Here is a 57,671-nt window from a genome sequence, read left to right as displayed (position 1 = left end):
CTGCCCCTGCTTGAATCGAGCGACGGCGTGGTGCCCTACGCCAGCGCCCACCTCGACGGCGCGCTGTCGGAAAAAGTCATCCCCTCGTGGCACAGCGTGCAGGAAAGCCCGCAGGCGATTTTGGAGATACGGCGGATTTTGCGGTTGCCTGACAGCCTGCCTTAGGCACCATCACGCCCGCAAGGCCGCCAACGCGGTGGTGGCCACAGCCAGCGCCGTCTCCGGCGGCGTGCCGTCTTCCAGGTGCCACGCCGCCGACAGGCCTGCCCACGCGGCGATCCACGCCAGCAAGCGCGCGGGATCGAGCCGCGCCTCATGGGCTATCAGCGCCACCTGCCGCTCCAGACGGCCCGGGCAAGTGGCCAGCGCGGCATCCGGGTTGCACAGGATATTGGCGAAATCAAAACCCCGCTCGCCTATATAGCCTTTCGGATCGATGGCCAGCCAGCCGCGCGCGCCGCCATCAAACACGTTCGCATGATGCAGGTCTCCATGCAGCACGACGCTGTCCTGCGGCGCCGCCAGCAAATCCTGCGCCACGGCATGGCATGCGGAAAACACGCCGCCGTGCGCGGCGGCAGCTGCCAGCGCGGCAAAGCAGCCGGACAAGGGAGGCAAAGGCGGCGAGGATGGCCGCGGCGCATGCAGGCGTGCCGCCACGACGCACAGGATGCGGGTGGCCGCCCCGTCGCCCGCCTCCCCCGTGCGCGCCAGCGTGGCCAGCGAACAGGAACCGATCGCCCGTTCGAGCAGCAGGACGTCATCATTCGTGGAGGCGGCCAGCACGCGCACGGCGCCCTCACCATCCCACCAACGCAGCACGGCGCCAGCGCGCCGCTCATCGTCGCCAGTCCACAGCTTCAGCATGGCCGGCTGGCCACCATGCAACACGGGCAACAGGCATGCGGTGTGCGTGTGCAAGGGCGCGCCATCCGCTTGCAATGACCATTGCCCAAGATAATCGGCAAGGCGGTCCTGGTAATCCATGGGCAATCCTGAGATGACAGTCAGGATGCCACTATAAGCGACAGGCCAGCGAGTAGCCAGTTCACACCGGCTCGCGCCACTTGTCCTTGATCTCCAGCATGGCCGGCAAGTGTTCCACGAACAGCGCCAGCAACTGCGGGTCGAAGTGCGTGCCGCTGTCGCGCTGCATGGTGGCGATCGCGTCTGACACCGTCCAGGCGGGCTTGTACGGGCGTTCGCTGGTGAGGGCGTCGAAGACGTCGGCGATGGCGACGATGCGGCCTTCGTGCGGGATTTCCTCGCCTTTCAAGCCTTGCGGATAGCCGCTGCCATCCCATTTCTCGTGGTGCGTCAGGGCGATGGTACGCGCCATTTTCAGCAGGCCGCCCGCGTGCTCGCCGATGATGGCCGCGCCGATTTCCGCGTGGCTGCGCATGACCTTCCATTCTTCCGCATCGAGCTTGCCCGGCTTTTGCAGGATGGCGTCGGGGATGCCGATCTTGCCAACGTCGTGCATGGGCGCCGCGTTGAGCAAGTCTTCCGCATGCGCCGCGCTGTAGCCGGCCGCCAGCGCCAGCTGGCGCGCGTAATAGCTCATGCGGATGACGTGCATGCCCGTCTCGTTATCCTTGTATTCGGCCGCCTGGCCCAGGGTCTGGATCACCTGCAGGCGCGAGCGGCGCAATTCCTCGGCGTCGACCAGCGACAGGTGCGTGCGCACGCGGGCGCGCACGATGGGCGGGCTGACGGGCTTGGTGATGTAGTCGACGGCTCCGGCGTCAAAACCGTCCGCCTCGTCCTTCACGTCGCACAGGGCGGTGACAAAAATGACGGGAATGGATGCAGTGGCCGGCATGGCTTTGAGCTGGCGGCACACCTCGTAACCCGTCATGGCGGGCATCATGATGTCGAGCAGGATCAGTTCGACGGGATTGTTCAGCGCCAGTTCCAGCGCCTTCTCGCCATCCTTTGCGTACAGCAGGCGGTAATCGTCCTGCAATATCTGCCGCAGCACCTGCAGATTCGTCGCTTCGTCGTCCACCAGCAGCAGGATCGGTTTGTCTTCGTGTAAGGTCATCGTTAGCCCAATATCAGGAAAGGTCGGCTGGCACCGGCGCTTCCAGCCACGCCAGCAGCTGGCGCAGCACGCCCGCGGCACGCGCAAATTCAAAGTCGTCGATGGCGCTGGCCAGCGCCTGCAGGCGCTGTTGCTGGCCGTGCGGCGCCAGCATGGCGGCGATCTGCGCCATCAGGGCGTCGTCCAGTTGTCCGCCTTCCAGGCTGGCGATGGCTTGCCGAAGCAAAGCGCCGGCGGCGGACGCATCGAGCGGTGCGGCGGCATCAGGCGTTGCGTTGTCCTGCGTCGCCGGCGCCATGGCGCCCTCCTCCAGCTCGCCGGCCAGCGCCATGAAGGCGGCGGCCAGTTGCACCAGCAATTCGGTCGCCGGCAGCTGGCGCGCAATCGCTTGCTCGATGCGTCCCAGCAGGCTTTCGACCTGCACCAGGCACAGGTTGCCCGCCGCGCCCTTGATACGGTGCAGCAGGTGGCCGGCCACGCTACTGCCGCCACGTTCCAGCTCCGCGGCCAGCATGGCGGCGCAATCGCCATTGGCCTGCACGAAGCGCGCAATGGCCCGCTGCAAGGCCTCGCGGCCGCCCCACAGGGCGATGCCGCGCTGCCAGTCCACCTGGCCGGCGGCCGCACGCGCCGCCGCGCCGGACGCAGGCGGCGGCATGGCCACGGCGATATCGAGCAAGCGGGCGATTTCCGCCGTCAGCTTGTGCATCTCCAGCGGCTTCGAAGCAAAACCGTTCATGCCCGCCGTCTGCGCGGCGCGCCGGTCCTGTTCCAGCACGCTGGCCGTCAGGGCGATGATGGGCGTCGCCTTCAAGCCCTGTTCGCGCTCGTACACACGGATCAGGCGCGTCGCTTCCAAGCCATCCATGCGCGGCATCTGCACGTCCATCAGGACGATATCGAAGCTGCCCTTGCTGAACTCGCGCACGGCGCTCTCGCCATCGCTGGCGGCGATTACCTGGTGGCCGGCCGCGCCCAGGCTGATCAGCAGCAGCTCCACGTTCTGCGGCACGTCGTCGGCCGCCAGGATGCGCAGCGGCGGCAAGGCCACCACGGGCTGCTCGCTGCGGCGCGCCACGGCCTTGCCCGGCGCCAGCGGCAGCAGCACGTGGAACACGCTACCCACGCCCAAGGTGCTTTCCACCGTGATGGTGCCCCCCATCAGTTCGACCAATTGCAGCGAAATCGTCGTACCCAGGCCCGTGCCGCCAAAGCGGCGGCTCATGGAAGAATCGGCTTGCGTAAATGGGGCGAAGATCTTGTCCAGGCGGTCGGCGGGGATGCCGATGCCCGTGTCGTGCACGGCGATATGCACCTGTTCGCCCTGCATGCCGACGGCCACGCGCACATGGCCCACTTCGGTGAACTTGACGGCGTTGCCGATCAGATTCGTCAGCACCTGCTGCACCCGGCGCGCGTCGCCCAGGAAGAACTGGCCCATGCCCGGATCGACATCCACATGCAGCACCAGGTCGCGCGCCTGCGCCGTGATGCGCAGGGAGGCCGCCACATGGTCGACCAGGTCGGGCAGCGAAAAGTCTACCAGTTCCAGCTCGGTGGCGCCTTTTTCCAGCTTGGCCATGTCGAGGATGTCGTTGAGCAGTTCGAGCAGCGAACGCGCCGACTGGCGCACCGTGCCCAGATGGCGGCGCTGCAGGCTGTCCAGGGCTGTCCCCAGCAGCACTTCCGTAAAGCCGATGATGGCGTTCATCGGCGTGCGAATTTCATGGCTCATGTTGGCCAGGAAGCTGGTCTTCGATTCGGCGGCCAGCTCGGCGCGGTCTTTCGCCGCGCGCAGGCTTTCCTGCATGGCGCGCCGTTCGCTGACGTCGGTGGCCAGCTTGACTACCTTGAACGGCTTGCCGTCCGTGTTGAAGATCGGGTTGTACGAGGCCTGTATCCACACTTCCTGACCATGTTTGTCGATGCGCTTGTACTCGCCCGTGTTGAACTGGCCATTCGCCAGCTGCTGCCAGAACGCGATGTAGTCCGGCGAAGTGACATAACCCGGTTCGCAGAAGATGCTGTGGTGCAGGCCCAGCACGTCATCGAGCTGGTAGCCGACCAGGTCGAGGAAGTTCTGGTTCGCCGCCAGGATGCGCCCTTGCAGGTCGAACTCGATGACGGCCGTCGCGCGCGAGATGGCCGTCACCTTGCCTTCGTATTCGGCGTTGCGCAATTCGCTTTCCGTGATGTCGAGGATGACGCCGTCGATCCAGCGCACCACGCCGTCGTTATCGAGCACGGGGCCGCTGCTTTCGCGCACCCAGCGCTCGCGCCCGTCGCGGTGGATCAGGCGGTAGACGTTTTCGAAATCGCGTTTTTCGCCGGCCGCCTGCACGCAGGTCTCGTTGACGCGCTGGCGGTCGTCCAGATGCACGAGGTCGAACAGCCTGACCCTCCCTTCGATGAAGTCCTGCGGCATCCAGCCGGTCAGGTTGAAGACGGCATCGCTGATGAAAATCATCTTCCATTCGGGCGCGAAGCTGCAGTGGAAGGACACGCCGGGAATATTACGGATCAAGGTGCGGTACTGGCGCTCGCTGTCCTTCAGCGCCTGCTCCATGCTGCGCGAGGAACGCATGTCCGTCACGAAGGCCACGAACAGGGGCTGGCCCGGCGTGTCGATCTTGCCGATCGCCACGCGCATGGGCAGCACCGCGCCATCCTTGTGGCGGCCATCGAGTTCGCGTCCGCTGTCGAGGATGCGCGAGGCGCCCGTTTCCAGGTAGTCGCGCAGATAACCCTCGTACTCGGCGGCGTCGGCCGGCTGCAGCAGCACGCTGGCGTCGCGCCCCACGATCTGCGCTTCGCGCCAGCCAAACAGGCTTTCCGCTGCGGGATTGAAGGAGCGCACCTTGCCCTGGCCATCGATGGTGATCAGGCCATCGGCGGCCGTATCGACGATGGCGCGCAGGCGCGATTCGCTGACGCTGGCGTGGCGCAGCAGCTGGCGGTAGCGCAGCAAGCCGTTCGCGGCGGCCACGAAGACGGTCAGGGTGACGGTGATCAGTGCCACGGCCAGGGCTACGAACGAGGCTTGCACGGTAATCGTGTTCTCGCCTGCCGTGGGCGTGCCGGAAAAGCGCGCCGCCAGCATGCCCGTGTAATGCATGCCGGAAATGGCCATGCCCATGACGACACTGCTGACCAGCAGCGCCGCCAGCGGGCTGAGGCGCTGGCGCATGGCGCTCAGGCCAAAGCGTATCCACAGCGCCAGCATGGCCATGGTGACGGCCACCAGCAGCGACAGCGCGAACAGCCACGGCTCATAGTGCAGGGTCAGCGAAGTCTGCATGGCGGCCATGCCGCTGTAATGCATGGAACCGATGCCCACGCCGACGAGCACGCCGCCCACCGCCAGTTGCCGCCAGTTGATGCTCGGACGCGCCAGCAAGTGCAGCGCCACCCACGAGGCGGCCACGCCTGGCAGCATGGACAGCAAGGTCAGGCTGGGCTCGAAGGACACGCGCGTGCAAATGTCGAAGGCCAGCATGCCGATGAAGTGCATCGACCAGATGCCGCCGCCCAATGCGATGGCGCCCGTGATGATGGCTGTCTGGCGCTGGAAGCCGCGCTCGCTGCTGCGCGCCATGCCGGCGATCTGCAGGGCCATGAACGAGGCAAAGATGGCGATGCCGATGGAAAACAGCACCAGCCCGACATTGTGCGTGCCATAAATGTACGGCATGGTATCGGTCGAGACGGCGAAGATGGAACTAAACATACTGTCGTGGCATAAGAGAGTTAAACCTAACGTCGCTAAACATGACTGCGCACCGCGCGCCGGCGCCAGGCTTTTTAGCAAAGCGGCAACACAGCGAAAATGACAACGGTAGCAGTCGACCAGGGCAAGACTCGGTCATCACGCCCACGTCTGCCGCGCGGGGGAAAGGTGCTCGTTCAGAGAGAAGAAGCGGAATACGTACGAACTCTGGCGCGGATAGCTGGCCGCCAGCGTGACGATGATTTTTTTAAAGAGCCATGAGTATAGTTGCTTTGAAAAAATATTCATAGGACTTCAGCAATACAGTTATCAAAAATAATAGTTATTGCGGCGGCGATGCGACAATCGCCCGCCTACGCCTGCGGCCAGCGCGCACGGATGGCCGCGGATTGCTGGCTGATCGAGCCTGTCGTCTCGCTGACAGGGATGCCGGCCAGTCTACTGTGGCGGCTGAGTTCGTCCTTGATCTGGCACAGCGACCAGCACCGCCTGGGCCGCTGCATCCGCTGCTGGCGCAAAGCGTATTCATTGCGCGCGCCTTTATTGGCAGCGCCGGCCGGTCGTTCAAGTGGCCAGGACCGGCATGCCACGGAACCACGCCAGTTGCTCGCGCGTCAGGTAATTGGCGCCATCGCCATGCAGGAGGACGATTTCGATTTCGGGGGGAATCGAAGCGACCAATTGCGCGCCCGTCACGGGAATCGTGGGAAACGCGATGCCGGCCAGGAAAGCCGGGTCTTCCGCCACCGTCACGCACTGGCGCTCGGGATTGGGCGATGGCACGAGGAACAGGTCGATCTGCTCGCTTTGCCCGCCGATGACGACGTGCAATTGCGCGGCCAGCAGTTCGGGCAGGATCAGCTCGATGTTATTCTCGGTGCGCGATTGCTGGAAAGCGTTTTTCAGGGGCGTCAGGACAGGCGTGGCGGACATGGGAATAGTAAAAAATGGGGACGGCGGCAGTGTAGCAGAGGCGCCCTCTCGGGCGCGCTCCGCTGGCTCGGCAGCTACAGCTTGTAGTTCAAGGACAGCAGCACGCTGCGCGGCGCGCCGTATCGTTCCAGCCCGCCCGACCAGGAGTAGCCGAGTCCCTGGTAGTAGCGGCGGTCGAGCACGTTGTCGATATTTACGCGCAGCTGCAGCTGCTCGCTGAGACGGTAGCCGGCCGTCAGCCCGACGATGGCGTAGCCACCCTGCTGCGTCAGATAAGCCTTGTCGCGGCGGTAGATCTTGTCCTGCGCAGTCACTGAGGCACCCATATTCCACCGCGCCAGGCTGCCGCTCAGTTGCACAGTCGTGTACAGCTTGAACAATTGCTTCGGTTCATCCGTGGCGATGCGCTGGCCGATGTTGGCGGCCACGCTATCCTTCGTGTACTTGGCCAGCACATAGGTGTAGCCGCCCGCGATCTGCCAGCCCGGCAGAGGCGAGCCCGACAATTGCAGATCGACGCCTTCGCTCAGCACTTGTCCGGCCGCGCGGGCGCAATAGATGGCGCCGCCTGTCGGGCAATTGACTTCATCGGCCATGGCGCGGTTGTTTTGTTTGATGCGGAACAAGGCGCCGCTGGCATTGAGCCTGCCGCCGAAATACTCGCCCTTCACGCCTACTTCCAGGTTGGTGCCGCTCAAAGGAGGCAAGGTATTGCCGCGCACATCGAGCACGCTTTGCGGCTGGAAGATCTGCGTGCCGCTCGCATACACGGAGTGATGCTGGTCCAGGTCGTAGACCAGGCCCGCATACGGCGTGAACTTGGCGTTTTCCGTCAGGTCGCGGCGCCAGGTGGGATTGGTGGCATACCAGCCCGTGACATCCTGCGCATACCATCCGAAGCGCCCGCCCAGCACCAAGCGCAGCGGATCGGCCAGGCTGAAGTTGCCGGCCGCATAAATGCCCTTCTCGTCCGTCTTGCGGCCCCAGTTGTAGGGCTCGAACGGCGCGCCATTCATGCGGTAGGCACGGGGATTCCAGTGTCGGAGATCGATCACGCGCTTCCCCGCACCTTCCCAGCTCTGGCCAGCGTCCGAATCGTCATGGCGGTAGCTGGCGCCAACGATGACGTCATGCTGGCGGCCGAACCAGGTGACGGGGCCACTCAAGCGCCAGTCGGCCACCACTTGTTGCGTGTTGTACTTCCAACCCGTTTCCGACTGTTCCAGCAGATACGTTTCGCCATCGATGCGGCTGTTGGTGGTGTTGCGCGTGCTCGACGAGGCATCGATGTGCGTGATGGCGAATCGGCTGCGCCAGCCCTTCTCCAGCTGCGTTTCCAGGTCGGCGAAGACGACGTTGTTGTCGCGTTTCTGGAAAGAATCGGCATTATTCAGGAAAGTCGAGCGTGGCAAGTCCATGTGGCGGCCGTCGGCAAACGTGGGCAAGCCGACGAACACGCCATCCGTGCGGCTGTGCTGGCGCGAAAAGCCGATGCCGGCCGTGGTCGACGGCGTCAGGTCCGCTTCCACGATCGCATACACGGTGCCGTTGGTGTTGTTGACCACGTCGACAAAGCTGTCGCTGTCGCGCCAGCTGGCCGCCACGCGCCCGCGCACGCTGCCCGAGGCGTTCAGGGCATTGCTGGCGTCGACCGTCAATTGCCGGTCCTTCCAGCTGCCCAGGTGCGCGGACGCGTTCAGCAAGGGCGTGGCCGTGGGGCGCTTGCGTATCATGTTGATGCTGCCCGACGGCGCGCCCGCCCCTTCCATCAGGCCCGTAGCGCCGCGCACCACTTCCACGCGGTCGTACATCAGCATGTCGGCGGAGACGTTGCGCTCATTGAAACCCGTGACATCCAGCGGCAAGCCATCCACGTTGACGTGGCTCAAGGCGAAGCCACGGGCAAAATACGTGGTTTCCTGGTCGGACACGCCTTGCGTCTTGCCATACAGGCCGGGCGTGGCGCGCGCCACATCCTGCAAGGTAGTCAAATCAAAATCTTCCATTTGCTGGCGCGAAATGACGCTGACCGTTTGCGGCGTGTGGCGCTGCGACAGGTTCAAGCCCGTGGCCGTCGACAGATTCCTCGACGTGTATAAACCCGTGCCTTCCGTGGCGCGGTCCGCCTCGGCGCTGACGACCACGGCGGGCATGCTGTCCAGGCCGCCATCAGCCGTACTGATATTGATTTTACGCAACAAGTAATTGCCATTGCCACCATCCGTCACTTCCAAACCGCTGCCTTGCAGCAGTTTTTGCAAGCCGGCCGCGACGCCATGGCGGCCCTGCAAGCCTGGCGTCGCCATGCCGTCGAGCGCCACGCCCTGGGTGGACAGGTTGACGCCGGCCGCGATGGCAAACGACGCCAGCGCGCCGCGCAGGCTGCCGGCAGGAATATTGTAGTCGCGCACGTTGGCGGCCGGGCTGGACTCGGCAGCCAGCGCGGCCTGCGGCACACCGGTGCCGGCGGCGCCCAAGGCGAGGAGCAGGACCAGCGCGGCGCGCACGGCGCCCGTAGTCGGATGGAGCGTCATTCGCGCTGAAGAAAATGGTGCAAGGATGCGGTGCTGCAAAGCCATGTAAGCCCTTTCGATGGTTCGGATTGTTCGTTCTCTACCTTGTATGACGGAGCAATCTGAAAAAAGGGACAGGCAAACGGAAAATTTTGCTTCAGGCGGCCTCGACACTGATCCAGTAGCGCGTGCGGCGCGCCAGCCGGATCGGCAAGGAGCGCTGCAGCAAGAGCAGGATGTTGTCCGGGTCGTTCAGCTGGAAGATGCCGTCCACGGGCATGGTGGCCAGCGCCGGATCGCAGCGCAGCACGCCGTAGCGATAGCGCGCCACCTGTTCGAGCACCTCGCCCAGCGGCATGCGCTCGGCGATCAGCACGCCCCGCAGCCAGCCGGCAGCGTGCGGCGCCAGCGGCGTCAAGGCAGAAACGGCATGACCGTCGAAACTGCCCTGCCGACCCGCATCGACCCTGCGCAAGGCCTCGGGCGCCTGCGATGGCTGGATCTCGACGGCGCCTTCGCTGACGCTCACCTGCGTGCGCGGCGCCAGCACGCTGCCGCCCTGGCGCACGCTGAAGTGCGTGCCCAGCGCGCGCACGGCGCCATTGCTGCTGCGCACAAGAAACGGTCGCGCCGGCACGGCCCCGTCGTGCGCCGTGCCGACGTGGATTTCCCCCGCATGCAGCACGAGCAGCCGCTCCGCCGCGCCGTAATGCACGTCGATGGCCGTGTCCGTATTGAGCGCCAGTTGCGTGCCATCAGGTAATGTCATGTGGCGCATTTCGCCTCTGGCCGTGCGGATGCCGGCGCGCCACGCCTGCCAGGGTGCCGACTGGCTGGCCAGCCACAGCACCGGCCCAGCCGCGATCAGTCCGGCCAGGCCGTAGAGCACGGCACGCCGCTGCGGCGACTGCGGCGCCGCGTCCGCCGTCTGGCGCAGCGCGGGCGGCACGCTGGCCAGGGTGCTGCACACCAGCTCGGCCCGCTTCCACGCCGTTTCGTGCGCGGGATCGCTGGCACGCCAGGCCTGGAACGCTTGCTGCTCGTCGGGGTTCAAGGCGCCACCGTGCAAACGCACCAGCCATTGCGCCGCCGCGCGGGCGGCGCGGGGATCGATGGCGCTCACAGGATCAGCAGGATGCAGCGCTCAAACGCCTGCACCATGTAGCGCTTGATGCTGCGCTCGCTCACGGCCAGGCGCCGGGCAATTTCCCCGTAAGCAAGGCCGTCGACATGCGCCAGCAGGAAGGCGCTGCGCACCAGCGGCGGCAAGCCATCGAGCATGGCATCGATGCGCTGCAAGGCTTCGCGCACCAGCAAACGCTCTTCCGGCGACTGCATCAGCAGATCGGGCTGCTGCGCCAGGGTTTCCAGCCACGCCTGCTCCAGCGACAGGCGCCGGTAATGGTCGATCAGCAAGCGCTGCGCCACGGTCGTCAGATAGGCGCGCGGTTCGTGCAGGGGCTGGCGGCCATCCTGGGGCGCCGTCAGCAGGCGCACGAAGGTATCCTGCGCCAGGTCGGCCGCATGGTCGGCGCACTGCAGCTTGGCGCGCAGCCAGCGCATCAGCCAGCCGTGGTGGCTGCTGTAGATGCCTGCTATCGACTCGCTGGACTGCGCAATGTTCACGACGGACTCCTGCGCTGCAAGCGGCAAGGTGGAGGGTTTGCAATAATCGGGTAGACCACGCCATCCAACTAAGAATAATTCTCATTATCGCAAACACTGCGCGCCCGCGTCAATGCCGGAGCCTGTCCATCCTGGCAAACTGTTGTTTCAGCGTTGCGCCTGGCGGTACATTGCCTGCCTCAACGCTGGCTTAACGTTTTTGCGCGGGCTTCGCTGCCGCCGGCGCCGGCCGGACGATGCTGGGCTTGACATACATCGCGGTGTTATCGCTGCGCATCTCGATATCGAACATGCCGCTCGCGCGCAAGACTTCACTGAGTTTCTTGTAGCCGTAATTGATAGGCGAAAAGGAACTGGTGTTGGACACGTACTTGCCTACCTTGCTCAAATGCGACCAGCCGTCGATCTCGGATGTCTGGCTCACGGCATTGAGCAACAGCTGCGTCAAGACGGGATCCTCGCTCAAGGTGCCGTCGCGAACGGGCTCGGCAGCTGCCTGCCCCGCTGCCACTTGCGTCGTAGGCACCAGGTTTTCAATGTAGATGAACTGCGAACATGCCTGCACGAAGGCCAAAGGCGTTTTGCGTTCGCCGAAGCCGAAGACGGGCAAGCCGCTCTCCAGGATGCGCATGGCCAGCGGCGTGAAATCGCTGTCGCTCGTCATCAAGGCGAAGCCGTCGACATTCTTGCTGTACAACAAGTCCATCGCGTCGATGATCATCGCGGCGTCCGTCGCGTTCTTGCCGCTGGTGTACGCGAACTGCTGCAAGGGGCGGATGGCATTCGGGTGGAGTTTTTCTACCCAGCCGCTCAGATAGCTGCTCTTCCAGTCGCCATGCGCATGCCGCACATTGACGGTGCCATGTTTGGCCAGCTCGGCAAGGACGCCTTCCACGGCGCTGCTGCTCACGTTATCGCAATCGATCAACAAGGCGATGCGCATGTCATTGGGTTTCACAATCACTCCTGAAAGAGCCGGTGGGCGGCGGTATCGGCATCAGCGTATCGCAGGCGGCAAGACGGCTGGCGCCCATTCCGCATTCGCCCCCTTTACCTGCATCCAGCTATTCGCAATCAAGCGGTATTCCAGTTTTTTTTCATAGTGGCCCACGCCGCCGTATTCGACGGTCAGCCAGATACAACGATGGCCTGCGACACCGCCAATCAGCCTGCGCATCGGCACGGTCTGATCGAGGATAACGTCCGTCGGATTGAATTTTCCGCCGATGTCCGCGATGCCCGCGATGCCCGGCCTGGCGCGCCCCAGCAAGTCCTGAACCTTGGCAGGAAGTGCATCGAGCGATGTCACGGCCGCTCTGTCGTCTGCATCACATGAAGCGTCCTGCGCCCTGGACTGGACCGGGCACGCCAGCACGACCATCAATACAGCAGCAAATCCGGGTTTCATCTTGACGGTTCTTTCAATTGCCAAATGGGAAAGTACCTATCTTCTCACGCGGGAGCCGATAGCGCCAGTTGGCCGGCCACGGGCGTGGCAAAGCCGCCGGGACTATGGGCCATGATTGATGTCAAAGAACAAGCAGGTATGCGCAAGGGCGCCCGGGACGGGCAGGATCAGGGCCGGCCGCGTCCGGTCACCTGGAGCGGGTAATGTGACTAAGGTGGCTAAGGTGGCTAAGGTGGCTAAGGTGGCTAAGGTGGCTAAGGTGGCTAAGGTGGCTAAGGTGGCTAAGGTGGCGAACGTCCGGCAGACCGGACGTTCGCCTCTCATCGGTCAGTGCTGGCCGATCTTCATGATTTTCAGCGCGTTCGTGCCGCCAACCTTGCCCATCGGCTCGCCCCAGGTCAGCACGACGGTGTCGCCCTTGGTCACGACCTTATGTTCCAGCAGCAAGTCTTCCGCCTGCTGCAAGACCTTGTCGCGGTCCGTGCCGGACGTCAATTCCAGGGTGCTGACGTTGCGGTACAGGGCCAGCTTGCGGCGCGTCCCTACACTCGGGGTCAGCGCGACGATGGGGATATCGATGTTGCAACGGCTCATCCACAGTGCCGTGGAACCCGATTCCGTCAAGGTGGCAATGGCTTTCACGCGCAGGTGGTGGGCCGTAAACAGGGCGCCGTAGGCAATCGACTGGTCGATGCGCGAGAACGTGGCGTTGAGGAAATCGGCGTCCAGCTTGCAGGTATCCCACTTTTCCGCGTCCAGGCAGATGGCGGCCATGGCTTCCACCGTTTCAATCGGATAGCGGCCCGAAGCCGTTTCCGCCGACGTCATGACGGCGTCCGTGCCATCGAGCACGGCATTGGCCACGTCCGACACTTCCGCGCGCGTCGGCACGGCGTTGACGATCATCGATTCCATCATCTGCGTGGCAGTAATGGCCAGTTTGTTCGACGCGCGCGCCATCTTGATCATGCGTTTTTGCAAGGCTGGCACGGCCGCATTGCCCACTTCCACGGCCAGGTCGCCACGCGCCACCATGATGCCGTCGGACGCGTCGAGGATTTCTTGCAGCGCGGGAATGGCTTCCGCGCGTTCGATCTTGGCGATCATCATCGGCTTGTGGTCCCACGCTTCGCCGGCGATATTGGCCAGCTGGCGCGCCATCACCATGTCGGTAGCGTTTTTCGGGAAGGACACGGCCACGTAATCGGCCTGAAAGCTCATCGCCGTTTTCACGTCTTCCATGTCTTTCGCCGTCAGGGCCGGGGCCGACAAGCCGCCGCCCTGGCGGTTGATGCCCTTGTTGTTCGACAATTCGCCGCCGATTTTCACTGTCGTGTGGATTTCGCTGCCGATGACCTTGTCCACCGTCAAGACAATGAGGCCGTCGTTGAGCAACAGCACGTCGGCCGTGCGCAAGTCGCGCGGCAATTCCTTGTAGTCGAGGCCGCAACGTTCCAGATTGCCCAGTTCGCCGTTTTCGCCCCACTTCGCGTCGAGGATGAAGGAAGCGCCGTTTTCCAGGAAAATCTTGCCTTCTTCAAACTTGCCGACGCGAATCTTTGGACCTTGCAAGTCAGCCATGATGGCCACTTCGCGGCCGCACAGGGCTGCCGCTTCGCGCACCATGCGGGCGCGGTCGATATGGTCTTGCGCCTTGCCATGCGAAAAGTTCAAGCGCACGACGTCGACGCCGGCCTTGAACATGCGGACCAGGGTATCGATATCGTTCGAAGCGGGGCCGATGGTGGAAACGATCTTGGTAGCGCGTTGCTGTACTTGCATGGTCATGGTGTGCTGCTTTCTATAATGAGTTGCTACAAGGGCCAGCCTTGTGGGCCGGCCGTCCTGGTGCGCTGGATCAGCGGTACTACGTTCTTACTTGGCCGCCATCAGGGCGACCGTGGTGTCCAACATGCGGTTCGAGAAGCCCCACTCGTTGTCGTACCACGACGACACCTTCACGAGGCGGCCCGAGACCTTGGTCAGGGTCGAATCGAAGTTCGACGACGCCGGGTTGTGGTTGAAGTCGATGGAAACGAGCAGTTCCGTCTGGTAAGTGAGGATGCCCTTCAGCGCGCCTTCCGACGCCGCTTTCAGCAAGGCGTTGACTTCTTCGACCGTGGTGTCGCGCTTGGCGATGAAGGACAGGTCGACCAGCGACACGTTAATCGTCGGCACGCGGATGGCGAAACCGTCCAGCTTGCCATTCAGTTCCGGCAAGACGAGGCCGACAGCGGCCGCCGCGCCCGTCTTGGTGGGGATCATCGAATGCGTGGCCGAACGGGCGCGGCGCAAGTCTTCATGCATCACGTCGGACAACACCTGGTCGTTCGTGTAGGCGTGCACGGTGGTCATCAGACCCGATTCGATGCCGATGGCGTCGTTGAGCGGTTTTACCAGTGGCGCCAGGCAATTCGTCGTGCACGAGGCATTCGAGATGACCGTGTCCGATGCCTTCAGCACGTGCTGGTTGACGCCAAACACGATGGTGGCGTCCACATCCTTGCCGCCTGGCGCGGAAATGATGACTTTCTTTGCTCCCCCCTTCAGGTGGGCCGACGCTTTTTCCTTGGTGGTGAAGAAACCTGTGCATTCGAGCACCACGTCCACGCCCAGTTCGCCCCAGGGTATCAGGGCCGGGTCGCGCTGCGCGAAGACGCGGATGCGGTCGCCATTGACGATCATATTGTCGCCGTCGATGGTGACGACGCCGGGGAACTTGCCGTGCACCGTGTCGTAGCGCGTCAAATGCGCATTCGACTTGGCATCGCCCAGGTCGTTGATGGCGACGATTTCGATATCCTGCTGCTTGCCGCCTTCATAAAACGCGCGCAAGACGTTGCGGCCGATGCGGCCATAGCCATTGATGGCAACTTTGATGGTCATGCTGTCTCCTTGATATTGTTTGAATGAATCAATTAGCCGCTATTGCGCAAGCCCGCGGCGATGCCGTTGATCGACAAATGGATGCCCGTGCGCGCCGCCGCATCCTGCTTACCCTCACGGAAACGTTTCAACAGCTCCACCTGCACGTGATTCAGCGGGTCGATGTACGGAAAACGGTTGCGTATCGAGCGCTGCATAAGCGGGTTGGCTTGCTGCAACTCTTCCTGGCCCGTGATCAGCTTCAAGGCGTCCAGGGTGGCCGCGTATTCGGCGCGGATGCGGGTAAAGATAGCCTCGCGCAAGGCCTTGTCCTTGACCAGTTCCGCATACTTGCCGGCAATGGCGATGTCGCTCTTGGCCAGGACCATATCCATGTTTGACAGCAAGGACGTGAAGAAGGGCCAATCCGTGTACATGTCGCGCAGCACGTCCGCACCGTCCGTCGGATGGGCGGCCAGGTAGGCTTGCACGGCGGAACCAAAGCCGAACCAGCCCGGCAGCATCAAACGGCATTGCGCCCAGCTCAAGACCCAGGGAATGGCGCGCAAATCCTCGATGGACGTGGATTTCTTGCGCGAGGCGGGACGGCTGCCGATATTCAGCGCAGCGATTTCCGCGATCACCGTCGATTCCCAGAAATACTGCTCGAAGCCGTCCGTGCCGTACACGAGGTCGCGGTAGGCGTTCAGGGCCGTGCCGGACAGCTCTTCCATCGCGGCCAGATGGCCCGCGCCGGCCGAGGCCTTCGGTTGCAGCTGTGCCTGCGGCAGCAGGGTCGACTGGATGGTGGCAGCCACCAGCACTTCCAGGTTGCGGCGCCCCACTTCCGGGTTCGCATACTTGGCCGTGATGACTTCGCCCTGCTCCGTCAAACGGATTTGTCCCTGCACGGCGCCCGCTGGCTGGGCCAGGATGGCTTCGTAGCTGGGGCCGCCACCACGTCCGACGGAACCGCCGCGGCCGTGGAACAGACGCAGCTTGATCTGGTATTCCTTGAACACGGTCACCAGCTCGATCTCGGCCTTGTAGAGTTCCCAGCCGGAGGTGAGGAAGCCGCCGTCCTTGTTGCTGTCCGAGTAGCCGAGCATGACTTCCTGCTGGTCAGCGCGCGACGCCAGCAAACCCCGGTAGAACGGCAAGCCAAACGCGCGCGTCATGATGGCGGGGCCGGCGCGCAAGTCGTCGATGGTCTCGAACAGGGGAATGATGTTGACGTCCACTTCGCGGCTGTCCTGGCGCAGCAAGCCCACTTCCTTCAGCAGCAAGGCCACCTCCAGCAAGTCCGACACGCTGGCAGCCTTAGAGATGATGCAGTTCGGCACCGATTCACGGCCATATTTGACATGGGCTGCGCGCACGGCGCGGAAGATGTCGAGTTCGGAGGTGGTTTCCTCGGAGTACTGTGCATACGGCGACGTCAGCAGGCGTGGCGACTCCAGTTCGGCCAGCAGCACGGCGATGCGCTGCTCTTCATCGAGGTCCAGATACACGAGGCCCGGCTGGGCGCCGGCGAACAGTTCGCCCACGACGCGCTCGTGCACGTCGGAATTCTGGCGCAAGTCCAGCGGCGCCAGCGAAAAGCCGAAGACCTTGACGGCGCGGCGCAGCTGGCGCAGCCGGCCACGCGCCAGCGCGCGCAAGCCATTGCTGACCAGCGAATGCTGGACCACGTCGAGGTCGGCCAGCAGTTCAAACGCGGCAGCGTAAGGCTGCACGCCGTCGGCTTGCTTGCCCTTGCCGCACAAGGCGATGCGCGTCGCATCCAGGCGCGCATGGATGCCGTGCAGGGCGCGGCGGTACGGCTCGTCGACCCGGTGCGGCGAGGCATCGGCCGAACGTTCGGCCAGCGCGCGCAGCGGCTCGCTGCACGCGTTCAAGATTTGCGCCAATGACAGTTGCGAAGCGAGCTTGCGCAATTCACCGAGGTAAAAATCGAGCACCTTGTCGGCCTGCGTCTGCAGGGTGCTGCGCAGGATTTCGGCCGTGACGAAGGGGTTACCATCGCGGTCGCCGCCGATCCAGCTGCCCACCTTCATGAAATTGGGCAATTCCGCATCTTCCCAGCGGGCATCGCGCTGGGCCAGCATGGTTTCCAGCGAGGAATACAATTTCGGCAATTCGCGCAAGATGGTGTGGTCGTAGAACGACAGGCCATTGGCCACTTCATCCATGACGGACAGTTTGCTGGTGCGCAACAAACGCGTTTGCCACAGGGTAACGATGCCGCGGCCCAGCGCTTCTTCGTTTTGCTCGGTCTCTTCCGGCGTCATTTGCACGCGGTCGCGCTCGCTCAACAGGCGCGCGATGGCCATCTGGCAATTCTGGATGCTCTTGCGCTGCACTTCCGTCGGATGCGCCGTGAAGACGGGGCTGACAAACGCATCTTCAAAGAACGTTTCCAGCGCATCGGCCTTGCCCGCGTCGAACACATTGCCGACGGCATGGCTGAGGCTACCTTGGCGCGGCGGCGAACCGGCGATCAAATGGGCGCGCGTGCGGCGAATGTGATGTTGGTCTTCTGCAATATTGGCCAGCAGCGAGAAATAGCTGAAAGCGCGCGTCAATTGCGTGGTTTCTTCCTGCGACAGCGCTTGCAAGGCGTCCGACAGCTGCGCGCGCGCCACTTCATCATTGTCGCGGCGGAAACGGATGGCCAGCTGACGCACATGCTCGATGCGTTCAAAGGCGGGGTCGCCCAGGTGGTTGCGGATGGCGTCGCCCAGCAGACGGCCCAACTGGCGGATATCGCTGCTCAGCAGCTCGTCTTTCACTTCATTCATTTGCATGGTATTCATTTCCTGGGGCGGCCACGGCGGCACCGCACAGATTGCGTAGTACGCGCTTCCCGGCCCGGGAAACGCCCATCATCCATTTTGTAGTAAATTTACCTTATTGTCTCACCATCCTCTTGATTTTCATCAATAAAATCCACGTCAAAAGGGTCACAAAGGGCTTGCAAGCTGTTTATCAGGGCAACAATATGAAAATTTACTACGCATTTAAGTGAAAGGCAACCAAATTTGTCTTTCCAGACTGAAAAGTGACGGTGCAAGTCACATGGCGGTGGCGATGGCCAGGCACTCTCCTGTATGCTGGCGGATGAAACAAGGATGTAATCCACATCTTTATAAGTGAACCCCATGCGACTGACTGCCTATACCGACTACACCCTGCGCACCCTGATGTATTTAGGCGTGCACCGCGACCGGCTCGTGACCATCCAGGACATTGCCGACCTGCATACCATCTCGAAGAATCACCTGATGAAGGTGGTGCACCAACTGGGCCTGTCAGGCATTGTGGAAACGGTGCGTGGACGCAACGGCGGCTTGCGCCTTGCGCGCGACCCGGCCGAGATCAATATCGGCACGGTGGTGCGCGAGACGGAAAACGATTTTTTCATGGCGGAATGTTTTAACAAGGAAAACAACACTTGCCCGCTGACGCCGGATTGCCTGTTGAAAGCCAAGCTGGGTCAGGCCACTGGCGCCTTCCTGGCCGTGCTCGACACGGTGACCCTGGCAACCATCCTTGAGCCCGCAGGCAATACACCGGCGGCAGCGGCGGCAGCGGGCGTGATTCCCCTGCATCTGGCCAAGTAAGCGCGTTACACCGTGCGCTAAAAACAACAATGCCCGGCAAGCCGGGCATTGTTTCCTGCAGCAACTATCTAAAACATCAATGCGCGCTGGCACCAGAGGCGCCGATGCCCGTTTCCGAACGCATTTGCTGCGCTTCGTAACCGGCGCGGTCGATGCGCGCGCGCGGGCTCTTGTCGAGCACCGAGAACAGCCAAATGCCGACAAAGCCTGCCGTCATCGAGAACAGCGCTGGCGAGGCGTACGGGAACAACGCCGCCGGGTGGCCCAGCACGTCGACCCACACGGACTTCGACACCACCGTCAGCGCCACTGCCGTGGTCAAGCCCAGGAAGCCGCCGATGGTGGCGCCCCGCGTGGTGCAGTCTTTCCACAGCACCGACATGAACAGCACGGGGAAGTTGGCCGAAGCGGCGATGGCGAAGGCCAGCGAAACCATGAAGGCAATATTCTGCTTTTCAAACGCGATGCCCAGCACCACGGCGATGATGCCCAGGACGATGGTGGTCACGCGCGACACTTTCAATTCATTGGCGCCCGTGGCCTTGCCCTTCTTGATGACGGTGGCATACAGATCGTGCGACACGGCTGAAGCGCCCGACAGGGTCAAGCCAGCCACGACGGCCAGGATGGTGGCAAACGCGACAGCCGACATGAAGCCGAGGAACACATTACCGCCCACGGCCTTGGCCAGATGCACGGCCGCCATGTTATTACCACCCAGCAACTTGCCTGCAGCATCCTTGAACTCGGGATTGGTGCTCACCAGCACGATGGCGCCAAAGCCGATGATGAAGGTCAGGATGTAGAAATAGGCGATCCAGGTAGTGGCCCAGAACACGGATTTGCGCGCTTCCTTGGCGCTCGGCACCGTGAAGAAACGCATCAGGATGTGCGGCAAGCCGGCCGTACCGAACATCAGCGCCATGCCGAAGGAGATGGCCGAGATCGGGTCCTTGATGAAGGAACCGGGACCCATGATGGCTTCCTTGGCGGCGTGCACGTCCACCGACTTGGCGAACAGCGCTTCCGGGCTGAAGTTGAATTGCGCCAGCACGGCCACGGCCATGAAGGTGGCGCCGCCCAGCAACATCACGGCCTTGATGATCTGCACCCAGGTGGTGGCCGTCATGCCGCCAAACAGCACGTAAATCATCATCAATGTACCGACCAGGACGACAGCGATCCAGTATTCGAGGCCGAACAGCAGCTTGATCAGCTGGCCCGCGCCCACCATCTGCGCGATCAGGTAGAACGCCACCACGACCAGGGTGCCGGAAGCCGAGAAAATGCGGATCGGCGCCTGCTTGAAGCGGTAGGCGGCCACGTCGGCAAACGTGTAACGGCCCAGGTTGCGCAGGCGCTCGGCCATCAGGAAGGTGATGATGGGCCAGCCGACGAGAAAGCCGATGGCGTAGATCAAGCCATCGTAGCCGTTCAGAAAGACGGCGGCGGAAATGCCGAGGAAGGAGGCGGCCGACATATAGTCGCCCGCAATGGCAAGGCCATTCTGGAAGCCCGTGATGCCGCCGCCGGCCGTATAGAAATCGGAGGCCGACTTGGTCTTCGCGGCCGCCCACTTGGTGACGAACAGGGTGAAGATGACGAAGGCGGCGAACATGGTGATCGCCGTCCAGTTGGTGGGTTGCTTGACTGCCTGGCCCAGGTCGGCGCCGGCCGCCAGCACACTGTTGCTGGCGCTCGCCAGCAAGGTCAGGACTGCCAGGCAGAAAAATTTGCGTTGCATCGATGGGGCGCCGTTCATGCTTGCACCCGTGCCTGGATGGCGCTGGTCAGGTCGTCGAATTGCTTGTTGGCGCGGCGCACGTAAATGCCGGTGATCACCACGGTAAACACGATGACGAACAGGCCGATCGGCATGCCCCAGGTCATCACGCCCGTGCCCGTTTTAGTGGCGAGAAATTCCTTGTTGAAGGCGATGAGCAAGATGTAGCCGTAGTACACCAGCATCATCAGGCCCGTCAGCGCCCAGCCGAAGCGGGAGCGTACCTTGACCAACTGATGATAGTTGGGATCTCCCTTGATTTTCTGAACCAGATCGTCATGCATTGTGTTGCCTCCTGTTATGTAAAAGCGTGCTCTTTTGTGTGAGCTTGGATTCACAGTACAGCGCGAGACTTACCCGCCCCTTACGGCAGCGGTTTTTTCTCGCAGAAGCAACACAAGGAGCAACACAAGGCAGGCAGGGTCAGTTCAGCGCGGCGGCCGGTCCGAAGAACTCATGGTGCGTCTGCTGTTCCGGCACGCCCAGCTCGCGCAAGTATTGCTTGACGGCGCGCATGAAGGGCTGCGGTCCCAGGAAGTAGGCATCGACGTCGCGCGAGGCCGGCAGCCAGCAATCGAGGTTCTCTTTATTGAGCAAGCCGACAGCGTCCGGCGCCTCTTGCTCGCCGCCATGTTCCGCATAGCAGTAATAACGCTGCAGTTGCGGGTGCTGCGCGGCCAGTGCGTCGATCTGCTGGCGAAACGCATGCACGCCCTGGTTGCGCGCCGCGTGGATGAAATGCACGGGACGCTTGCCGCGCAGGGCCGCCGTCAGCATGGCCAGGGTCGGCGTGATGCCCACGCCGCCGCTGATCAGCACCAGCGGCTTGTCGCTGTCGATCAGCACGAAGTCGCCCGATGGCGGCGTCAGCTGCACCGTATCGCCCGCCTGCACGTGGTCGTGGAAGAAATTGGAGACCTTGCCACCCTGCTCGCGCTTGATGCTGATGCGGTAAGTCTGACCATTGCTGGCGGCGGACAAGGAGTACTGGCGGCGCATGGGCACGCCATCGACCATGGCCAGCACACCAATATATTGACCCGGCGCAAAGTCGAGCACGGGCTGGCCATCGGCGGGCGCCATCAGGAAGGACGTGATCTCGTCGCTTTCCACATGCTTGCCCTGCACGATAAAGTCGCGCGCGCCGCTCCAGCCGCCAGGCGCGGCGGCCTGCGCCTTGTAGATGCGCCCTTCTTCGCCGGCCAGGATGTCGGCCAGCTGGCCGTAGGCTGCACCCCAGGCGTCGATGACGGCGTCGCTGGCCACCTCGGCGCCCAGCACTTCGCGGATGGCTTGCAGCAGGCTGGCGCCCACCAGCGGATAGTGTTCGGCACGGATCTGCAGGGCCACGTGCTTGTTGACGATGGTGGCCACCAGGTCGCCCAACGCGGCAAGCTGGTCGATATGCTTGGCGTACATCAACACGCCATTGGCCAGCGCGCGCTGCTGGTCGCCGCTGTGCTGGTGCGCCTGGTTAAAGTACGGCAGCACTTCGGGATGGTCGCGGAACAGATTCTTGTAGAAGTGGCGCGTCAGCGCTTCACCGCCCTGTTCGAGGATGGGGACGGTGGCCGTGATGATGGCGCGTTGTTCTTGGGTCAGCATGTAAAACTCCTGTGTGTATGTCATGAATCGGTGTTATGCCAGCGTCTCTACCGCTGGATACAGTTCGTGGTCCTCGCGCCGCATACGCTGATACAGCGCGTGCAGCACGGTATTGGCTTCGCTGCGGAAGGCATCCGGTTCGGCTGCCAGGCGCACCGGCGTATTCCAGCGGCCGGCGAAGTCCAGGTAGGCGCCGGCAATGCCGTGCATTTCGTTTTCGTACTGGCGCCCCAGCTGCGCCACCTTGGTCACGCCGCAACTCTGCGCAGCCGGATACAGGTAGCGCTGCTCGACGGCCAGGTGCAGCTTGATCAAGCCGCTCATGGCGATGATCTGTTCGGCAATAGCCTGTGCCTGTGCGGCGACACCGCCGCGCGCCAGCTGGCGCAAGTCATCGATGGAGGCCAGGATGGCCAGGTGCTGCTGTTTGAATTTGTCGATATTCATGGCGTGTTTCTCTTGTTGAGTGATGCCAGTGTAGCGGAATTCGCTTAAACATGCAAATTACATGCATCTTTAAAGTGTCAGTGTTTCCTGCTGGAATCTGGATCGACATGCGCCACTATGTGCGGCACAGAACACAAGCCACGACCCTGCCTGCCTATAATTTATTCATCACAGCGCGTGCCCGTTTGCGGCCGTGCCGCACCCTCCACTCCAGCCAAGGATGAGCATGAAAATGAAGACGGACACGGTCAAGACGGGCACGGGCCAGGCGCAGCAACTGGCCAGCATCATCAGCGAGCACCACACGGAACTGCTGGACGGCTGGATGGCCGGCCTGGTCGCCCGCCTGCTACGGCGCGACAAGATTGCGGAAAATGAGCTGCGCCAGCAGGCGGCGCAATTGCTGCCGCTGCTGGCCAGCGCCCTGGAAAGCGGCGACGCATTCGACATCGAAGGCGGCGCCTGGGACGACACGCGTCAGCTGCTGGCCGAAATATCGCAATCGCGCGTGCGCCAGGGCTATTCGCCGATCGACACGGCCAGCTTCATGTTTGCCCTGAAGGAGCCGCTGTTCGCCTATCTGCGCAAGGAAATCACGGCGCAGCCGCAGCAGTTGGGCGACGCCATCATCGGCACCAGCAAGCTGTTCGACGAGCTGGGCCTGCTGACCATAGCCATCTACCAGAAGGTGCGCGAACAGGTGATATTGCGCCAGCAACAGGAATTGCTGGAACTGTCCACGCCCGTGGTGCAGCTGTGGCAAAACGTGCTGGCCCTGCCCCTGATCGGCACCCTCGACAGCGCCCGTACGCAGGTGGTGATGGAAAGCCTGCTGCAAAAGATCGTCGACACGGGCGCCCTGATCGCCATCATCGACATCACGGGCGTGCCGACCGTCGACACCCTGGTGGCGCAGCACCTGCTGAAAACCATCGCCGCGGCGCGCCTGATGGGCGCCGACTGCATCATCAGCGGCATCCGCCCGCAGATCGCGCAAACCATCGTGCACCTGGGCGTGAACCTGGAAGACGTGATCACCAAGGCCACCCTGGCCGACGCCTTCGTCGTGGCCCTGAAACGCACGGGTTCCAGCATCACTTACCAGCAGCAACAACATTGAGGCGCCTATGGAAAGAATTCCCATTTTACGCATGGGCCGGCTGCTGCTGGTGACGATCCAGGTGGACATGCATGACCGCCTGGCGATGACCTTGCAGGACGACCTGACCACGCGCATCGTGACGGACCGCGCCACGGGTGTGCTGATCGACATTTCCGCGCTCGACATCGTCGATTCCTTCATCGGCCGCATGATCAGTAACACGGCGGCGATGGCGAAAATCCTCGACGCGCGCACGGTGGTCGTGGGCATGCAGCCGGCCGTCGCAATCACCCTGGTGGAACTGGGCCTGACCTTGGAAGGCGTGAGCACGGCGCTGAACGTGGAACGGGGCATCAAGCTGCTGGAACAGGGCGGCGCATGCGCATGACGGGGGGCGCCGTGCTGGGCGCACAGGCACAGGAGCGCGCGCAGATCCTGTCCCTGCACAGCGATGAAGACGTCGTGCGGCTGCGCAAGCAGGTACGCGACAGCATGGTCGCCATGGGTTTCGGCCTGATCGAACAGACCAAGATCATCACGGCGGCGAGCGAACTGGCGCGCAACACCCTGCGCTACGGCGGCGGCGGCGAAGCGCGCATCGCGCGCGTCAGCGATGGCGCGCGCCAGGGCCTGGAACTGCGCTTTGTCGATGCGGGTCCGGGCATCGACAATATTCCCCTGGCGCTGACCGATGGCTACACCAGCGGCGGCGGCCTGGGACTGGGGCTGGGTGGCGCCAAGCGCCTGGCAGACGCCTTTCACATCGACACGGCGCCCGGCGCGGGCACCACAGTCACCATCGCGAAATGGAAGCTGTTTTGAACCACATCGAGCAAGCCCCTGACATTGCCAGGCAACGCAGTTTTCCCATCGGCGAACCAAGCGAGATCGCCGCAGCCCGCCGCGCCGGCAACGAACTGGCGCGCCGCATCGGTTTCGACGACGTGCGCACGGGCCAGCTGGCCATCATCATCAGCGAAGCGGCCACCAACATCGTCAAGCACGCGCAGCGCGGCGAAATCCTGCTGCGCAAGGTGCTGCGCGGCGGCACCAGCGGCATCGAAGTGCTGGCCATCGACAACGGCCCCGGCATGGCCAATGTGCGCCAGCACATGCAGGACGGCCATTCCACCACCGGCACCTACGGCGTGGGGCTGGGCGCGATACGCCGATTGAGCCAGGAATTCGACCTGTACACCGCGCCCGGCAAGGGCACGCTGCTGATGATGGTGGTATGGGGGCAGCACGCCAGCAGCGCCATCCCGGCCAGCCTGAACTGGCAGATCGGCGCCGTGTGCCTGCCGCTGGCATCGGAGCAGGTGTGCGGCGACGCCTGGAACGTGGTCTGCGAAGGCCATGAACTGAGCCTGATGGTGGCCGATGGCCTGGGCCACGGCCCGCTGGCGGCGCGCGCCTCGGAATGCGCCAGCGCGCTGCTGGAGCACGACACGCCTGGCCTGCCGCCCCTGCCCGCCCCCTTCATCGAACTGGCCCACGGCGCCCTGCGCACCACGCGCGGCGCGGCCCTGGCGGTGGCGCATATCGACAGCGCGCGCCGCGAATTGCGCTATGCGGGCGTAGGCAATATCGCCGCCTGCGCCTTCAATGCGCATCAGCGCCGGCATTTGCTGTCGCATAACGGCATCGTGGGCAGCAATCTGCGCAAGGTGCAGGAATTTTGCTATCCATGGCAGCCGGGCACGACCTTGATCATGCATAGCGACGGCCTGCATACGCGCTGGGACCTGGAACAGTATCCGGGCCTGACGCAATGCCACCCCAGCCTGGTCGCCGCCGTGCTGTACCGCGACTTTGCGCGCGGACGCGACGACGTCACGGTGGTGGTACTGCGCGAACATCAGGAACACCAGGCTGTAACCGCAGAAACCGCAGAAGGGACAGGTGCGGCATGACACAACGCATATTGACGGCCCATATCGGCAGCGAACTCGATGTGGTGGGCGCACGCCAGCGCGCGCGGCAAATCGCCGCCCTGTGCGGTTTCGGCGTGCAGGACCAGGTGCGCATCGCCACGGCAGTGTCGGAGCTGGCGCGCAACGTCTACAACTACGCCGGCAGCGGCAAGGTGCATTTCGCCATCGATGGCCAGACGGCGCCGCAGGTGCTCAGCATCCGCATCGAGGATCAGGGGCCCGGCATCGCGCAGCTCGAACAGATACTGGCCGGCACCTACCGCTCGCGCACGGGAATGGGATTGGGCATCCTGGGCGCGCAGCGCCTGATGGACCGTTGCCACATCCACAGCACGCCCGGCGATGGCACGCACATCACCTTGCAAAAGCTGTTCCCGCGCGCCGCGCCACTGCTCGACGGGCAGAGCATCGGCGCGCTGTCCGGCTGCCTGCAGGCACTGCCCTCGGATATCACGCTCTCCGAAGTGCAGCAGCAGAACCGCGAACTCCTGAGCACCCTGGCCGAACTGAAAACGCGCCAGGACGACCTGCTGCAGCTGACGCGCGAACTGGAAGACACCAACCGGGGCGTAGTGGCGCTGTTCGCGGAACTGGACGAAAAAGCCGACCACCTGCGCCGCGCCGACCAGATGAAATCGCGCTTTCTGTCGAACATGAGCCATGAATTCCGCACGCCGCTCAGCTCCATCCGCGCCCTGTCCAAGCTGCTGCTCGACCGCATCGATGGCGAACTGTCGGAGGAGCAGGAAAAGCAGGTGCTGTTCATCCTGCAAAGCGCCGTCAGCCTGAGCGACCTGGTGAACGATTTGCTGGACCTGGCCAAGATCGAGGCGGGCAAGGTCGACGTGCACGCCAACAGTTTCCAGATCGCCGACCTGTTCAGCGCCCTGCGCGGCATGCTGCGCCCGCTGCTGGTGTCCGAGTCGCTGACCCTGACCTTCATCGCCCCAGATCCGGCGCTGCACATCCATACGGATGAAGGCAAGCTGTCGCAAATCCTGCGCAACTTCATCGCCAACGCCCTGAAGTTCACGGAAGCGGGCGCCATCATCGTCAGCGCCACGCCCTTGCCGGAGCAGGACGCCATCCGTTTTTCCGTCTCCGACACGGGCCTGGGCATCGCCGCCGAAGACGTGCAGCTGATCTTCGAGGAATTCAGCCAGGTGGAAAACCACATGCAGCGCAAGGTCAAGGGCACGGGCCTGGGCCTGCCCCTATGCCGCAACCTGGCCACCCTGCTCAATGGCACGGTGGAGGTGGAAAGCACGCCGGGCCAGGGTTCGCTGTTTTCCGTCGTGCTTCCGGTCAGCTACCATGCGCCGGAAGGCAGCCTGCCGCCTTGCGCACCGGCCAACGACAACGGCAACGACCAGCGCATCGACGTGCTGGTGGTGGAAGACAATCCGCCCATCCGCCTGCTGTATGAAAAATTCTTGGCCGGCAGCGAATTTCGCGTCGTTCCCGCGCGCAGCGTGCGAGAAGCGCAGGAACACTGGGAACAGCAGCGCCCTGCCGCCGTCATCCTCGACATCATGCTGCACGGCGAAACGGCCTGGCACTGGCTGGCCGAGCTGAAAAATGACCCGCTGCGGCGCCAGGTGCCCGTCATCGTCGCCACCGAGATCGACGACGTACGCAAGGGCCTGGCCCTGGGCGCCGACGCCTACTACGTCAAGCCGCTGCTGCGCCAGCAATTGCTGGCGACCCTGCGCGCGCTGATCTGCAATCCACACCACCGGCAAGAGCCGATTCCGCCGCAAGGCACAACCACCTGGGACAATGCGCATGCTACCGGATAACAATAGCGATGCTCTGATCCTCAACGTCGATGACAGCGATGGCGCCCGCTACGCCAAGTCGCGCATCCTCAAACGCGCCGGCTTCAAGGTCATCGAAGCCTCGAACGGAGGCGACGCGCTGCTGCGCGCCCGCCAGGACCACCCCAACCTGATACTGCTCGACGTCAAGCTGCCCGACATCAACGGCCTGGAAGTGTGCCGCCAGTTGAAGGGCGGCGCCGAGACGAACACCATCCTGGTGCTGCAAACGTCCGCTTCCTGCATCGGCACGGCCGACAAGATCCGCGCCCTCGACGGCGGCGCCGACAATTACCTGGTCGAGCCGATCGAGGCGGATGAATTGATCGCCAACGTCAGGGCGCTGCTGCGTCTGGGCCGCGTCGAGCGCGCATTGCGCGACGTGGACCGCCGCAAGGATGAATTCCTGGCCACCCTGGCGCACGAACTGCGCAACCCGCTGGGCCCCATCCGCACGGCGCTGGCCCTGCTGTGCAAGCTCGATCCCGTCGTGCCGGCCGTGCAGGACAATGCGCGCCGCACCATCGCCCGCCACACGGATCACCTGGTGCGCCTGGTGGACGACTTGCTCGACGTGTCGCGCATTTCGCAGGGCAAAATCTCGCTGCAATGGGAAAGCGTGAGCCTGGCCAGCGTCATCCGCAGCGCGCTGGAAACGAGTTCGCACAGCATCGAAGCGCGCGGCCATGCACTGGACGTGGGCATGCCCAAGGAAGAACTGTGGGTCTGCGGCGACGCCGTGCGCCTGTCGCAGATCGTTGCCAACCTGCTGCTCAACGCGGCCAAGTTTACGGCGCCGGGCGGGCGCATCGCCATTAGCGCCAGGCGCGAAGGTGACAATGTGCACATATGCCTGAGCGACAACGGCATCGGCATCGCCGCCGCCAGCATCGACAGCATCTTCGGCCTGTTCGAGCAAAGCGGCCACGCGCCCGACCGGGTGCAGGATGGCCTGGGCATCGGCCTGTCGCTGGTGCGCAAGCTGGTGAGCTTGCATGGCGGCCAGGTCAGCGTGAGCAGCCCCGGCGTAGGGTTGGGCAGCACTTTCGAGGTCATCCTGCCGCTCGACGCCAACGTGGCGCCACCGACCGCGCCAGCGCCGCAGGCAGCGCCCGGCGGCAGCCAGCGCATCCTCGTCGTCGACGACAACTGCGATGCGGCCGATACCCTGGCCGAACTGCTGGAAATGTACGGCCACACGGTGCGCACGGCCTACACGGGCGCGCAAGCGACCGAGCGCACGCTGGAATTCAAGCCCGATATCGTCTTTCTCGACATCGGCCTACCCGACATGAGCGGCTACGACGTCGCTGGCAAACTGCGCCAGTTGCCGATACCGCAGCACTTCCTGCTCATCGCGCTGACCGGCTACGGCCAGGAGCACGACCGCCAGGCGGCCCTGCAGGCCGGTTTCAATGAGCACTTCGCCAAGCCCGTCGATTTCGGCAAGCTGGCCATGCTGGGACTGCATATCGCACCATGAGCGGGGTGGCGGCTGCCTGTTGACCAGGCGTCGGCTATAATCGGCGGCCGCCTCACCATTGGAACCATGACATGACAACCCGCGCGCCGCTGCTGCGCATCACCATGATATTGGGCGCCCTGCACGCCCTGCTGGGCTGGTTGCTGCTGCCTGCCCTTCCCGTCGGCCTGGCCGGCTGGCTGTTGGGCGGCCTGGTCTTGCTGGCGTCGACCATGCTGATGCCGATGACCATCTTCGCCCGCGCCGTCACCAACGATGCGCGCCTGGCCGACCGCTTGAGCTGGGCCGGCTCGCTGTGCATGGGCTTTTTTTCCTCGCTGTTCGTGCTCACCGTGCTGCGCGAAGTGCTGATGCTGATTCCCGCCACCCGGCCGCACGCGCAGGCATCCGCCGTGGCCGTGCTGCTCCTGGCACTGCTGGCCACCGTCGTCGGCTTCATCAACGCCCGCAAGGTGGCGCGCGTGCGCGAGGTCGACGTGCCCATCGCCGGCCTGCCGGTCGCCCTGCAAGGATTAAGCATCGTGCAACTGAGCGACATCCACGTGGGTGCCACCATCAAGCGCGCCTACGTGGAAGCCATCGTCGCGCGCGCCAACGGCCTGCAGGCGGACCTTATCGCCATCACGGGCGACGTAGTCGATGGCACGGTGGCGCAACTGGGCAGCCACACGGCGCCGCTGGACGAGCTGCGTGCGCGCCATGGCGTCTTTCTGGTGACGGGCAACCACGAATACTATTCGGGCGCCGCGCCCTGGGTGGCGGAATTTCGCCGCCTGGGCTTGCGCGTGCTGATGAATGAACATGTGATTCTTGAGCACGACGGCGCGCGCCTGGTGCTGGCTGGCGTCACCGATTTCAACGCCGCCGCCTTCGATCCCGCCCAGAAAAGCGACCCGCAAGCGGCCATCGCCGGCGCGCCAGCCGATATCCCCCGCATCCTGCTGGCGCACCAGCCGCGCAGCGCGCCCGAGGCTGAATCGGCCGGCTACGACCTGCAACTGTCGGGCCACACGCACGGGGGCCAATTCTGGCCGTGGAATTTGTTCGTGCCGCTGCAGCAGCCGTATGTGGCGGGACTGCACCGGCAAGGCCGCCTGTGGATTTACGTCAGCCGCGGCACCGGTTACTGGGGCCCGCCGAAACGCATCGGCGCACCGGCGGAGATTACGCGGCTCAGGCTGGTGGCGGCATAGAAGCTAGTCGGTCCAGCTGGCCATCCATGCCTCGAAACGCGCTACCACGGCTGGCGAATTCAAACGCGCCATGGCGTTTTCCACGGGTTCGCTGTCGCTGACTTCGAACAGCAGCACGCCCTCGTCGCGCTGCGCACCGGTGCCGAATACCCCTTCGGCGTCGAGCTGCGCCAGCGCGGCAATGCAAGCGTCGAACACACCGCTGCGGAAGGTGTCGAAATCGACGTCGAACGGCAGCTCGCGGTGCGCCTGCAGCAGCAAGCGGTAGGCGCTGTCGAAATACGCGCCGCCGTCGTCAAACGCCCATTCGGCCGGATTCCACAGCATCTCTTCGCCATATTCGGAAGCCGCCAGCGCTTCGCGGCTGTTCGCCATGGGGCCGATGGTCATGGCACTGTCGTCGCTCACCAGCGCGAAAGCGTTAAGGTGCTGCTCGGGATGCGCACGCCGTACGCCATCAAAAGCCAGGCGCGCGGCGTCCGCCACCAGGGTTTGCAGCAGCGCGAAATCAAACACGGCCGGGTCGATGAGCATGGCGCGCGCCAAGGTATAGCCATCCATGAGAGCGGCATGGCACTCGGCCAGGTAGGCGGCGTGCGCCTCCGCCTCGCTGGCGTAGTCCTTGCGCGTCTCCTCGCCCCAGGTCATGGCAGCGCCGGCTGCCGTCCACACGGTCGTGCCAAACACGCGCGCTTCCCGGAAGCGGGCCGGTTGATCGCCGTCAAAAGTATAAAACAGGCTGTAATTACTAGGCATGAGATTTTTCATTGTTTAATCGGGCCGTATCTGCGTGGCGAAATCGCGCTGGCGGAACTGCTCCAGCAAAAAATCGACGAACACACGCGTCTTTGCGGGCAAGAGCTTCTTGCTGGGATAGTACACGGACAGGGGGCCGGAATCGGCACGCCAGCCAGGCAGCAAGCGAATCAATGCACCGCTGCGCAAATGGGCCAGCGCATGCGGCATGGGCAGCAGCGCCACGCCGACGACCAGAATGGCTGCCTGCGCCATCGCTTCCGGGTCGTCGAAGATGGCGCGCGGGCGGGATTCTGCCACGCCTTCGCCGCCCGATCCATTGCGCAATATCCAACTGCGCAGTCTGCCGCTGCCGGCCGAACGGCGCGCCACGCCGTCGAAGTGCGCCAGGTCCGAAGGGTGCATGGGCATGGCCTTGCCCTGCATGAAGGCGGGCGACGCCGTGGCAACGATATGGGCGTGGCCCAGTTCGCGCGCCACCACGCCGGGCGTCAGCTCAATGCCGCCGCCAATGGCCACGTCAAAACCTTCGCCGATCAAGTCCACCTGGCGGTTGTCGAAATGGCAGTCGGGGATGACGCCTGGATAGCGCGCGATGAAGTCACCCAGCAAGGGCACCACGTAACTGCGCCCGAACGACGGCGCCATGCTGATTTTCAGTATGCCGGCCGGCTGGCCGCCCTCTTCGGCCACGCCGGCGATCGCTTCGCGCAAAGTGGACAGGGCGCCGCCTATCTGCTGCAGGAAACGCTCGCCCCCTTCCGTCAAGGTCAGGCGGCGCGTGCTGCGCTGGAACAGCCGCAGTCCCAGGCTCGCTTCCAGCCGCGCCACGTTCTTGCTGACAGCGGCCGGCGTCAGCCCCAGACGGCGCGCGGCCGCGGAAAAGCTGCCCAGTTCGGCAGACAACACGAAGGATTGCAAGTGATTGAGAGCGTCCATGCGCCTATTTTACCTGCTCATTTGATATCCATGGTTGAAAGTGATTGTAGTGATTCATGGCTACCGCACAGGCAATCGAAGGCAGATACTGAGCTTCTCGATTCCCCACACAGAAAGCCCATCATGCAAACCCAAACCACCATCTCTTCCCAGTCACTGCAAAACAAGATCGCCTTCGTCACGGGCGGCTCGCGCGGCATCGGCGCGGCCATCGTCCGGCGCCTGGCGCGCCAGGGCGCCCACGTCGTCTTCACGTATCAACATTCCACCGCCGAAGCGCAGGCGCTGGCCGCCACGGTGGAGGCAAGCGGCGGCAAGGCGCATGGCGTGCAGGCCGATGCGGCCGATGCAGCGGCCCTGACGGCGGCCATCGACAAGGTAGCGGCGCAGTTTGGACGTCTCGATATCCTCGTCAACAACGCGGGCGTGTTCCTGCCCGGCGCCATCGATGATTTTTCGCTGGCAGACTTCGACAAGACCTTGAACGTCAATGTGCGCGCCGTGTTCGTCGCCATCAAGGCGGCCGTGGCGCACATGCAGACGGGCGGGCGCATCATCAATATCGGCAGCACGAATGCGCACCGCATGCCCTTCGGCGGCGCGGCCGCCTACGCCATGAGCAAGTCGGCGCTGAGCGGCCTGACGCAAGGCCTGTCGCGCGACCTGGGCCCGCGCGGCATCACCATCAACAATGTGGAACCAGGTCCTGTCGCCACGGACATGAATCCGCCCACGGGCGACTTCGCGGACCTGATGCACGGCCTGATGGCCCTGCCCCGCCACGGCACGGCCGATGAAATCGCCGGCATGGTGGCCTATTTGGCCAGCGCAGAAGCGGCGTTCGTCACGGGTGCCGGGCTGAAGATCGACGGCGGTTTTGCCGCCTGATCCAGCCCGAACATCAGCGAGCGGTGCGCTGCCACGCCGGCCATGGCGCCATCGGCCACCGCGAACGCCACGCTGCCTGCCATGCGCCCCGCGTCGCCACAGCAAAAGACGCCTGGCACACTGCTGGCCTTTTGTTCGTCGGTGCGCACGAACGGGCCCATGGCGCCCTCTTCCAGCAAGCAGCCCAATTCGCCAGCCAGGGAACTGGCCAGGCGGGTGCGGGTCGCCACGAACAGGCCGGCCATCGCATGGCGGCTGCCGTCCACCAAGACTACATCGGCCACGCCGTCAATCTGCGCCACGGGCGTGCGCACCACCGTCACGCCGCGCGCATCCAGTTGCGCCAGCTGCACCGCATCGGGCTCGAATGCGCCATTCAGGAAAAAGGTGACCGTGCCCCAGTCGGGCAGCATCAGGGCGTGGTGCATGGACAGGGGCCCGGTGGCCAGCACGCCGATGGCGCCCTGCTCCAGCTCATAGCCATGGCAATACGGGCAGTGAAAGACGCTGCTGCCCCAGCGTTCGGCCAGGCCTTCGACGGGCGGCAATTCGTCGATCACGCCGGTGGCCAGCACCAGGCGGCGGCCGTGCACGACGCTGCCATCCGCCAGGGTCACGTCGAAGCCATCGCCATCGCTGCTGGCTGCCGCCTGCAAGGCCGTGCCGTCCAGCCAGGTGACGGTGGCATACGCCAGCAGTTGCGCCTTGCCCTCGGCGGCGATGGCGGCCGTCCCGCTGCCGTCGCGGGTCAGGAAACCGTGGGAATGGCTGGCGTAGCGGTTGCGGCGCTGGCCGCCGTCGATCACCAGCACGCGGCGGCGGGCGCGCGCCAGTTGCGTGGCGGCGGACAGGCCGGCGTAGCTGCCGCCGACGATGATGGCGTCGAACGGGACGTCGAATGCGGCGGCAGGCGTGGCGCTGCCCGCGCCTTGGGATTCAGGAATGTGCATGTGTTACTCCTCGGTGTAAGGCGTACTGTTGGCTGAAACGTTCGGCCAGGTCGGCCAGGGTGACGGCGCCAAAGCGCTGGATCAGCAGCGCCTCGGCTTCATCGAAGGCGCCGGCCAGCGACTGGTTCACCACTTGCTCGACCAGGCAGCCCGGCTGGTCGACGCGGTTACCCATGGCGAAGATGGTGGGCGAACCCACGGCCACGTAAATGTCTTGCAGGGTCACGCGGTGCAAGTCGCAGACGATGCGCCAGCCGCCGCCATGGCCCTTGACCGACGCCACGTAGCCGCGCTCGCGCAAGCCGGCCATCACGCGCCGCACCAGCACGGGGTTGGTGTCCAGGTAGCCGGAAAGTTCTTCGGACGTCATCGGGCGTCCCGCGTGGGCCATGTGCAGCAGCACATGGAGGATCGATGATAGTTTGCTGTCGCGTCTCATGTAACTAATGATAGTACATAATTCATTCACATGCAAACGAGTTGCAACCATGAGGCGTAAAAAAAGGGGCAGACCCTTTCGAGTCTGCCCCTCGGCCTTTGCCATGGGCTTACATCTCCTTGCGCCGGCGTCCCCGCCACCACACCAGCAAAGCCAGCAGCACCAGCACGCCGACGATGATGCCCGCGCGTGCCAGGCCGATCAGGTTTGACGGCGCGCCGCCGTTGCGCAGGGTCGTCACCTGTTCCGCCGTCACCTTGACGTCGGGATTGCCATACATCTTTTGCACGTAATTACCTAGGGTGACGATCTGCTCGTCCGACAGGGTCTGGCGGAAGGCTGGCATCAAATGTCCGCTGCCACCGTCCTGCCGTTCCACGCCATCGAGTATGGCCATCACCAGATTGTTGCTGTTGCTGCGGCCCGTCACCGAGTTATGGAACAACGGCGGCAGGCTGCCATCGAAACTGCCCTCGCCCCTGGCCTGATGGCAGCTGGCGCACTGCGCATCGTACAGCTGCGCGCCCGACATCTTGTTCAGGTTTTGCGGCAACGGCACGCCGCGGATCGCATTCAACTCGTCCCCCGCCTGACCCCATTGCGTCACCGGCTTCGTATCGGCCTTGTCGCGGATGGCCGGCACGCTTTTCAGGTAATGCGCCACGGCGTTCAAGTCCGCATCGCTCAAGTGCTTCAGGCTATGGTCGATGGCTTCGGCCATGGGGCCTGCGGCCTGGCCCCGGTGCGCGGCGCGGCCCGTGCGCAGGTAGCCGGCCAGGTCTTGCTGGCTCCAGCTGCCGATGCCACTGTTGACGTCCGAGGTGATGTTCGGCGCATGCCAGGTGCCCAGGTCAGCGCCGCCCAGCTCTTTCGACAACTGCTCGGCCATCAGTGCATTGCGCGGCGTATGGCAGGTGGTGCAGTGGGCCAGCCCTTGCGCCAGGTAGGCGCCGCGGTTCCACTCCATGCTTTTCGACGCATCGGCCACGAACGGTTTTGTATCGAGGAACAGCAAATTCCAGCCCGCCATCGACAGGCGGATATTGAACGGGAACGGCAAGTCCGTCTGTGTTGCCGGCGCCGTGTCCACCGCCGCCACGCCATGCATGAAGTAGGCGTACAGGGCGGCCGTATCGTCATCCGTCACCTTGGCGTAGGCCGTGTAGGGCATGGCCGGGTACAGGCGCGCGCCATCGGCCCGCACGCCGCGTCGCAGCGCATCGGAAAACTGCTGCAAGGTGTAGTTGCCGATGCCATGCGTTTTCGATGGCGTGATGTTGGTGGCGACGATGGCGCCCAGCGGCGTGGCCAGGGCCAGGCCGCCCGCCATCGGCTTGCCGCCCGGCACGCTGTGGCAGGCGATGCAGTCGCCGGCCGTGGCCAGGTAGCGGCCACGTTCGATCGCTTGCACATCGGCGCCGGGGGCGTCCGCCGCCAGCACGGGCAAGGCCACGAGGGACAGCAGCGCGGCGCCGGCCGCCATTCTGAAAGTCGCCATCATGCTGTCGCTCCCTGTTCGTCGAGGATGTGCTTGACGGTGCGCAGTGCCACGGCCAGGCCATTCTCCGTCGAATTGCAGGTACCGGACGTGGGCAGCACGCCGGTGCTGCACAGGAACAGGTTGGCATGGTCGAAGGTGCGGCCCCATTGGTCGCACACGGCTTTGGCCGGATCGGAACCCATCGACAAGGTGCCGCAGATGTGCTGGTTGTTGGCAAACACGCCCTCCTTGCTATGGCGTAGATTGGTGCCGCCCATCAGCCTGGCGATGTTCTCGAAATCCTGCTTCGAACGCTCGTGGCCGCGCTTCGTGTACTCATCGATCGAATAATGCGCCTGCGGCTTGGGGATGCCCATGGCGTCCTTTTCGCTACTGAGGGCGATGCGGTTTTCCGGGTTCGGCAGCACTTCCAGCACGTTTTTCAAGCTCATTTCACGCGCCGAGCGGAAACGCAGCTGCTGTTCGAATTCGGCGCCAAAGACGCCCTTGCCAATCAGCTCCCTGGTGGCGCCATCGACACGCGAGATGTTCGTGAAGTCCAGGCGGTACGGCGAATGCTGGCTGCGGAAATCGCCATCGCGCATGGTGTTGATGGAATTGGGGCTTTGCGGGCCACGGCCCAGCCACAGGTCTTCATCGGCGTCGAAGGTGATCGAGGTGCTCGGGTGGTCCATCAGGTTGCGGCCCACCATGTCGCTGCTGTTGGCCAGGCCGTTCGGGTATTTGTCCGAGGCGGAAACGAGCAGCAAACGGGGGCTTTCGATGCCGTTGGCCGCCAGAATGAAGGTCTTGGCCGTGACACTATGACTTTTTTTATCCACGTCGTAGTACAGCGCGGCCGTGATGCGGCCCTGCGCATCGTGTTCCAGCTTGTAGACGTTGGCGTTGCACAGGATCTTGACGCCCGCGTCTTCGGCCTGCTGCGCGGCGATGCCGCCATGGTATTGCGCGTCGATGGGACAGATCGGCTGGCAGCTGTTGTTGCCGCAGCAGGCCGGACGGCCACCATAGCTGACGCTGTTGCGCGCCACCGTGTTGCCGACCACCTTGAACGACGGGTCGAGGCGTTCGCGGATGCGGCGCATGGCGTAGGGCTCCGTCACGGCCTGCATCGGGAATGGCTGCTGGCGCGGCGAACCCGTGTTGTCCGCACCCGAAACACCCATGATGTCTTCCGCTTCCTGGTAGAACGGCTCCAGGTCTGCGTAGCTGATGGGCCAGTCGACGCCCACGCCGTACAGCGTATGGATGCGGAAGTCGTTCGGCACATTGCGCCAGGCTTGCGCGGCCCAGTGCCACGAGGTGCCGCCGAACTGGCGGATGTATTCGGCCGGGTACGGATACGGTCCTGCCTGCACCAGGTAACCGTTGTCCTTCGGCTGGTAAATCGGGTGCGGCGCCGTGGCGACGGACGGATACGGCGACATCCAGTCGCTGCGGCGCGTCGTGTTGCGGAAGCGGGCGACGATTTCGCCGCGCGACACGCGCGGACCCGCTTCCAGGATCAGCACCGAGGCGCCGGCCAGCGCCAGCTTGCGCGCGGCCAGCGAGCCGATGATGCCGGAGCCGATCACCAGGTAATCGGCGGAGAGTTCTTCAGCCATGATGGCTCCTTAAATTGGTTTTCTGGCCCAGCTGCCATAGGCGCCGTAGGAATACGTGGGAGGCTTCAGCACGTCGGCCACGACGGCGGCGTTCAACGCCTGCTCGTAGGCGACGCAGACGGCCGCTTCGCCCGTGCCGACGATGCCCAGGTACCAGGCGCTGGCGATCTGGCGCGGCAAGGCCGCCAGCGGCGACTGGGCGGGAGCTAGCGCATCGAGCGCTTCCTGCAAGCCGGCAGCCTGCAAGCCCTGCGCATTGATCAATGTCAGTAGCGCGCGCACCTTCGCGGGAAAGGCCGCGTCCTGCGCCACCAGCGCGTCATACAGGCGCTTGGCCAGCACGGGGTCGAGCACCTGGCGCCCGACCAGCATGGCCGACACGCCCAAAAAGGCGCCCTGCTCCGCATTGGCGACCGGTTCGGCCAGCGCCCAGGGAATCAGCGTCGCTGCCGAAGCCGACAGCAAGCCGGCCAGCACCATGCGGCGCCCCGGATTGAGAGGGCTGCGGCCCTCCTTATTGTGTGTAGCGTCCAATTGAAGCTCCCGTGAGTTCAGCAACCGTTCAGAAAGAATGCTTGAGACCGACCATCACCACTGTCTGGCCACCGTTCGACGACGGCGTGCCGTTTTGCGAATCACCGACCGAAGCGACGGCATCGATGATGGCGCCGCCCTGGCCCAGGGTCTGGCCGCGCGCCAGTTGGCGCGCTTCGATCAGGTAGATCGCAGTGCGCTTCGACAGCGCGTAATTCTGTTCGAACGACAGTTGGCGGTAGCGCGCGCGGTCCGACACGCCGTTGGCGCGGCTGGCGTAGGTATCGCTGTAGCCGGCGGACAGGAACCACTGCGGCGTCAGCTGGTAGCTCGATATCAGGCCGGCCGTGTTGAAGATGGCCGTGTCGCGGAAGGCCGAGCGGCTGCCCGCCTGGTATTGCACGTTGCTGGCATTGGCGCCCACCATCCATTTGCCCATGTTGTAGCGCGCGCTGGCGGCGATGAACGCGATGCTTTCGGCCAAGGCATAGCCCTGGTTGATGGCCGAGATGCCGAAGCTGGCCGAGGCGTTGTCGCTCCAGCCGGCGCCATTTGCGCCATTTTTCAGTTTCAGATAGCCGAGCGCGAATTCGGCCGGGGACGTGCTGTACTTGACGGCGGCGCTGAAGCTGCTGCCCACGGCATTGCCGTCGGCCGCTTCGCCAAAGCCGTATTGCGCGCTCGCTTGCAGGCCGCGCCAGGCGGGCATGCTGTAGGTGACGGAATTGCTGATGCGCACGGTCGTATCGAGGCCGTCGATATCGCCCGGATGGGCGCCGGTGGCGCCCGTCAAGACATTGCTCGAGGCCAGCGAACCCACCAGCAGGTAATACGGCGTGTACTGGCGACCAGCCGTCACGCTACCGTAGGCCTTTGACTGCAAGCCCACATACGCCTGGCGGTTGAACAGCGCACTGGCGGAACTTTGCGCGCCCGTATCGCTTTCAAAGCCGTTTTCCAGCAAGAACAGCGCCTTCAGGTCGCTGCCCAGGTCTTCCACGCCCTGGAAACCGATCTTGCTGGCGGACAAGCTGCCGCTGCGCATGTAGGTGTTCGAATTGCCACCCTGGTTGCTCGCGTAGGCGGTAGCCGCATCGACTACGCCGTAAATGGTGACATTGCTTTGGGCGCAAACGTTTGCGCCCATGAGCGTGGAGACGGCCAGCGCCGCAGCGCGCATGCAGATAGTGTTCATTTTTTCCTGATTTTCCTGTTTTATTGTGCGTCAGACAAATATTGACGCCGCGATGGCGCAATACTGGCTGTGGCGCCGCGCTGCCGCCACATCCAGCGAGGGGACATCCGCTGTTCTTCTTGATTTGGATCAAGTGGAGCAAATTATACGCTTATTTACTCACATGTAAGTAATTGACTGTAAGGCGTAGTCTTATAGCAAAACTGGCAGGCGCGCGGGCACAAGCCCGGCAGAATGCGGAAGTGCACGGAACAGGCATGGAAAAAGCAGCGGCGGCGCGTGTTGAAAAACACGCGCGCGGTGGATAGTCAGGCAGGCAGAAAAACGGGAGGAACTGGGAGGTTCAGCGCAGGATGGCGGGCGCCACCGGCAGGGTTTCCAGGGCAATGAAGGCTTCCAGCGCGCGGCGCATGTCTTCGAACACTTGCTTGCCGTACGCTGTTTCCAGGTGTTCATATTGCAAATCGATCAGCTTGCCCATCTGCAGCAGCAAACTGGCGCCCGCTTCCGACAGGTGCACCTTGCGGCGGCGCTGGTCGCCTTCGAACTTGCTGCGTCCGATCAAGCCGATTTCTTCCATGCGCGCCAGGATGCCGCTCATGCTGGGACTGGAAATCTGGCAGATATTGCACAGTTCGCGCGGTTCCAGGGTGGGGCTTTCGTTCAGCGCGCGCATGATGCGCCACTGCTGCTCCGTCACGCCGAAGTGATTGAGGATGGGGCGAAAATGCTGAAGCAGGCTGTCGCGGGCCTTCAGCAGCAGTTGCGGCATGTTCGGATAACGGATCGGTAGCTGCAAGCGGAACTCCTGGGTGGCCGGCAAATGAACGTCATTATACGTTCCGCCCTGCGCAAACGGCAGGCTGGCAACAATGTATTTTCGCTACGTCCGCTCTTCCCCATCCTCTTGCGCATGCCGCTGCACGGACCACAGCACGCCCGCCGTCAGCAAGACCATCGCCACCCATTCCAGGGGGCGCGGCATGCGCTGCGCATACACAAAGCCATACAGCAGCGCGAACAAGGTCTCCGACAGTATCAGCTGGCCCGACAGGGTGACAGGCACCAGGCGCGACGCCAGGTTCCACAGGTAGTTGCCGACCACGGAAGCGCCCAGCGCCAGCAGCAGGCACACCAGCCAGTACCGGGACCAGTCGCGCGCCAGCGCGTCATCGGCACCACTTGCCGGCTGCAGCGCCAGCATCACGGCGCCAACGATCAGGGCGATGACGCCACTGGCCAGGCCATACAGCATGGCCCATTCCACCGAACTGAAATGCGCGTGGCGCTTGAGGAAACGTGCATTATCGAGCGCATACCAGCTCCAGCAGGCGAGCGCGCCGATGGCGCATAGCACGCCGGCCAGCTTGTGCGCCAGGCTGGCGCCGCCTGCGCCGCCGGCATGGCTGAAAATATCGAGATTGATGCAGGCGATGCCCAGCGCTACCACCAGCAGCGGCAAGGCCAGTTGGCGCAGGGGCAGCGCGCCTTGGTCCTTGCGGCCCAAAATCGTCACGCTCAGGGGCAGCAAGCCGATGATCAGCGAAGTGGCCGCCACGCCCGCCAGCTTGACGCCATACGCCAGCAGCAGGTAATACACGACATTGCCGGACAGCGCCTGGCGCAGCATGGCCAGCCAGTCGTCGCGCCGCAAGCGCCGCAGCAGGGGCAATAGGCGCGGCAGCATCATGCCTGCCGCCAGCGCGCCGTAACAGACGTAGCGGCCCACCATCAACTCGACCGGAGAAAAATCCGGCAGCAAGACAGGCACAATGAAAACGGCGCCCCAGAAGGCGCCGGCCAGCAAACCACATACAATTCCACGCCACATGCAGCGACACCCACGTCATCACTCAAGGGCGCCAGTATGGCATGCGCTGCCGTCAGCCCCTGGCTTTTCTCTGCTCGGGAATGAAGTGTTCGCGCACAGCCTTGGCCAGCAGGCCAGGCGGCAGCAAACCCTGGCCCAGCAGGAAGTTATTGAAGGCCAGGCGGTCGAATTTCTCGCCCAACGCCAGCTCCGTTTCCGCGCGCAGCTGCAGGATGCGCGTATAGCCATAGAAATAGCTGCCCGCCTGGCCCGGCATATTGAAGGTATAGCGGTCCAGCTCCTGGCGCGCCATCGGTTTCGACAGCATCACTTCATCCGTCAGGATGCGGCCCGCTTCTTCGCGCGTGACCTGTCCCAGGTTCAGCATCGGGTCGAGCATGGCGCGCGCCGCGCGCAGCATGCGGAACTGCAGCGCGATGAACTGGCCTTCGGCCGGCTCGTAGGGAATCATCTCCGCTTCCGCGTACAGCGCCCAGCCTTCCACGTTGACGCTGTTGAACGCGTACAGGCTGCGCGCCTGCGACACGCCCCGCTCCACCATCGCGCTGAACTGCAGCTCGTGGCCGGGGCGGCCTTCATGCGCGCTCAGGGTCCAGGCGGCGCCCGCGAAATTGAAATCGTCATACGCTTCGCCCTTGCCGCTGGCGGCCGGATTGCTGACGGGGAGGACAAACTGGCCGTGTTCTCCCGTATTGCCGATCAGCGGAGGCGGACGCATGTGCGGCGCCGGCTGGGCCGCCGATTCGGCGGCGGACGCCAGGCGCATGGTCATGGCGCGCGCAGGTATATCGACCACGCGCTGCTGGGCGATGCGCTCTTCGAGCTGCGTATTGACGCCCTTGTAGTGCGCTTCGAGCTGCTCGTTGGGGATGGAAGCGCTTTTCAGCGCGCGCAGCACCTGGCGGTAATCGGTGCCGTCGACGCCCTTCAAGGCCAGTTTGGCCGCCACCACGGGCGCCAGCGCCTGCATGGCGGCGCGCGTTTCCAGGTAAGCCACTTGCGCCCGTTCCACCAGCGCGCGCGGTTCGATGTCGATGCCCACCTGTTTCAAGCGAAACGCGTACAGCTCGGGCGCCATGCGGAAATCCGTGCGCGACAGGGGCAGCACCACTTGCTTCTCCCACGCCGCATACGCGTTCAATTGCTGCTCCATGGCGGCCAACGCAGGTTCGGCGCCCGCGATCTGCATGTCGGCATACAGCTTGCGGATGCCGGCGATATACGTCGGCACGTTTTCCAGCGACTGCTCCACCTGCAGGCGCACAGGGCCGGCCAGGCCTGGCTTGCCGATTTTTTCCGTGAAGCGCGCCTTGGCCTGCGTCGTGATCGGCGTGCTGCCCGGGAACTGGCCCACATAGCGCTGCAGGCGTTCGAGCGCCTTGGCGCGGCGCGCGGCCGGACGCTGTTCCTGCAGCAGGCTTTGCATGCTGCCAAAGACCATTTGCGGCACATCGACCCAGGGCAAGGTGTATTTGGCATCCAACCGGGCACCGCTGATTTCCTGGTCGACGGCCTGCGTCAGGATCTGCAGATCCTGGCGGATGCGCTCATCTTTTTCCGCCGCCAGCTTTTGCTGCAATTGCGCGCGCGCCTGCTGCATGGCTGCCACGTAACGTTCCGTGATCTTCGGCCCCAGGTCGGCGGCCAGGCCGTCGTACTGGGCCAGGCCCGTGTCGGAAGCATTTTCGGGCGAGAACTGCGCCTGCGCCGCCAGCACGATGGCCGCATTGCGGTTGCTGGCCTCGACCCAGGCCGCTGCGGCGCCGTCCGCTGCAGGGGCGGCGGCCATGGCGGGCATGGCCAGCGCGGTTGCAAGCGCTGCGGCAAGCACGGTCTGGTGCAATTTCGGAATAAGGCACATCGGGGGTTTCCTTCCTGGCAGAATCGGCGAACAAAACGGCGAACGAAGCGGCCAGTATCGGCGAGCGCCAGGAGACTGTCAATCGGGCGGGAACAGGCCGCGCCGGGCGGCCCGTCCCGCTCCTGTCAGTACGCCAGGCCGTAACCGAACTTGTACAGCGGATGGGCCGTGTCATACGGCACGTCCGATTTCTGCACCTGCACTTCAGCCATCGACGATGGCAGTTCGAACGGCAGCTTGCCCTGCGGTTTGGCCTTGCCCGTCAGGACATCGAACAGCGCGCCATCGCTGACGCCAAAGTTGGCGAGTATGGCGCTGGCCTTGTCCTGCACGTTGCCGAGGATGGCCGGGCGGTCCAGGTACACCGTCACCACCGTCTTCGGCGCATATTTCGCCGCGTTCTTGATCGCTTCGTAGTCGGCATTGCCGTCGACGTAATCGAGGCGGCCCTCGTGCTGCATGCTGCCGAAGATGTAGTTCGGGTGCAGGGTTTCATACGGCGCGGCCACGCGCAGCAGGGCCACGTCCGCTTCCTGCGGCGTGGCGACCACCGTGTAGCCATACTTTTGCGCCACGGCTGCGTCAATGCCGTACAAATAAACCTTCTTGACGCTGGCCGCCAGCGGCAAGACCTTGTCCTTGTTTTCCAGCAGGACCAGCGAGCGGCGCTGGGCCTCCAGGCCCGCTTCGACAAAGTCCGCCTTGCCCACGGTAGCCGCCGCCTTGGCCGCATCGACAAACGGATGTTCGAACAGGCCCTGCTTGAATTTCTGGATCAGGATGCGCCGCGCCGACGCGTTGATGCGCGCTTCCGTCAGCTGGCCCCGCTGCACGGCTTGCGTCAGGTACGGCGCTTCCGTCACGCCGCCAAACTGGTCCATCCCCGCCGTCACGGCCTTCACGTAGCGCTCGGCCTTGGTGGCGTCTTCCATGCCCCACGGCGTGCCGAAGCCAATGAAGGAAGGCGCCACTCCCGGCGCCGTGCCGTTGCGGCAGTTGGCGTCGCAGTCGGAAGTGATGCCCCAGTCGGACAGGATCACGCCCTCGAAGCCGTATTTGCCCCGCAGCAGATCCGTCAGCATGGTCTTGCTGAAACCGGCCGCCACCTGTTCCAGGGTGATGCCGGCTATGGTGATATTGCCGTCCGGCAGAGCGTAGGTGGGCATGACGGAGGCCGCCTTGGCCGTGAAGGCGCCCTCGAACGGCTTCACATGGTAGGCGAAGTTGTTGCCCGGGTAAGTCATGTAGCGGCCATAGTAATTATGGCCGTCGAAGCCCTCTTTCGTGGCGCCGTAGCCGACCCAGTGCTTGACGACGGCCACCACGCTGCCGTCATGCAAGCCCGTGTTCCCATCCTGGAAGCCCTCGATATAGTGCTGCACCATGCGCTTGGCCAGGTCGGCGTCTTCGCCGAAGGTGCCGTTGATGCGCGACCAGCGCGGTTCCGTGGCCAGGTCCGCCTGCGGCGACAGGGCTTGCGTGATGCCGACGGCCAGGTATTCCTGGCGTGCGATGTCGCCGAAGCGGCGCACCAGCGCATCGTCGCCGATGGCGGCCAGGCCCAGGGTTTCAGGCCACTGCGAGAAGCCCTTGGTGCCGGCGCTGGCGCCCACCGTGTACTGGAAATGGTGGCGCGGGTCAGTGCTGATGGACACGGGAATGCCGTGGCGCGAGGTTTCGCTCAGGGCTTGCACCTTGTTGTACTGCGCCGCCATGTTGGCCGTATCGCCCGCCATGCGGGTAATAAAGGTGTTGACGTACTGCTTGACGATCAAGTCCTGCAGCGCCACCAGGTCATACGCGCCGCCCAGGCCGATGCCGGAAGGGTCGGACACGGTGGGCGCCGTGCCATGCATCATCAGGCCCGCTTTTTCATCGAGGGTCATGCGTGCCAGCAGGTCGTCGGCGCGCGCTTCGGCTGACAGGCGCCAGTCTTCGTACGGGTCGATCTTGCCGTTGCGGTTCATATCCTTGAAGGTATAGCCGTCAACCTTGAGCTGGGTGTAGGTGGTGGCGCCGAATACAGGCTGCGTGTATTGCTCGCTGTCGTTATTGCCGCAGGCGGCCAGGGCAAGCGTGGCGACGCAGCCGGCGACCACGCGGGCCATCGGTTTCAAAGTGCAATTCATCATTATCTCCAAGACTGTTTTTGTAGGTATCAAGGCGCAGCGGCAAGGCCGGCCGAAAACAATATAGCGTGAGAATGCGTGACTTTCTTGACCCCACAGCACGCGTTTTATACCCGCGAGAACAATTTTTACTTAGAGGGCACGACAAGCAACAATCTCCTACAAAGTGCTAATATTTGTGAAAAATTACTACAACAAGCAGGAGACACCCTTGCACAAACCCGACACGCGCACGGTTTCGAACCGCATCGCGCAGCAATGCGCACGCGCCATGCAAGCCGATGGACACGACCCCGCCGACTTTTTCCGCCACACGGGCATCACGCCGGGGCAGCTGGACGAGCCGGGCGGCCGCATCAACGCCGAGCGGCACCGCCGCATGACGGCCTACGCCCAGCAACTGCCGCAGCACCGGGCCATTCTCGATCTCGATGTGACGCACTGGTTCGCGCATTACTCGGGCATCGCCCACGTCTGCTTCAACCGCCCCACCCTGCGCAGCGCACTGCACGAGCTGCTGCACTTGCGGGGCCTGATCGGCGAATTCGACTTCATGCTGATGAGCGAGAATGGCACGCGCATCGAAATCGAGTACCTGTCCGAGTTCTGCCCGGCAGGGGGCGCCATGCAGGCGCTGGCCAATTTCCGCATGCTGTCGCTGGTCGCGCGCGCCTATGACAATGGCGCGGCCACCGCCTTCCACGCCGGCTTCCAGGGCAAGGCGCCGTGGTTCGCGCCCGCCATTGCCGAGTGCTTCGGCGCCGCCGCCACCTTTGGCCAGGCGCGCAACACGCTGACGTTCAACGCGCCGGCGCTGGATCGGCCCTTCGCCCAGTTCAACGCCATGCTGGCGCCGCACGCGCTGCGGCACGCGCAGGGGCAACTGCAGCAGTTGCAAGGGGCGCAGCTGTTTTCGGCCCGCGTGGAGCAAGCCATCATCGATTTGCTGGGCCAGCAGGCCGACGCGGACGGCGCCTCGCTGCTGCCGGCCCTGTGCGACGGCCTGGCGATGAACCGCTGGACCTTGCAGCGCCAGCTGCAGCAGGAACAGACCTCGTTCCGGGCGCTGGAATTGCGCGCCAAGAGCCGCGAATCGCGCCGTTTGCTGCGCGAAACGCGCATGAGCGTGGCGGAAATCAGTGACCGCCTGGGGTTTTCCTCGCAAAGCGCGTTTACCCGCTTTTTCAAGAACCAGTTCGAACTGCCGCCAGCGCGCTACCGGCAGGATGCGGCTGGCGCCTGATCCGGAACCAGATAGCATACATCGCCGGCAGAAATACCAGGGTCAGCACCGTGCCGGCAAACGTGCCGCCGATCAGGGTGTAGGCCAGCGTTCCCCAGAAGACCGAATGGGTCAGCGGAATGAAGGCCAGGATGGCCGCCAGGGCGGTAAGGATCACCGGCCTGGCGCGCTGCACGGTCGCTTCGACGACGGCATCGAAAGGCGCCAGCCCGGCCGCCTCGTTATGGTGGATCTGGCCGATCAGGATCAGCGTGTTGCGCATCAAAATGCCCGACAGTGCGATCAGGCCGACCAGCGCATTGATGCCGAACGGCTGCTGGAACAGGATCAGGGTGGGCACGACGCCGATCAAGCCCAGTGGACTGGTCAGGAAGACCATGACCATGGCCGAAATCGAGCGCACCTGCAGAATGATCATCAGCAAGGTCAACGCCAGCATGATGGGGAACAGGGGCAGCATAGCCTGCGTCGCCTTCGCCGACTCCTCGATCGAGCCGGCCTGTTCGATGCGGTAGCCGCCTGGCAGTGTATCGATGATGGACCGCAGCTGCGCCGTGATGGCGCCCGACACGTCGGGCGGCTGCATGCCCTCGGCGATGTCGCCGCGCACTGTAATCGTCGGCTGGCGGTCGCGCCGGCGCATCACCGGTTCTTCCCAGCGTACCTCGACCGTGCCCACCTGCGACAGCGCGATGCGCTCGCCGTTGGCGCCAGCCAGGGTCAGGTCGGCGATACGGGCCGGGTCCAGGCGCATGTCGCCGGCCGCGCGCGCCACCACCTGCACCGTGCGGATATCTTCACGCACGGCGGTGACGGGTACGCCACTGAGCAGGAACTGCAACTGCTGCGCCACGGTGCCTGAGCTCAGCCCCATGGCTTGCAAGCGGTCCTGCTGCAGGCTGAAATGCAGGGTGGGCGTGCGCGTGCCCCAGTCGGTATTGACGGTACGCATCATGGGACTGGCCTGCATCACGTGCTGCACCTGGCCGGCGATGGTGCGCAGCACCTCGGGGTCCGGGCCGCTGACGCGGTAGGCGACGGGAAACGGCGAATACGGGCCGAACACCAGTTGCGTGACACGCACGCGCGCCTCCGGCGCCAGGCCGGCGGCAACGGCCACGCGCAAGCGCTGCTTGAGCGTGTCGCGCGCTTGCTGGCTGTCGGTGCGTACGACGATCTTGGCAAACGAAGGATCGGGCAATTCCGGCCCCATTGCCAGGTAAAAGCGCGGCGCGCCCTGGCCAACATAGGCCGTGACGATCTTCGCCTCGGGCTGGCGCGCCAGCCAGGCCTCCACTTTCACCGCCGCGCCGCTGGTCTGCCCGATCGCGCTGCCGTAAGGCAGTTGTACTTCGATCAGCACTTCAGGACGGTCGGAGATGGGGAAAAACTGTTTCTTGACGATGGCCATGCCCAGCACGGCCAGCACGAACAGGCCGATCACGGTGGCGAACACCAGCCATTTGCTGGCGATCACGCGTCCCAGCAAACGACGAAAGCGATGGTAGCGCGGCGTGTCGTACAACGCATCATGGCCGCCGGCGACCTTTTTCAGCTCGGGCAGGAGCTTCACGCCCAGGTAAGGTGTAAACACCACAGCCACCACCCACGAGGCGATCAGGGCGATGCCGACGATCCAGAACATATTGCTGGTGTACTCGCCGGCACTGGAGCGGGCAAAGCCGTTGGGCATGAAGCCGACGGCCGTGACCAAGGTGCCCGCCAGCATGGGCGCGGCCGTATGGCTCCAGGCATACGCAGAGGCGGCAATGCGGCCGTAGCCCTCCTCCATCTTGACCACCATCATCTCGATGGCGATGATGGCGTCGTCCACCAGCAGGCCCAGTCCCAGGATCAGGGAACCGAGGGTGATGCGGTCGAAATTCTTGCCTGTCGCGGCCATCACGATGAACACGACGGCAAGGGTCAGCGGCACGGCGGCGGCAACGACGATGCCGACGCGCCAGCCCATGCTGACAAAACACACCAGCATCACCACCAGCAGCGCGGCGAGGAACTTGAGCATGAATTCATCCACGGCCGCGCCGATATTGACAGCTTGGTCGGTGACCTTGGCCAGGCTCATACCCAGCGGCATTTCAGTGCCGATGGCCGTCACTTCCCGCTCCAGCGCCTTGCCCAGGTCCAGGCCATTCCAGCCATCGCGCATGACCACGCCCAGCAGCAGCGCCGGCTCGCCGCCATTGCGCACCATGAAGCTGGCCGGGTCCTCGTGGCCGCGACGCACGGTGGCGATATCGGACAGGGCCAGCGTGCGGCCCTGCGCCACCACCGGCGTGTCGCGGATCTTTTGCAGCGCGTCGAGCGCGCCGTCGAGACGGATGAACACTTGCGGCCCCCGCGTCTGGACCGAACCGGCTGGCGTGAGTGCATTCTGGCCGTGCAGCGCCGCAAACACGTCCTGTGCCCTGACGCCCAAGGTGGCCAGGCGCTCCTGAGAAAACTCGACATAGATGCGTTCGGCCTGCTCGCCGATGATATTGACCTTCTTCACGCCCGGCACGTGCAGCAGGCGCTGGCGCAAGGTTTCAGCCTCGCGCACCAGCAGGCGCTGCGGCTCGCCCCGCGCCTTGAGCGCAAACAGGGCAAAGGTGACGTCCGCGTATTCGTCGTTGATCATGGGACCGATGACGCCGGACGGCAGGTTGGCAGCCTCGTCGCCAGCCTTCTTGCGCGCCTGGTAGAACTCGGCCTGCACCTGGTCGGGCGGCGTGCTGTCGAGCAGGGTCAGGGTAGTGAACGCCAGGCCGGGCGTGGTATAGGTTTCGGCGCGCTCGTACCAACGCAGCTCCTGCAGGCGCTTTTCGATCTTTTCGGCCACCTGGTCCTGCATTTCGCGCGCGCTGGCGCCTGGCCAGGCGGTGACGATGGTCATCACCTTGACCGTGAAGGCCGGGTCTTCCGCCCGTCCCAGCTTGAAGAAGGACAAGAGGCCGGCCAGCGATATCAGGCAGATCAGGAACAGCGTGACGGAACGCTCGCGCACGGCCAGCGCCGACAGGTTGAAGCCCCCGCTCATGGCCGCGCTCCCGCGCCCGCTTGCTCAAGTGCGACCTGCTCGCCGTCGCGCAGCAGGTGAGCGCCCAGCGCGACGATGAGTTCGCCGCTTTTGAGCTGGCCGCTGACGTCGGCGCTGTCATCGTGCAGGCGGCGCACTTTGACGGGCCGCCAGGCCAGCCGCGCCGGCTCGCCCTGAATCAGCCACACGCCCGGCCCCTTGCCCCCGTCGTGCAGGGCCGCGAGCGGTACCCGTACGGCATCGCCGGCATCGGCGCTACCGGCAATGCGCACCGTGACGGTGGCGCCCAGTGGCGCGCCCGACAGCGCTGCATCGAGCACATAGCGTGCCTCGAAGGTGCGCGTTTGCCGGTCCGCATTCTGCGACAGCTGCCGCAGCGTGGCCGGCACGCTGGCGCCCGGCCTGCCAAATAGCGTGGCCTGGGCGGCCGAACCAAGCGCAGGGCGCAAGGTTTCCGGCAGCTGGATCGCCGCTTCGCGCCGCCCGTCATGGGCCAGGCGCACCGCCGGCTGCCCGGCAGCGAGTACCTGGCCCGGTTCGGCCAGCGTATCCGTCACGATGCCATCGGCATCGGCCACCAGCACTGCGTAGCGCAGCGCATTGCGCGCCACTTCGGCCTGGGCCTCGGCTGCCTTGAGCTGGGCAGCCGCGGCGTCGGCCAGCGCCCTGACCTGGTCGTAGGCTGATGCCGAGATGGCGCCGGTGCCGCGCAAGTCGCGGTAGCGCGCCTCCTCGTCGGCCGTCTGGCGCGCGCGGGCGCGCTCGGCCGTGACCGCGTCCTGGCGTGCCTGAGCCAGCAGTTGCAAGTCCTGCGCATCCAGGCGCATCAAGGCTTGGCCGCGCCGCACCGCCTGGCCAGCATCGACCAGGCGCTCCTGCAACTTGCCGGCGACCCGAAAACCCAGTTCGCTTTGCACGCGTGGCGCGACGACGCCGGTAAAGCTACGCGCACCCGACTCGGCACCCTGCACCGTTACGGCGCGCACCAGCGGCATGGCGGTACGCGGATCGGCTTGCGCCTTCTCGCCGCAGGCGGTCAGGCCCAGGGACAAGGCCAGGGGCAAGGCGGAGATGACAGCAGATGAGGCAAGACGGCGCCAGCGCATAAGAATCCCATGAACGAATTGAACAGGGTTCTCATTCTGGTACTAGTGACCAAATAAGTCAACAGTCACAAACCGGCGTTGTGACTAGGGTGACAAGCTGCGCAACACCAGACTGGACAATTGTGCCGGCGCCGTCTCGCTCGTCTCCAGGCTGTGCTGCAGCAGCAAGGGATTGATGTAGGGGCGCATCACCAGGTAGATCGCGCTGGCTGTTTCGTCGAGCGGCGTCTTGCGCTCGAAGTCGCCCGTCTTGCGGCCCTGCTGCAAGATATCCTGCAGCAGGGCGCCCATGGCCAGCTCATAGGCCTGCACCGTCGGCCAGCGCCCGGTGGCGGCCGAGGCGGCGATGTCGTACAGCTTACGGTCCTGGAAGAACAGCCGCAGGCTGGCCTCGACGCTGGCCTTGAACATGCGCCGCAGCTTCTCTGGCGGCTGGCCGGCGGCATCCACCGCTGCCCTGACCTCGGTTTCGATCTGGCGCAGGCAGTTGCCGCAGATATGTTCGCCGATAGCTTGCTTGGACTCGAAGAACTTGTAGATATACGCCTTGGAAAAGCCGATGGCCTTGGCCAGGTCGGACACGGTGGTCTTTTCGTAGCCATACAGGCTGAAATATTCGGTGGCGGCGACGACGATCTGCTCGCGCACGTCATGGCCGGCCGGGCCGCGCGCGGGCGACGGCATTGTTGGATGCAGTGTGGTGTGGTTCATGGCAACAGCTTAACGCGCCACGCCAAAATGCACAATAAGTGACCAATGTGTATTATAGTCACTCATTATTCCCATTTTGACGAACAGGACGATCCCTATGCCCATCCCGCCCCTTCTGCGCCTACCCCTCATGCTGCTTGCCGCCGGTCTGGCCGCCGGCTGCACCGCCGGTGCCGATTACCACCGGCCCGCACTGCCGCAAGCGGCGCAGTATCTGCACCAGTCGGCAGTCGGCTTGCGCCAGGACGCCGATACAGCCGAACTGCAGCAGTGGTGGACGGCGTTTGGCGATCCGTACCTGACCCGCTTGGTGACGCTGGCACTGGCGCAAAACCTCGACCTGGCGCAGGCTGCTGCCAGGGTGCAGCAGGCGCGCGCAGTGCTTGGCGCGGCCGACACCGCCTTGCTGCCCTCGGTCAATCTCGATGGCCAGACCGCGCGCGCCTATCAATCGGTGCAGACGCCGCTGGGCAAGGTGCTCAATGCCGCGCCGGGGTTTGCGCGCGCCGGCAGCGCGCATGAAGTCAACCTGGAAGCGTCGTGGGAAATCGACCTGTTCGGCGGCCTGCGCCGCGAACGCGAAGCGGCGCGCGCCGACTACGAGGCAACGGCAGCGGGATGGGCGGCAGCGCGGCTGGCCGTGGCGGCACAGACGGCCGACTTGTACCTGACCATTCAGGGCCTGCAAACGCGGCGAGATCTGGCACGCAAGCAGGTCGACACCCAGGCAGCGGCGCTGGACATCGCGGTGCTGTTGTACGGCAAGGGGCTGGTGAACGAGCCGACGCTGCGGCAAGCCGAGGCGGCACTGTCGCAGGCACGCGCGGCCATTCCGGGCCTGGAAACGGCGCGCGAAGTGGCACTGCATGCGCTCGACGTGATGCTGGGCGCGGCGCCCGGCACCCATGGCCACGAACTGCCCGCCAGCGGCATCATCGCGGTCGCGCCACGCATCACGGCCGGCGGTACGCCAGGCGACCTGCTGCGGCGCCGGCCCGACCTGATCGTGGCCGAGCGGCGCCTGGCCGCAGCGAGCGCGCGCACCGGCGCGCAAGTGGCCGAATATTATCCCAAACTGAGCCTGGGCGCCCTGCTCGGCAGCACCACCGCCGGCGGCTCCCTGTTTGCCAGCGGGTCCGGCCAGGCCGCGGGCGTACTCGGCATGCGCTGGCGCCTGTTCGATTTCGGCCGCATCGCTGCACAGATCGACGCCGCCCGGGGCCAGGAAGCCGAGTTACTGGCGGCCTACCGGCTGGCCGTGCTGCATGCCACGGAAGACGTGGAGAATGCCTGTTCGGCACTGCTCGGATACGAACAGCAGGCAGGCCTGCTGGCGCAAAGCGTCGATGCGCTGGAGCGTGCGCGTGCCTCTGCACTGGCGGTCTTTCACAAAGGAGCGATCAGCCGCCACGATGTGCTGCAGGCCGACGCCCAGCTGTTGCGGGCCGAGGATGCGCGCGCGCAGGCGCAAACGGCCGCCGCACGCGCAGCGGTCGCCACCTACAAGGCGCTGGGCGGCGGCTGGCAGGCGCCTGCGCCTGCGGCCCTTGCTGCACGGTAAAGCTGGGACAGCACTCAGAAAAAGTGGCGCATCCCCGCCATCACGCCATTCTGCGTGCGGCCCGCGCCCACGGTGCCGCCTGCGTCCAGCGCCACGGCGGCAGCGCCATCGTTATCCATGCGGCCGATGGCGCTGTAGATGGCCGTGCGCTTGGACAGGTGATAGGTCAGGCGCACGGTGGCCAGGGTGGAATCGTTCGGACTGTCCTTGACGGCCAGCCTGGCGATTTGCCCATCCAGCACCAGCGCGGGCGCGACCGGCCAGGCGGCGCCCACATACAGCAATTGCGAGTCGACGGGACCGGTGGCGGCGCGGATGGTGCGGTCGATGATGCCGCCGCCGATTTTCAGTTGATCAACCATGACATAGGCGCTGGCGATCACGCGGCGGTCGAAGTTGCGGCTCGACGTCAGGCCGTTGGCCGCGCCTGCGTTGCCATACATGATGTCGTATGAGGCCGTGGCACCATGGCGGCCCGTGTCGTAGCCCAGCAAGGCGGTGATTTGGCGGCAAGCCTTCGCATTGCCCGCCACTTCGCCTGCACAGCCAGTGGCCGCCGGACCGCCCGCTGCAGAGGCATCGCGCCCCAGGCTGTAGGTGGCGCCCACCGTCACGTCGGAAAACGTGCCCAGGTAGCCGATGGCGTTGTCGCTGCGCGCATTCGGCAGGTACAGATCGAGGCTGCTGATGGAAAACAGGGCCGGCCCCATGATGTCGGATTTTTGCGTGGCCCAGAACGACATATTCATTTGCCGCCCCAGCATCACGCTGCCATAACGGCCCTTCAAGCCCACGTACGACTGGCGGCCGAACAGGCGCCCGCCCTGCCCCGCGATGCCCGTGTCGACGCCGAAGCCCGATTCCAGCGCGAAGATCGCTTGCAAGCCGCCGCCCAGGTCTTCCACGCCCTTGAAACCGAAGCGCGATGGCAATGAACCCGTCAGGGTAGGCACTTTGACCATGCTGTCGCCGGCCGCATTGACATTGCTTGTGTAAGCCACGGAGCTGTCGAGCACTCCGTACAGGGTGACGCTGCTTTGCGCGTGGGCGATGCTGCAGGCGCACGTGCCCAGCAGCGCCATGGTGATGGCGTTGATTTTTCTCATGCTTGTCTCCGTTTTTTGTGGTTTTTATTCTGCGTCTGGCTGTGTATCGGGGTGCGCTTGCTGAAACGCCGGCAGCGCCTCGCAGTGCGCGACGATGCGCAGGATCGTGGGATACGGCGCTAGGTCGCACTGGAAGCGCCGCGCGTTGTAGACCTGCGGCACCAGGCAGCAATCGGCCAGGGTCGGCGTATCGCCATGGCAGAACAGGCCAGTGTGCACGCTGCTCGCCAGTTCGGCTTCCAGCGCGGCCAGGCCCAGATGGGTCCAGTTCTGGTACCACGCGTTCTTCTGCTCTTGCGACAGCGCCAGAGGCCCCGTCAGGTAATTGAGGACGCGCAGGTTGTTCAACGGATGGATGTCACAGGCGCAGACCATGGCCAGCTGGCGCACGCGGACGCGGCCGGGCGCGTCGGCCGGCAGCAGTTTGTGCCCTGTTTGCGTCTCGTCCAGGTATTCGATGATGGCCAAGGATTGCGTCAGCACGGCGCCGCCGTCCTCCAGCACGGGCAGCAGCTGCTGCGGGTTCAGGCTGGAAAACGCCGGCGTGAACTGCTCGCCGCCATTGCGGCTCAGGTGCACATAGGCCGTGTCGGCGGGGAGGTGTTTCAGGTTCAGCGCGATGCGCACGCGGTAGGACGCGGAGCTGCGGTAATAGCCATGCAGTTTCATACGGTGCTTTCTTTCAGGGTGACAGGAACGGTGGCAGAACTGCTGCGGGCGCGCATCAGGCGCCCCATGGCCAGCAGCGCCAGGGATGCCAGCACGGCCGGGATGGCCAGCAAAAAGAAGATGGTTTCGTTATCGAGTTTCAAGGTCAGCATCAGGCCGCCGGCCATGGAACCGAGCACGGAACCGCTGCGGCCCACGGCGGCGGCCCAGCTGACACCCGTGGCGCGGCTCGACGTGGGGTAGAAGGCGGCAGCCAGCGCATTGGCGCCCACTTGCGAGCCGCTGACGCCGAAGCCCACGCCGAAGACGGCCAGCACCAGCAAGGCCAGACTGCTGCCCGACAGGGCCACGACGACGATGCAGCCGGCGGCCGCCAGGTAGGCGATGCTCAGCACCTTATGCGGACTGTAGCGGTCCATCCAGCGGCCCAGCAGAATCGCGCCCACCGTGCCGCCCACCTGGAACATCATCGTCACCAGCGAAGCGTTCGACAGGGACAGGCCATTGCCATTCAACAGCGTCGGCATCCAGCTCGAGAGCAGGTAAATGATCAATAAACTCATGAAAAACGTCGACCACAACAGCAAGGTTCCGCCGATCACGCCGGGACGGAACAGTTCGGCCATGGGCGAGCCGGCGAGTTTTTTATCGCTGACCACCAGGCGCGGCAAGGTGGCCAAGGCGGGCGCGATGCGGCGCACGATGTTGGGCACCTGGCTGCCATCGCGCCCCTTGAGCACCAGCCAGCGCAAGGATTCGGGCAGCGCCAGCAGCAACACGGGCACGAGCAGCAGCGGCAAGGCGCCGCCCAGCATCAGCACGCCGCGCCAGCCGATCAGGTGCAGCAGCTGCGCCGAGGCCAGGCCGCCCAGCGCGGAACCGATGGTAAAGCCGCAAAACATCATGGTCACGAGGCCGGAACGGCGCTGCTGCGGACAGTATTCGGACGTCATGGTCACCGATGTCGGCATGGCGCCGCCCAGGCCCAGCCCCGTGAGGAAGCGCAACACCAGCAGCATCGTCAGATCCGTCGACCAGGCCGACAGCAGGCTGGCCGCACCAAAGAAGGCGACGGACACGATCAGCACGGGCCGGCGGCCGTAGCGGTCGGCCAGGGGGCCGAACAGGAACGATCCGGCCATCAGGCCAAACAGCCCGGCGCCGAACAGGGGCGCCAGCGCGGCCGGCGTCAAGCCCCATTCGGCGCGGATGGCGGGCGCAATGAAGCCGATCGATGCCGTGTCGAAGCCGTCGATGGCCACGATCAAAAAGCATAGCCAGAGGATCAGCTTCTGGTAGCGGGAAAACGGGTGCTGGTCGAGGAAGTGCTGGACGTCGGTGCCGGACTGGGTAGTCATGAGGGTCTCCATTATTATGCGTGATGGTGCTGTCGGGCTGCGCGATCTGTGCCGCGCTGGCCCGTGATGGTTATTGCACGGCGACGGTGATCGGCGTCAAGCCGGCGATGCGCGCGTCCATGGTCTGGCCGGCGGTGACGGCGCCCACGCCTTCGGGCGTGCCCGTCATGATGATGTCGCCCGGCTGCAGCTCGAACAGGGTCGAGAGATTGACGATAACTTCGTTGACGGACCAGATCAAATGCGTGAGGTCGCTCGTCTGCACGACCTTGCCGTCCACTTCCAGCACGATGGCGCCCGTGGTGATTTCACCGCTGTCGGCCATCGGCGTGAGCTCGCCGATGGGCGCCGAATAGTCGAAGGCCTTGCCGATTTCCCATGGGCGGCCCTGTTCGCGCATGCGCATCTGCAGGTCGCGCCGCGTCATGTCCAGGCCCACGCCGTAGCCGAAGATGTGCGTAGCCGCATCGGCCAGTGCGATATTGCTGCCGCCCTTGCCGATGGCGACCACCAGTTCGATCTCGTGGTGGTAGTTCGACGTCTGCGCCGGATACGGCACCGTGCCCGTCACGCCGGGCGGCACGGGCACGACGGATTGGTCATCGTTCGGTTTGCAAAAGAAGAATGGCGGTTCGCGGTCGGGGTCAAAACCCATTTCGCGCGCATGGGCGGCGTAGTTGCGGCCCACGCAGTAGATGCGGCGCACGGGAAACTGTGCGTCGGTGCCGAGGATGGGCAGGCCGGCGATGGCTTGGGGTTCAAAAATGAAATGGGTCATGGCGAAATCCTGTCAAAAAAATCAATCGGTCAAAAACTGCTCGCGCAGCACGCCCATGGCTTGCTGCACGGGGCGGTCGGAAAAACTGAACAGCACGACATCGTCTTGCGGGCAGTCGAAGGCCGCGCTGGCCCACGACGGCACGACGAAGGTGTCGCGCGGGGCAAACTCGAAGCGCTGGCCGCCGATATCCACGCTGCCATGCCCCTCGACCACGCTGTAGACGGTGCCGTCGGTGCTGCGCGCGCGCTTACCCTTGAAACCTTTGGGCAGCAGCTGCATGAAGGTAGCCATGGTGGGCATGGGCGAGCCGCCCGTCAGCGGGTTCGTATAACGCAGCTTGTAGCCGTGCCAGTCGTCGATGGCGTCCGTGCGCGACAGCAGGTCCAGCGCCTCGCGCGAACGGGCGTACGGGTAGTTGAAGATGGGCGAGGTGGCGCCCTCGTGCAGCTGCTTCACGGGCGCCATGTTGTAACCGTAGCGGGCGAAGCTCTGGCCTTCCGGGCGGCTGACCACCTGGCTGTCTTGCGTATCGTTTTCCGCGAAACCGGAATCGAAATAGCGCAGCATGGGAATATCGAGGCCATCGAGCCACACGACAGGTTCGCAGACACCGTCCACGCCCAGGTTTCCATGGTCATGCCAGGTCCACGAGGGCGTGATGATGAAGTCGCCCGGGTGCATGGTGGTGCGCTCGCCCGCCACCGTCGTGTAGGCGCCCTGCCCTTCGATCACAAAGCGCAGCGCGGACTGGCTGTGGCGGTGCGAGGGTGCCACTTCGCCGGGCAAGATCAGCTGCAAGCCCGCGTACAGCGATTGCGTGATGGAGGAGCGGCCGGGCAAGGCCGGGTTTTCCAGCACGAGGACGCGGCGCACGGCTTCGTGGGCCGTGATCACTTCGCCAGCGCGCGCCAGCTGGGGCGCGATATCGGCATAGCGCCACAGGGCGGGAGCATACGGCGCCGTCGGATGGGGCGGCACCAGCGTGTGCAAGGATTGCCACAGCGGCGACAGATGCATGCCGCTCAGCGCTTCATACAGGGCCTCGCGTTCGGGCGTTTGATGGGAAGTCATGCTGCGTCCTTGTCGGTGGTGGCCAGGCAGGTTTGCGCGGTCCAGCCATACAGCCAGGCTAGCGCCTCATAGAATTGCGCGGGCGTGCGCCCCCGCCACAGGTCGTTGCGCACCAGGCGTTCGACGCCTTTGGCGTGGTACAAACGGCCCATTTCGCGCGCCGACAGCACGACCCTGGCCGTGCGGGCGATGCGCGAGCGCTGATACAGCGCAAAGGCGGCGGCCATGTCGAAATCGCAGGCGCGCACGGCCTCGCCCAGGGTCACGGCGTCCTCCAGCGCCATGCAGGCGCCCT

The 57,671-nt window shown here is 64.4% G+C and carries 49 protein-coding genes (2 of these 49 cut by a window edge); 12 read left to right on the top strand and 37 right to left on the bottom strand.

Translation table 11 applies throughout. From position 1 onward, the window contains the following. Positions 1 to 165, top strand: the 3' portion of a protein-coding gene (locus ACQ4W0_RS19385) for an esterase/lipase family protein (RefSeq protein ID WP_436578229.1). It extends 1,704 nt beyond the left edge of the window; 165 of the gene's 1,869 nt are visible here — the last part of the coding sequence; its start codon lies beyond the left edge, outside the window; its stop codon occupies positions 163 to 165. A gap of 6 nt (positions 166 to 171) precedes the next feature. Here the strand turns inward: ACQ4W0_RS19385 and ACQ4W0_RS19380 are convergent, their stop codons facing one another. From ACQ4W0_RS19380 to ppc, 12 genes are all read right to left on the bottom strand, one after another. Further along, positions 172 to 987, bottom strand: a complete 816-nt coding sequence (locus ACQ4W0_RS19380) for an aminoglycoside phosphotransferase family protein (RefSeq protein WP_436578228.1) — start codon at positions 985 to 987, stop codon at positions 172 to 174. 61 nt (positions 988 to 1,048) lie between these two features. Next, complete coding sequence (locus ACQ4W0_RS19375) at positions 1,049 to 2,044, bottom strand: response regulator (protein ID WP_436578227.1); 996 nt, start codon at positions 2,042 to 2,044, stop codon at positions 1,049 to 1,051. 13 nt (positions 2,045 to 2,057) lie between these two features. Then, complete coding sequence (locus ACQ4W0_RS19370; RefSeq protein ID WP_436578226.1) at positions 2,058 to 5,771, bottom strand: PAS domain S-box protein; 3,714 nt, start codon at positions 5,769 to 5,771, stop codon at positions 2,058 to 2,060. A 564-nt stretch (positions 5,772 to 6,335) separates the two neighbouring features. After that, a complete protein-coding gene (locus ACQ4W0_RS19365; protein WP_436578225.1) occupies positions 6,336 to 6,704 on the bottom strand; it encodes a hypothetical protein in 369 nt (122 codons plus the stop codon). Between the two features lie 74 nt (positions 6,705 to 6,778). Further along, a complete protein-coding gene (locus ACQ4W0_RS19360; RefSeq protein ID WP_436578224.1) occupies positions 6,779 to 9,238 on the bottom strand; it encodes a TonB-dependent siderophore receptor in 2,460 nt (819 codons plus the stop codon). 136 nt (positions 9,239 to 9,374) lie between these two features. Further along, positions 9,375 to 10,340: a FecR domain-containing protein gene (locus ACQ4W0_RS19355; RefSeq protein WP_436578223.1), complete on the bottom strand. Its 966-nt coding sequence runs from the start codon at positions 10,338 to 10,340 to the stop codon at positions 9,375 to 9,377. Beyond that, positions 10,337 to 10,843 (bottom strand): sigma-70 family RNA polymerase sigma factor, encoded by a 507-nt coding sequence (locus ACQ4W0_RS19350; protein ID WP_436578222.1) that lies wholly within the window; start codon positions 10,841 to 10,843, stop codon positions 10,337 to 10,339. Before ACQ4W0_RS19350 ends, ACQ4W0_RS19355 begins: the two co-directional genes overlap by 4 nt. Positions 10,844 to 11,033: 190 nt before the next feature. Continuing rightward, the gene (locus ACQ4W0_RS19345) at positions 11,034 to 11,801 is read right to left on the bottom strand and encodes an NYN domain-containing protein (RefSeq protein WP_436578221.1); all 768 of its coding nucleotides are present in this window, start codon (positions 11,799 to 11,801) and stop codon (positions 11,034 to 11,036) included. A 39-nt stretch (positions 11,802 to 11,840) separates the two neighbouring features. After that, the gene (locus ACQ4W0_RS19340; protein WP_436578220.1) at positions 11,841 to 12,251 is read right to left on the bottom strand and encodes a hypothetical protein; all 411 of its coding nucleotides are present in this window, start codon (positions 12,249 to 12,251) and stop codon (positions 11,841 to 11,843) included. 327 nt (positions 12,252 to 12,578) lie between these two features. Continuing rightward, positions 12,579 to 14,039 (bottom strand): pyruvate kinase, encoded by a 1,461-nt coding sequence (gene pyk / locus ACQ4W0_RS19335; protein WP_436578219.1) that lies wholly within the window; start codon positions 14,037 to 14,039, stop codon positions 12,579 to 12,581. 87 nt (positions 14,040 to 14,126) lie between these two features. Continuing rightward, positions 14,127 to 15,137, bottom strand: a complete 1,011-nt coding sequence (gap, locus tag ACQ4W0_RS19330; RefSeq protein WP_436578218.1) for a type I glyceraldehyde-3-phosphate dehydrogenase — start codon at positions 15,135 to 15,137, stop codon at positions 14,127 to 14,129. A gap of 32 nt (positions 15,138 to 15,169) precedes the next feature. Then, positions 15,170 to 17,923 (bottom strand): phosphoenolpyruvate carboxylase, encoded by a 2,754-nt coding sequence (gene ppc, locus ACQ4W0_RS19325; RefSeq protein ID WP_436578217.1) that lies wholly within the window; start codon positions 17,921 to 17,923, stop codon positions 15,170 to 15,172. A gap of 354 nt (positions 17,924 to 18,277) precedes the next feature. On the opposite strand from ppc, the gene ACQ4W0_RS19320 reads away from it, so the two are divergent. Next, complete coding sequence (locus ACQ4W0_RS19320; protein WP_436578216.1) at positions 18,278 to 18,739, top strand: RrF2 family transcriptional regulator; 462 nt, start codon at positions 18,278 to 18,280, stop codon at positions 18,737 to 18,739. Positions 18,740 to 18,815: 76 nt separating this feature from the next. Here the strand turns inward: ACQ4W0_RS19320 and ACQ4W0_RS19315 are convergent, their stop codons facing one another. From ACQ4W0_RS19315 to ACQ4W0_RS19300, 4 genes are all read right to left on the bottom strand, one after another. Then, the gene (locus ACQ4W0_RS19315; protein WP_436578215.1) at positions 18,816 to 20,483 is read right to left on the bottom strand and encodes a cation acetate symporter; all 1,668 of its coding nucleotides are present in this window, start codon (positions 20,481 to 20,483) and stop codon (positions 18,816 to 18,818) included. A 14-nt stretch (positions 20,484 to 20,497) separates the two neighbouring features. Next, complete coding sequence (locus ACQ4W0_RS19310; RefSeq protein ID WP_436578214.1) at positions 20,498 to 20,806, bottom strand: DUF485 domain-containing protein; 309 nt, start codon at positions 20,804 to 20,806, stop codon at positions 20,498 to 20,500. Between the two features lie 139 nt (positions 20,807 to 20,945). Then, positions 20,946 to 22,127, bottom strand: coding sequence for an NO-inducible flavohemoprotein (gene hmpA, locus ACQ4W0_RS19305; protein ID WP_436578213.1), 1,182 nt, complete (start codon positions 22,125 to 22,127; stop codon positions 20,946 to 20,948). A gap of 33 nt (positions 22,128 to 22,160) precedes the next feature. Beyond that, a complete protein-coding gene (locus tag ACQ4W0_RS19300; protein ID WP_436578212.1) occupies positions 22,161 to 22,574 on the bottom strand; it encodes a hemerythrin domain-containing protein in 414 nt (137 codons plus the stop codon). Between the two features lie 226 nt (positions 22,575 to 22,800). Between ACQ4W0_RS19300 and ACQ4W0_RS19295 the strand changes: the two genes are divergently transcribed. The 7 genes from ACQ4W0_RS19295 to ACQ4W0_RS19265 all read left to right on the top strand — a co-directional run bounded on the left by ACQ4W0_RS19295 (position 22,801) and on the right by ACQ4W0_RS19265 (position 30,103). Next, positions 22,801 to 23,694, top strand: a complete 894-nt coding sequence (locus tag ACQ4W0_RS19295; RefSeq protein WP_436578211.1) for an STAS domain-containing protein — start codon at positions 22,801 to 22,803, stop codon at positions 23,692 to 23,694. A 7-nt stretch (positions 23,695 to 23,701) separates the two neighbouring features. Further along, positions 23,702 to 24,064 (top strand): STAS domain-containing protein, encoded by a 363-nt coding sequence (locus tag ACQ4W0_RS19290; protein ID WP_102121508.1) that lies wholly within the window; start codon positions 23,702 to 23,704, stop codon positions 24,062 to 24,064. Next, a complete protein-coding gene (locus tag ACQ4W0_RS19285; protein ID WP_436578210.1) occupies positions 24,055 to 24,498 on the top strand; it encodes an ATP-binding protein in 444 nt (147 codons plus the stop codon). The genes ACQ4W0_RS19290 and ACQ4W0_RS19285 overlap by 10 nt, the downstream gene beginning before the upstream one ends. Beyond that, positions 24,495 to 25,589: an ATP-binding SpoIIE family protein phosphatase gene (locus ACQ4W0_RS19280; RefSeq protein WP_436578209.1), complete on the top strand. Its 1,095-nt coding sequence runs from the start codon at positions 24,495 to 24,497 to the stop codon at positions 25,587 to 25,589. The genes ACQ4W0_RS19285 and ACQ4W0_RS19280 overlap by 4 nt, the downstream gene beginning before the upstream one ends. Continuing rightward, the gene (locus tag ACQ4W0_RS19275; RefSeq protein ID WP_436578208.1) at positions 25,586 to 27,409 is read left to right on the top strand and encodes an ATP-binding protein; all 1,824 of its coding nucleotides are present in this window, start codon (positions 25,586 to 25,588) and stop codon (positions 27,407 to 27,409) included. The genes ACQ4W0_RS19280 and ACQ4W0_RS19275 overlap by 4 nt, the downstream gene beginning before the upstream one ends. Next, positions 27,396 to 28,910 (top strand): ATP-binding response regulator, encoded by a 1,515-nt coding sequence (locus ACQ4W0_RS19270; protein WP_436578207.1) that lies wholly within the window; start codon positions 27,396 to 27,398, stop codon positions 28,908 to 28,910. Before ACQ4W0_RS19275 ends, ACQ4W0_RS19270 begins: the two co-directional genes overlap by 14 nt. A 71-nt stretch (positions 28,911 to 28,981) precedes the next feature. Continuing rightward, positions 28,982 to 30,103 (top strand): metallophosphoesterase, encoded by a 1,122-nt coding sequence (locus ACQ4W0_RS19265; protein ID WP_436578206.1) that lies wholly within the window; start codon positions 28,982 to 28,984, stop codon positions 30,101 to 30,103. A 3-nt stretch (positions 30,104 to 30,106) separates the two neighbouring features. On the opposite strand, the gene ACQ4W0_RS19260 is transcribed toward ACQ4W0_RS19265, so the two are convergent. Both ACQ4W0_RS19260 and ACQ4W0_RS19255 read right to left on the bottom strand, forming a co-directional pair. Beyond that, entirely contained in the window at positions 30,107 to 30,859 is a 753-nt protein-coding gene (locus ACQ4W0_RS19260) for a DUF4303 domain-containing protein (RefSeq protein WP_436578205.1), read from the bottom strand. A 15-nt stretch (positions 30,860 to 30,874) separates the two neighbouring features. Further along, the gene (locus tag ACQ4W0_RS19255; RefSeq protein ID WP_436578204.1) at positions 30,875 to 31,798 is read right to left on the bottom strand and encodes a LysR family transcriptional regulator; all 924 of its coding nucleotides are present in this window, start codon (positions 31,796 to 31,798) and stop codon (positions 30,875 to 30,877) included. Between the two features lie 123 nt (positions 31,799 to 31,921). Between ACQ4W0_RS19255 and ACQ4W0_RS19250 the strand changes: the two genes are divergently transcribed. Further along, positions 31,922 to 32,686 carry an SDR family oxidoreductase gene (locus ACQ4W0_RS19250; protein ID WP_436578203.1) on the top strand — a complete coding sequence of 255 codons (765 nt, stop codon included), beginning with the start codon at positions 31,922 to 31,924 and terminating at the stop codon, positions 32,684 to 32,686. Here the strand turns inward: ACQ4W0_RS19250 and ACQ4W0_RS19245 are convergent. The 10 genes from ACQ4W0_RS19245 to ACQ4W0_RS19200 form a co-directional block, all read right to left on the bottom strand. Continuing rightward, entirely contained in the window at positions 32,614 to 33,636 is a 1,023-nt protein-coding gene (locus ACQ4W0_RS19245; protein ID WP_436578202.1) for an NAD(P)/FAD-dependent oxidoreductase, read from the bottom strand. The two genes, ACQ4W0_RS19250 and ACQ4W0_RS19245, sit on opposite strands and share 73 nt — an antisense overlap. Beyond that, positions 33,623 to 34,075, bottom strand: coding sequence for an RrF2 family transcriptional regulator (locus ACQ4W0_RS19240; RefSeq protein WP_436578201.1), 453 nt, complete (start codon positions 34,073 to 34,075; stop codon positions 33,623 to 33,625). The genes ACQ4W0_RS19245 and ACQ4W0_RS19240 overlap by 14 nt, the downstream gene beginning before the upstream one ends. A gap of 109 nt (positions 34,076 to 34,184) precedes the next feature. After that, the gene (locus tag ACQ4W0_RS19235; RefSeq protein ID WP_436578395.1) at positions 34,185 to 35,573 is read right to left on the bottom strand and encodes a c-type cytochrome; all 1,389 of its coding nucleotides are present in this window, start codon (positions 35,571 to 35,573) and stop codon (positions 34,185 to 34,187) included. After that, positions 35,573 to 37,180 (bottom strand): GMC family oxidoreductase, encoded by a 1,608-nt coding sequence (locus ACQ4W0_RS19230; RefSeq protein ID WP_436578200.1) that lies wholly within the window; start codon positions 37,178 to 37,180, stop codon positions 35,573 to 35,575. The genes ACQ4W0_RS19235 and ACQ4W0_RS19230 overlap by 1 nt, the downstream gene beginning before the upstream one ends. A gap of 9 nt (positions 37,181 to 37,189) precedes the next feature. Beyond that, positions 37,190 to 37,714: a sugar dehydrogenase complex small subunit gene (locus ACQ4W0_RS19225; RefSeq protein ID WP_436578199.1), complete on the bottom strand. Its 525-nt coding sequence runs from the start codon at positions 37,712 to 37,714 to the stop codon at positions 37,190 to 37,192. 28 nt (positions 37,715 to 37,742) lie between these two features. Continuing rightward, complete coding sequence (locus ACQ4W0_RS19220) at positions 37,743 to 38,909, bottom strand: porin (protein ID WP_436578198.1); 1,167 nt, start codon at positions 38,907 to 38,909, stop codon at positions 37,743 to 37,745. 343 nt (positions 38,910 to 39,252) lie between these two features. Further along, complete coding sequence (gene hpaR, locus ACQ4W0_RS19215) at positions 39,253 to 39,708, bottom strand: homoprotocatechuate degradation operon regulator HpaR (protein ID WP_436578197.1); 456 nt, start codon at positions 39,706 to 39,708, stop codon at positions 39,253 to 39,255. Between the two features lie 84 nt (positions 39,709 to 39,792). Beyond that, a complete protein-coding gene (locus ACQ4W0_RS19210; protein ID WP_436578196.1) occupies positions 39,793 to 40,740 on the bottom strand; it encodes a DMT family transporter in 948 nt (315 codons plus the stop codon). Between the two features lie 52 nt (positions 40,741 to 40,792). Further along, complete coding sequence (locus ACQ4W0_RS19205) at positions 40,793 to 42,601, bottom strand: DUF885 domain-containing protein (protein WP_436578195.1); 1,809 nt, start codon at positions 42,599 to 42,601, stop codon at positions 40,793 to 40,795. Positions 42,602 to 42,726: 125 nt separating this feature from the next. Beyond that, on the bottom strand, positions 42,727 to 44,733 hold the full coding sequence (locus ACQ4W0_RS19200; protein WP_436578194.1) for a glycoside hydrolase family 3 protein: 2,007 nt from the start codon (positions 44,731 to 44,733) through the stop codon (positions 42,727 to 42,729). A gap of 208 nt (positions 44,734 to 44,941) precedes the next feature. Between ACQ4W0_RS19200 and ACQ4W0_RS19195 the strand changes: the two genes are divergently transcribed. Then, entirely contained in the window at positions 44,942 to 45,973 is a 1,032-nt protein-coding gene (locus ACQ4W0_RS19195) for a helix-turn-helix transcriptional regulator (RefSeq protein ID WP_436578193.1), read from the top strand. Here ACQ4W0_RS19195 and ACQ4W0_RS19190 read toward each other — a convergent pair. The 3 genes from ACQ4W0_RS19190 to ACQ4W0_RS19180 form a co-directional block, all read right to left on the bottom strand. Beyond that, a complete protein-coding gene (locus tag ACQ4W0_RS19190; protein ID WP_436578192.1) occupies positions 45,915 to 49,013 on the bottom strand; it encodes an efflux RND transporter permease subunit in 3,099 nt (1,032 codons plus the stop codon). The genes ACQ4W0_RS19195 and ACQ4W0_RS19190 overlap by 59 nt on opposite strands. Beyond that, positions 49,010 to 50,119, bottom strand: a complete 1,110-nt coding sequence (locus ACQ4W0_RS19185; RefSeq protein ID WP_436578191.1) for an efflux RND transporter periplasmic adaptor subunit — start codon at positions 50,117 to 50,119, stop codon at positions 49,010 to 49,012. The genes ACQ4W0_RS19190 and ACQ4W0_RS19185 overlap by 4 nt, the downstream gene beginning before the upstream one ends. Before the next feature lie 84 nt (positions 50,120 to 50,203). Continuing rightward, positions 50,204 to 50,830, bottom strand: a complete 627-nt coding sequence (locus ACQ4W0_RS19180; protein WP_436578190.1) for a TetR/AcrR family transcriptional regulator — start codon at positions 50,828 to 50,830, stop codon at positions 50,204 to 50,206. A 97-nt stretch (positions 50,831 to 50,927) separates the two neighbouring features. Between ACQ4W0_RS19180 and ACQ4W0_RS19175 the strand changes: the two genes are divergently transcribed. Beyond that, entirely contained in the window at positions 50,928 to 52,391 is a 1,464-nt protein-coding gene (locus tag ACQ4W0_RS19175) for an efflux transporter outer membrane subunit (protein ID WP_436578189.1), read from the top strand. A 14-nt stretch (positions 52,392 to 52,405) separates the two neighbouring features. Here the strand turns inward: ACQ4W0_RS19175 and ACQ4W0_RS19170 are convergent, their stop codons facing one another. The 6 genes from ACQ4W0_RS19170 to ACQ4W0_RS19145 form a co-directional block, all read right to left on the bottom strand. Continuing rightward, positions 52,406 to 53,497: a porin gene (locus ACQ4W0_RS19170; protein ID WP_436578188.1), complete on the bottom strand. Its 1,092-nt coding sequence runs from the start codon at positions 53,495 to 53,497 to the stop codon at positions 52,406 to 52,408. Between the two features lie 24 nt (positions 53,498 to 53,521). Next, the gene (gene maiA, locus ACQ4W0_RS19165; RefSeq protein WP_436578187.1) at positions 53,522 to 54,166 is read right to left on the bottom strand and encodes a maleylacetoacetate isomerase; all 645 of its coding nucleotides are present in this window, start codon (positions 54,164 to 54,166) and stop codon (positions 53,522 to 53,524) included. Next, entirely contained in the window at positions 54,163 to 55,524 is a 1,362-nt protein-coding gene (locus tag ACQ4W0_RS19160) for an MFS transporter (protein ID WP_436578186.1), read from the bottom strand. The genes maiA and ACQ4W0_RS19160 overlap by 4 nt, the downstream gene beginning before the upstream one ends. Before the next feature lie 70 nt (positions 55,525 to 55,594). After that, positions 55,595 to 56,302, bottom strand: coding sequence for a fumarylacetoacetate hydrolase family protein (locus ACQ4W0_RS19155; protein ID WP_436578185.1), 708 nt, complete (start codon positions 56,300 to 56,302; stop codon positions 55,595 to 55,597). A gap of 21 nt (positions 56,303 to 56,323) precedes the next feature. Further along, positions 56,324 to 57,376 carry a gentisate 1,2-dioxygenase gene (gene gtdA, locus ACQ4W0_RS19150; RefSeq protein ID WP_436578184.1) on the bottom strand — a complete coding sequence of 351 codons (1,053 nt, stop codon included), beginning with the start codon at positions 57,374 to 57,376 and terminating at the stop codon, positions 56,324 to 56,326. Continuing rightward, positions 57,373 to 57,671, bottom strand: partial view of a 3-hydroxybenzoate 6-monooxygenase gene (locus ACQ4W0_RS19145; RefSeq protein WP_436578183.1) — the 3' end only. It continues 916 nt past the right edge of the window; only the last 299 of its 1,215 coding nucleotides appear in the window; its start codon lies off the right edge, out of view — the gene reads right to left on this strand; it ends in the stop codon at positions 57,373 to 57,375. Before ACQ4W0_RS19145 ends, gtdA begins: the two co-directional genes overlap by 4 nt.

It is taken from the genome of Janthinobacterium breve (assembly GCF_051380895.1).
GTDB lineage: Bacteria > Pseudomonadota > Gammaproteobacteria > Burkholderiales > Burkholderiaceae_D > Janthinobacterium.
The sequence above is the reverse complement of the archived record's forward strand: the minus strand, read 5'-3'. Positions and strand labels throughout refer to the sequence as shown.

Coding starts and splice junctions, on each gene's coding strand:
- ACQ4W0_RS19265 (WP_436578206.1), top strand. CDS start 28,982: ATGACAACCCGCGCGCCGCTGCTGCGCATCACCATGATATTGGGCGCC.
- ACQ4W0_RS19370 (WP_436578226.1), bottom strand. CDS start 5,771: ATGTTTAGTTCCATCTTCGCCGTCTCGACCGATACCATGCCGTACATT.
- ACQ4W0_RS19190 (WP_436578192.1), bottom strand. CDS start 49,013: ATGAGCGGGGGCTTCAACCTGTCGGCGCTGGCCGTGCGCGAGCGTTCC.
- pyk (WP_436578219.1), bottom strand. CDS start 14,039: ATGACCATGCAAGTACAGCAACGCGCTACCAAGATCGTTTCCACCATC.
- ACQ4W0_RS19255 (WP_436578204.1), bottom strand. CDS start 31,798: ATGGACGCTCTCAATCACTTGCAATCCTTCGTGTTGTCTGCCGAACTG.
- ACQ4W0_RS19245 (WP_436578202.1), bottom strand. CDS start 33,636: ATGCACATTCCTGAATCCCAAGGCGCGGGCAGCGCCACGCCTGCCGCC.
- ACQ4W0_RS19220 (WP_436578198.1), bottom strand. CDS start 38,909: ATGAACACTATCTGCATGCGCGCTGCGGCGCTGGCCGTCTCCACGCTC.
- ACQ4W0_RS19295 (WP_436578211.1), top strand. CDS start 22,801: ATGAAAATGAAGACGGACACGGTCAAGACGGGCACGGGCCAGGCGCAG.
- ACQ4W0_RS19300 (WP_436578212.1), bottom strand. CDS start 22,574: ATGAATATCGACAAATTCAAACAGCAGCACCTGGCCATCCTGGCCTCC.
- ACQ4W0_RS19155 (WP_436578185.1), bottom strand. CDS start 56,302: ATGACCCATTTCATTTTTGAACCCCAAGCCATCGCCGGCCTGCCCATC.
- ACQ4W0_RS19230 (WP_436578200.1), bottom strand. CDS start 37,180: ATGGCTGAAGAACTCTCCGCCGATTACCTGGTGATCGGCTCCGGCATC.
- ACQ4W0_RS19250 (WP_436578203.1), top strand. CDS start 31,922: ATGCAAACCCAAACCACCATCTCTTCCCAGTCACTGCAAAACAAGATC.
- ACQ4W0_RS19185 (WP_436578191.1), bottom strand. CDS start 50,119: ATGCGCTGGCGCCGTCTTGCCTCATCTGCTGTCATCTCCGCCTTGCCC.
- ACQ4W0_RS19290 (WP_102121508.1), top strand. CDS start 23,702: ATGGAAAGAATTCCCATTTTACGCATGGGCCGGCTGCTGCTGGTGACG.
- ACQ4W0_RS19235 (WP_436578395.1), bottom strand. CDS start 35,573: ATGGCGACTTTCAGAATGGCGGCCGGCGCCGCGCTGCTGTCCCTCGTG.
- ACQ4W0_RS19260 (WP_436578205.1), bottom strand. CDS start 30,859: ATGCCTAGTAATTACAGCCTGTTTTATACTTTTGACGGCGATCAACCG.
- ACQ4W0_RS19360 (WP_436578224.1), bottom strand. CDS start 9,238: ATGACGCTCCATCCGACTACGGGCGCCGTGCGCGCCGCGCTGGTCCTG.
- ACQ4W0_RS19285 (WP_436578210.1), top strand. CDS start 24,055: ATGCGCATGACGGGGGGCGCCGTGCTGGGCGCACAGGCACAGGAGCGC.
- ACQ4W0_RS19240 (WP_436578201.1), bottom strand. CDS start 34,075: ATGAGACGCGACAGCAAACTATCATCGATCCTCCATGTGCTGCTGCAC.
- ACQ4W0_RS19175 (WP_436578189.1), top strand. CDS start 50,928: ATGCCCATCCCGCCCCTTCTGCGCCTACCCCTCATGCTGCTTGCCGCC.
- ACQ4W0_RS19310 (WP_436578214.1), bottom strand. CDS start 20,806: ATGCATGACGATCTGGTTCAGAAAATCAAGGGAGATCCCAACTATCAT.
- ACQ4W0_RS19180 (WP_436578190.1), bottom strand. CDS start 50,830: ATGAACCACACCACACTGCATCCAACAATGCCGTCGCCCGCGCGCGGC.
- ACQ4W0_RS19340 (WP_436578220.1), bottom strand. CDS start 12,251: ATGAAACCCGGATTTGCTGCTGTATTGATGGTCGTGCTGGCGTGCCCG.
- ACQ4W0_RS19270 (WP_436578207.1), top strand. CDS start 27,396: ATGCTACCGGATAACAATAGCGATGCTCTGATCCTCAACGTCGATGAC.
- ACQ4W0_RS19315 (WP_436578215.1), bottom strand. CDS start 20,483: ATGCAACGCAAATTTTTCTGCCTGGCAGTCCTGACCTTGCTGGCGAGC.
- maiA (WP_436578187.1), bottom strand. CDS start 54,166: ATGAAACTGCATGGCTATTACCGCAGCTCCGCGTCCTACCGCGTGCGC.
- hmpA (WP_436578213.1), bottom strand. CDS start 22,127: ATGCTGACCCAAGAACAACGCGCCATCATCACGGCCACCGTCCCCATC.
- ACQ4W0_RS19160 (WP_436578186.1), bottom strand. CDS start 55,524: ATGACTACCCAGTCCGGCACCGACGTCCAGCACTTCCTCGACCAGCAC.
- ACQ4W0_RS19200 (WP_436578194.1), bottom strand. CDS start 44,733: ATGATGAATTGCACTTTGAAACCGATGGCCCGCGTGGTCGCCGGCTGC.
- ACQ4W0_RS19320 (WP_436578216.1), top strand. CDS start 18,278: ATGCGACTGACTGCCTATACCGACTACACCCTGCGCACCCTGATGTAT.
- ACQ4W0_RS19375 (WP_436578227.1), bottom strand. CDS start 2,044: ATGACCTTACACGAAGACAAACCGATCCTGCTGCTGGTGGACGACGAA.
- ppc (WP_436578217.1), bottom strand. CDS start 17,923: ATGCAAATGAATGAAGTGAAAGACGAGCTGCTGAGCAGCGATATCCGC.
- ACQ4W0_RS19170 (WP_436578188.1), bottom strand. CDS start 53,497: ATGAGAAAAATCAACGCCATCACCATGGCGCTGCTGGGCACGTGCGCC.
- gtdA (WP_436578184.1), bottom strand. CDS start 57,376: ATGACTTCCCATCAAACGCCCGAACGCGAGGCCCTGTATGAAGCGCTG.
- ACQ4W0_RS19210 (WP_436578196.1), bottom strand. CDS start 40,740: ATGTGGCGTGGAATTGTATGTGGTTTGCTGGCCGGCGCCTTCTGGGGC.
- ACQ4W0_RS19205 (WP_436578195.1), bottom strand. CDS start 42,601: ATGTGCCTTATTCCGAAATTGCACCAGACCGTGCTTGCCGCAGCGCTT.
- ACQ4W0_RS19275 (WP_436578208.1), top strand. CDS start 25,586: ATGACACAACGCATATTGACGGCCCATATCGGCAGCGAACTCGATGTG.
- ACQ4W0_RS19365 (WP_436578225.1), bottom strand. CDS start 6,704: ATGTCCGCCACGCCTGTCCTGACGCCCCTGAAAAACGCTTTCCAGCAA.
- ACQ4W0_RS19380 (WP_436578228.1), bottom strand. CDS start 987: ATGGATTACCAGGACCGCCTTGCCGATTATCTTGGGCAATGGTCATTG.
- gap (WP_436578218.1), bottom strand. CDS start 15,137: ATGACCATCAAAGTTGCCATCAATGGCTATGGCCGCATCGGCCGCAAC.